We start from the raw sequence: 57671 nt of genomic DNA, 5'->3' as shown, positions 1-57671 counted from the left end.
CCTGGGCGATGATCGTCGAGTAACTGCCAATGGCTCAATGTTGAGGGACTCGGGAGAAACTCATGCCTTGGGCGTATGGGAGTCCTGGTCACCCAAGTTGTCCAAGAACCCGACCGACGGTGACATCAACTATGAGGGAGAAAAGAATAGCCGCTTTCTTCGCTGGCTGGTGTCCGGCAGGGACGAGGACTTGGAAAAGGCGGACTGGGCTCAAACCGGTGACACCTCGGGTCAAGCCATGGTGCTTTTCAGTCAAGAGAACGATGGATTCGCTTTGAAGGGCTCGCTTGTCGAATTGGGCGACGGAAAGGGGAGTTTGGCTTGGGCAGTTTCGCAGGAAAACACTAAGGCCAAGATCAATGTCGCCGGCCCGGAGGAGGCCGACCGCATCGGAAACGACGATCTACAAGCGCAGCCCAGACCCCACGTCGAAGGCGACATTTTCAAGCAACCCGATGACGAGTGGAACAAGCGCGCCGGACGGGTCACCAGCCTTGGCCAAAGCTCCCTGGACCAGGATCTCTTTAGTGGCGGCAACTCGAATCAAGCGGCGGCGGATTTCACTACAACCAGCGCGGGCCTTCTAACCAACGTCGTTGAGGGCGGCCTGAAGGTGGACATGAGCTTGGGCTTCGAGATGTCGGAATCGGACTTCAATGCCGCCACCTGGTCTAGCGAAGGTGCCACCTTGCCCAACCCCTTTCATGCCGGAGCGGAAGGCGAGTTCAACACCCCGGGCAGCTATCAGAATCAACGCCCGCTTTACGCCCCGTTGGCGGATAGCGGCAACCTCGACTTTCCCAAGCAATTCTGGCCCGCGAATGTGCAACACAACTTTCCAGTCACTGCCGTGCCAACCTTCCACTCGCTGCGTTCCTATTATCGCATCCCCTACCATCTCTATCAGTCCGAGGAAGGTCTGACGGTCTTTGAGCGGGAGAGCGATCACATCGCCGCCACTCCCCAGAGCGTCCCCCGCGGGTACTATCCTCCCCCCGCCGAGACCGTGGAGGCAAGTCAGACCCAGATGGGCATCCGCCCCGTTATGGACCGCATCATGTTTCTCGTCAGCGGAGGGATGAATGAAGCGGATGAACTTCGCCTCATCATCACCCCCGTCATCACCTTGTGGAATCCCTACAATGTCGCGCTGGAGGTCGAAGGTTGCGTGGCCCACGCATGGCTCGACCTGCCATATGACTTCCAGTGGCGCACCTTCAATCCCGCAGGCCGACAGGTATCCAACGAGTCAATGTATACCTCCGGCCTCATGAGCCTGCAGTTCATCAATCAAGGCCACGGGCGAAGCGTGAACCCCTATTTCTACGCGGCCATCACTGCGGATGGAAAACCCCTGAGCGAAAGCGGAGGCGGCAAGACGATCAGCTTCGAGCCCGGTGAAGTCCGCGTCTTTGCCCCGGCGGAACAAACCCACAAAAACTTCGATGTGGAGGGCTCCATCCGCGACCGGACTGTCTTTCTCCGTCCCGTTGACAGTCTGGATCAGTTTTCAACCAAAGGCGGACTTTCCATCCCCACCAAGAATTTCCGGCGCAACGAAGGCTTCGTGAGAAAGCTCAAGAACGATCACAGCGCCCAGCTCACCTTTCAGGCCATCCCCGGCGAGGACTACCCTTTCTACATCTCCCTGGAAGACGCCACCCGGGCCCGCGGTTCCGATCCCACCGAGGAAGATCGCGGCAAGGCTATCGCCGACATCCTGATGAGCAACTTCTCCAAAACCGGAGAAACAGTCCGCTTCGAGTCCCCCCGCGTCACCTACTCGCAACTCTCGGCCGAACCCGTGCCCATTGGCGTGATCGAGTCCTATCACCGCGTGGCGAGCGAGGGCGTCAATGTTCAGGTCGCGGATTTGCTCTACACCGGCAACCCGCGCCAACCCTGGATGAATCCCTTCATCACCAATGCCGACTTCAAGGCTGGCCCTCAGTATCAAACACGCATGAGGTCGGTCTCCTCCTTCAGCGGAGTCTTGCAATCAGCCAACGGCGGGCGCTCCGCCTATTACGGCTCTTCGCAAACACCCATCGGAGGACGCACCCACTTGTCGTTTTTCGAGATTCCTTCCGCTCCTCTCCTTTCCCTCGCCGCCTTCCAACACTGCGACCTCAGTTCCAGCCCTTACTCCCCCGCCAACCAGTTGGCCAACAGTTGGGCAAGCGCCTACGTTCGACGCGACCGGGTGAGCGAAGGAGCGCTTCAGATCGACCATTGCTATTTGGTCAACGAGGCCCTCTGGGACGGATTTTTCTTCAGCGGAGCGGCACCGACCCTCAGCCGCTCATCGGCCTCCGGTGAAGAAGGAGTCTGGGATCGTGAAGTGGCCCAAGTGCAAAAACCAGTCTCCGCGATTCTGGAGGACTTCTTTGAAAGCCCGACTAATGCTTCCTTGCGCAATCCCCGGATGAAACTCGCCAACCCAGCGAGTGCGAGTGAAGACGGCCTCGTCGAGAGCCTGAGTGAGCCCATCGGTTGCTTGAAAATCGCCGGCGAGCTGATGGTCGACGGAGCCTTCAATGTCAACTCGACCAGCGTCGCCTCCTGGAAGGCAATTCTCAGCGGGCTGCGCGGCGCAAGCTTCGAGGTGGAGGGGAATACCACGGAGATAGCGAGTGGCACCACGCCCTTTCCCCGCTTCCGCGATCCCGTTGGCGAGGCCAACGACATCTGGCAGGGATTCCGCACCCTGAGTGACAATCAGATCGAAACTCTGGCTGAAAAGCTGGTGGAGAGAATTCGTGCCCGTGGTCCCTTCCTGTCTCTCGGCGAATTCGTCAACCGCCGGGTCAGCTCCGATGAACTCGGCTTGGCTGGAGTGCTGCAAGAGGCTATCGACCAAAGCAGCCTCAACGAGGACGCCCTCGTGGAAGAGTTCAGCACCCGCAGCTATTCGCGCTCCGCCCGCTCCAATATCAGCCCCGCCAATACCGGAGTCGGCATCCCCGGCTACTTGACGCAAGCCGACGTACTCAAACCTCTGGCCTCAATCATTACCGTCCGTTCGGACACCTTCACCGTTCGAGGCTACGGCACCTCACGCGACCGTTCTGGTCGGATCCTTGCCCAAGTTTGGGCCGAGGCCACCGTGCAGCGATATCCTGATTTTGTGGACTCTTCCGACGACAAGGCCACTCCCACTAGCGAGTTGAATGAGACCAATCAAAAATTTGGACGGCGCCTCCGGGTCACATCCTTTCGCTATCTTTCCGAAACCGAAATCCAAGGCACTTCCCCCAATCTTTCCGCATAATGAAAACCCTAACCCTCCTCACCACCCTCTTTCTAACAGCCCACCCGCTCTTGGCCGGTTCTCTGCAAATCCTCGCTTGGGACAATGAAGTCGCGGCCCGCAAACTGACCATTGGAAAAGGTGAGAAAACCCTCGAAGTGCCCTACATGCATCCATCCGCCCGCACCACTCCGATCACAATCCCCGAGGATACCAACGGTCTCCGGCTTGTGGCCCCCGACCGCCCCGGTGAGGATGGAAAACCCCTTTCCATCCCTCTCGCCATCCCAGCGGGAACTCAGAATCCGCTCGTCATTCTCATGCCCGATCGCGGCACGCCCTTCGGACTGAAGCCCGTAATCGTGGAGGATGCCCAATCGGACTTCAAGTGGGGCACCATGCGCATCTTCAACATTACCAACAAAAAACTCGCCTTTGGCTTTGAGAAAAAAGGAGTGAAACTTTCGCCCGGGTGGAAGCCCGTAGACATCGAGCCGGGTGGAAAATCCCGCAATCTGGAAGCCTTTCTCTTCCTCGCCGACAATTTGCAAAAACCTTTCTATACCGCCGTCTGGGAGCATCGCAGCGACATGCGCCAACTCGTTTTCCTGGTCCCCAGCAGCAATGCCGCGCTTGGTCCAGTGGAATGCAAGTTCGTCACTGAAGTCCGCCTTGCGGAAAAGCCCAAGCCCTAGCGCGCCTTCCTCCGGATCTGGAGTTCTCCGACTCGCGCCCCTTTCCCGGAAATCCAAAAGTTCGGCGTCTCTGCCTTCTCATCTCGAGAAGAACAGATGCGCCGTTCTTCTTTCCTTTTTTTATTCGTAACCGTACACTTGACCCGTTCTGCAATTTCATGCAACCATGTTGCAGTTCACCTTCCTTAGCCGATCCTGGCTCTCACTTTCCACTCTCCTAAAAACTTTGAATTCTCCGTCCATAATGACTCAGCCTCGAAAACCAGAGACACTCTTTGAAGTCCCATCGACCCCCAGCACCCGCTTCCAATCTGCGAATCGCTGGACGGTTGATTCCGGAGAGGAGTATGTCGTCATCGAGGAAATGGAGTCCTTCGAACCCTTCTTTCTCAACATTGTTGGCTCCGGCGACCAATGGCTGTTCTGCAGCAGTGATGGCGCTCTAACAGCCGGGCGCGAATCGGCCGAGACCGCCCTCTTTCCCTACGAAACCGTGGACAAGATCATGGGCAACTGGAACATCACCGGTCCATGGACGGCAATCGTTTCAGATGGGGTTCTGTGGAATCCCTTCCGCCCTTCCATCGCCCTTCTCACCCCCACTCGTCGCCGCCTGATGAAGAGCCTTCTCGGCGACGAGGTCGTCTTCGACGAGCGCCACGAGGAGCTGGCACTGCGCTTTACCTATCGTTGGCAGTTCTCAAAGAAATACGGCTTTGTGCGCCGGGCAAAGCTTAGCAATGACGGCAGTGAAAGCCGCTCACTGCGCCTCGTGGATGGTTTGCAAAATCTCTTGCCCGCGGGCGTGGGCACCCGAATGCAGCAGGAATACAGCTGCCTGGCCGATGCATACAAAGTCAGCGAACTGGAGTGCGGCAACACCCTGATGGTGCATCGCCTGGCTGCGGGAATCACCGACGAGCCAATCCCTTTGGAAAACATGCGTGCAACGACCGTCTGGCACCACGGTCTGGATGATGGAACCGTCTATACGGCCCGACGCGATGCGGAAGACTTCCTCAGGGGAAACAATCCGGTTGCACCCAAAAACATCCGGGCCAAACGGGGCGCATTCTTCCCAGCCCGCGAGCTCACCCTCGCGCCCGGAGAATCGATCGAATGGCTGATGGTTGCGGAGATCGAACAAAGCCAGAGCGAAGTTGCGGAGCTGAAGCTTCAACTTGCCAACCCGGCCCAGTTGGTCGATGAAGTGATGGCCGATGTGGCCAAAGGACGGGAGCAACTCCGCCAATTGGTGGCATCCGCAGACGGCTTCCAGCACACCGCGGATCGTGATACCGCCCTTTATCACTATCACAATGCCCTCAGTAATATCATGCGGGGCGGTGTTCCTGAAAACGGCTACCACTTCCGCCGTGACCAATTCATTACCCACCTGACGATTCACAATCGCCCGCTTTGCAATCAGTTCGAACGTTTCCTCCAGAGCCTGCCCGAAGACCTCAGTCGGCGGGAACTGTTAGAGAAAGTCAAAACACAGGACAACAGCGACCTCCTTCGTCTAACAGAAGAGTATCTCCCCCTCATCGTCAGCCGTCGCCATGGAGACCCCAGCCGTCCTTGGAACCGCTTTTTCATCCGGGTCGAAGACGAGGCGGGTCATCCCGTCCACCACTACGAAGGCAACTGGCGCGATATTTTTCAGAACTGGGAAGCCCTCGCGCTCAGCTACCCCGACTTCGTCGGCAGCTTTATCTCCAAGTTTCTCAACGCCTCAACCATTGATGGCAACAATCCCTATCGGGTCACCTCCGAAGGGATCGACTGGGAGGCCCCCGACAAAGACGACCCCTGGGCCTCCATCGGCTACTGGGGCGACCACCAGATCGTCTACCTCCTGAAACTCCTCGAGCTGGACGTCAAGATTCACCCCAATGCCATCGCCAGTCGCCTGAACCACAGCGGCTACGTCTATACCGATGTCCCCTATCGACTCAAAGGCTGGGAAGACACTCTCGCTGATCCCCGCGATACCGTGGAATTCGATCGGGAACGCCACGACACCCTCATGAGCCGCAAGGCAGAGGTCGGGGCGGACGGACTTCTTCTGCGCGATCAATCGGGGAACATTATCAAAGTCACTCTTGCTGAGAAACTTCTTCTCCCTGCTGCCGTCAAGCTCGCCAACCTCATTCCGGGAGGTGGGATCTGGATGAATACCCAGCGTCCCGAGTGGAACGATGCCAACAATGCACTCGCTGGCTGCGGACTTTCCATGGTCACCGCCAGCTACCTCTACCGCTACCTGTCCTTTCTCCGTCGCAAGGTCCAGAAGCACGACAGCAACTCACTTTCCCTGACACCAGCACTTACCGAATTCATCGCAGAATTGTCGGACCACTTTTCTAACGAACGTTGGAAACAAGCCGAAGCACTCAATCCAGAGGAGCGCTTCGCACTCGCCAAGACCTCAGGACTTTCGGTAGAGAAGTACCGGACCACGGTCTATCAGGACGGCCCCGGGAAGCCCGCCACGGTCCCCTGTCAGGACGTCCTCGACTTCCTCGCCAACGCTCTCTCAGCACTCCGTAGCACGCTGATGCAGAACCGCCGGGCGGATGGACTCTGGCACTCCTACAACATCCTGGCCATTGCACGCGATCAAGACGCCTTCACCATCGAGCGGCTCTCGGTCATGTTGGAAGGACAAGTCGCGATCCTTAGCTCGGGGCTCTTGAGCCCGTCAGAATCCCTGACTCTCCTCGAACTTCTGCCCGAGAGCGCTCTCCGCTCGCAGCGCCACCCGACTTATCTACTCTATCCCGATGCCGAGATTCCCAGCTTTTTGGAATGCAACCAAGTCTCCCCACAAAAGGCGCTGGCGATTCCTTTGCTTGCCCGAATGCTCCATGCCCAGGACTTCCGACTGCTCGTCCCCGACCCCGTGTGCGGCTTTCGATTCCACGACTCCCTCACCAATGGCTATGCCTTGGCCAAGGTGTTCAAGAATTTGGAAAAGGACGACGAGTTCGCCCCTCTCGTCTCCGCCGATCGCTCCAAGGTGGAGGAACTCTATGAAGAGACTTTCAACCATCGCTCCTTTACCGGTCGAAGCGGCAGAATGTTTGGCTACGAGGGATTGGGATGCGTCTATTGGCACATGGTCTCCAAGTTAATGGTCGCAGCGCAGGAAACCGCGCTAAAGGCTGCCCAAGAGGAAGTCGAAGACGACCTCCGCGCCCGCCTGACCCAGAGCTACTACCAAATCCAAAGCGGTCTGGGCTTCCGCCAATCCGCCGAAGGATATGGAGCCTTCCCCTCGGAACCCTACTCGCACAGCCCGGGTCACGCCGGAGCACAACAGCCTGGCCTAACAGGTCAGGTGAAGGAGGGTATCCTCGCGCGCTTTGGCGAACTAGGGGTCAACTTCAAGGAAGGATGCTTGCACTTCCGGCCCCACCTGTTGCGGGCTGCCGAGTTCGCCGGGTTACCATCCGGCCCCAGCCACGACGAGCTTCCCGCGGACACCCTCTCCTTCACCCTGGCCCAAACCACGATCGTCTATCACCGCCGTGAGGACCTCAATCGGTCCCATGCCGTAGTTCACCTCAAAGACGGTTGCGAACTCCAGCTGCCAGATGCCATTCTTGATCAGGAGCTCACTCGTGAACTCACGCGGCAAACCGGCCGAATCGACAGGGTCGAAGTCCATCTCCCCGCGGAGTGGCTCGTCTCCTGAGTCTCCCTCTTCCCTTAGAAAAACCCCATGTCCACCAAACCCCACCGACTGCCAGTTCAGGAAAAGATCGGCTACGGCCTCGGCGATACCGCCTCGAATATCTTCTTCTTTGGCGTCAACGCGTGGATTTTTTTCTACTATACCGAGATTTGCAAAATCCACCCCACCACCGTGGGCACACTTCTCCTGCTTCCCCGCTTCTGGGATGCCATCAGCGATCCCCTGATGGGTGCCCTGGCCGACCGCACGCGCACCCGGCATGGCACCTACCGGCCCTACCTTTTGTGGCTCGCCATCCCCTTCGGCATCTGTGGCTACCTGACCTTTGCCAACCCGCAGTTCAGTGAGGGCGGCAAGCTCATCTACGCCTACATCACCTACATCGCGCTGATGTCGGCTTACACCGCCATCAACGTCCCCTATTCCGCGTTGATGGGCGTCATGACCTCGTCCTCCAGCGAGAGGACCTCTCTTTCCACCTACCGCTTCGTAGGTGCATTCTCCGGCCAGCTCATCATCTCCATGACCTTCCTCCCCATGGTGATGGCTTTGGGTGGAGGTGATAAAGGTGTCGGCTTCCCCCGTGCGATGGGATTGCTGGCCGTGGTGGCAACCCTGATGTTTCTCGCCACCTTTGCAACCACCCGCGAGCGGATCAAACCCCAGGTCCGCAAGAACAACGACCTGCGAGGGGATCTCGGCTCCCTCTTTCGGAACACCCCATGGATCATCATGGTGGTGGCGGCAATCCTCACCCTTTCCAGCGCTGCAGTGCGTTGGACCATCACCCCCCAATACCTCAAATATTACTTCGGGGTGGGGGACGAAAAGTTCTTCCTTTTCCTCGATAAAATCAGCTTTGTCCAGACCACCGGTTCCATCGCCTTCATTGCAGGCGTGTTCTTTACCGGAATGCTCACCAGGCGATTCGGCAAGCGCAATAGCCTGATGGCCCTCACCCTAATCAACGGAGTTCTCGTTGTTGGCCTTTTCCTCATTCCCAGGGATGGATACATGACCCTGGTTGTCTTGAATATTATCGGGAACTTCCTCGCTGGCCCGACCCCCGCCCTCGTCTGGTCCATCTACACCGATGTCGCTGACTACGGAGAATGGAAGTCCGGGCGGCGCGTGACCGGGCTCGCCTTTTCAGCCGCCATGTTCTCCCAGAAACTGGGCATCACCATCGGCGGTAGCCTATGCGGCTGGATTCTGGGCGGCGTGGGATTCGTGCCTGATCAACCGCCCAGTGAGGAGGTGCTCTCCAGCTTCCGCGTCATTGCAACCGTCCTTCCCGGATCATTGGCCATCGCCAACGGGATCGTGCTGATTTGGTATAAACTGACTGAAGAACAGATGGTCGTGGTCGAGCGGGAACTCGCCGAACAGCGAAAATCATCCAGCGCGGAGTAATCCGCACCGGCGACTATGACCGCGTCGAACTCTACCCCTCGCGAGGTGGAGCGACTGTCTTGCCGGACTTCAGCTGGCCGGAAATGTAGACGTGCTGTTTGCCATGGAAACGACGGCGCAGCCGGGCGGCCAAACGCTCGGCCCCCGTATTGCCGATCTCGCGGAACGGAATCTGAATCGTCGTCAGTGCCAGATTCTGGCCCGGGCCTTCAATTCCATCGAACCCCGTAACCGACACATCCTCTGGCACCGAGAAGCCACGGGCCTGCAAGCCCGCTACCACATCGTAGGCCTGGTGGTCCGCCACGCAAATCCAGGCGGTCACTCCATCGCGTGTGCGCTTGGCCACTTCCTCCAAACTCTCTTCCAGCTCCATCGTCGCGCGAGGGAACATCCCAATAACATCCTGGGGAGGCACCTCAATCTTCAACCGGGCCATTTTCTCGACAAAAGCACTATAGCGGCGGAAGGACCAACTCGCTGCCACTGGATACTCTTTGGTATAGAATCCTATACGACGATGGCCCGCTTCGAGAAGATGATCCACTGCCGTCGAGATTCCATTGTAATGATCCACATCCACACAATCGATAGAACTGTGCTCCAACTGATCAACCAAAGAGACGAGTGGAAACCGCAGGGCCAATTCATCAATTACGGTGGCGGGAAATGGGTAAATTAGTAATACCCCGCTGGCCTGACGCTTCATCAGACCTTCAATTTTTTGAAAAGCCGGATCGTCCAAGCTCGTCACCTCGGGCGGAATCAAATTCACATCGACCCGAATGTCGTGAGTCTGCGCAAACTCCGAAACTCCGGCCAAAATCTGCTCCCCGGGGCTCTGGTATCCACCACGGAAATACTCTTCCGTATCACTGCAGATGAGCACGCTAAAGTTGGTCTTGCGCTTGGCTTTCTTCTTCGACGAAGGCACGCGCGTTTCCATATGGGTATATCCAATCTCGGCCGCGACCTGAAAGACTTTGGCCCGAGTCACCGGACTAATACCCGCGTGATTTGTAAAACATCTGGAGACAGTAGCTCGCGATATTCCCAATCGATCAGCAATGGCTTGTTGATTAACTTCTATCATTATTCTCGATCCACTTGACTTGATTTCACGCTTACAACGGACACAAACGATAACCCATATGGGAAAAAGACGTTTAAGAGTCGATTTCTTTTTCGAAGTTCCAAAAGTGCGTCCAATGTTCCCCGTTGAAAATAGGTAATTTGAAATTTGAAATTTTGCCTCTTTTCACTCATGAGTAGCGGATGAATTCGACGAACATCCTACTTGGCTCGACCGGCTTCCTGCTGGTGGTGGCTCTGCTTTTCTCGATAACCAAGATGAATCAAGGGAAAAATGAGGATCCCGGACAAATTGCGGCCCTCATGCGTGAGGTCGAGCGCCTGGAAGCCGAGCAGGCCCAGCTGAAGCAGAAGGCGCCTTCCAGCCTCATTTTCACCACTTCACCCTACCAACCTGCCCCCGTGGAGGTGAAAAGCGACGACACTGCCAAGACTCTGGCCTCCATCCAGGAGGAAATGAGCAGAATGCGCGTCGATATGGAAAACGCCCGTCCCGCCGCAGAAGAGATGGTGTTGACTGAACTTGACGAGGTGGAAGACGAACTTCTCGAGGAAGAACTCGAGGAAGAACTCGCGGAAGAAGCCGACCCCTATGCCGAACGACGGGCCCGCATGATCCGCAACGCCCTCCTGCAAGCCACCGTGCAAGGTTGGGATCCGGAATACTGGACTATCTCCCTCGATCCGGCCGCCCGCGCCAACTTCAATGTCGGCGACGAGCTCGCCGTGCGCCGCAACGATGGCATCCTGTGCACCTTCGTCGTAAGCAGCCAGGTTGGCTCGCAATACATCGCCGACCTGAAATCCAATCTTGCCACTGGCGCACCGGAGATCGTGCCAGGGGACGAGCTCATTATCCCGCCAGCCTACGACGGCCAGCTGGACTAACCCCTCGGGCCGGAACATCCGCAGCGCTGCGGAACCGAGCCCCCAACCGACGACGGAGCCTTTCCCCGGAAAGGTTCTCCGCTCTCTACAACCTTGATTCCTATCTCCACCATGTCCACTCCCAGCCTGATCGTGACCCATCCGGGTGCGGCCCACAAAGACGAGTTTCTCGCCTGTGCCTTCCTCATCACCCAATACGCGGTCCCCATTGCCCGTCGCGAACCCACCCAATCCGATTTGGCCCACACGGACACGATTGTCGTGGATGTGGGGGGCTCCCACGACCCGGCCCTCCTCAACTTCGATCACCATCAGTTCCCCGCCGACCACCCTCCCATCTGCGCGCTCTCGCTAGTCCTGCAGTATCTCGACCTTTACGATGATGCCCGGAAGTTTTGCGATTGGTTGGAACCGGCCGAACACTTCGACACCCGCGGCCCTGTCGAGACTGCCAAGTGGCTGGGAGTCTCGCGCGAGAGCTTGGCCAAGCTGAACTCACCCATCGACGGCACCGTGCTGCGTGCCTTTGCCCGCGAGCAATTGCTCCATCCCGGCGATCTCCTGTGGGAACTGATGCACAATATCGGTCAGGACACTCTCACCTATCTCAGCAAACTGCGCGGACGTCTGGAGGACATCGCCCACCATAGCCAATGGCTGGATTTGCCGGACGGGCACAAGGCTTTGTTCATCCCCCGTACCGACCCCGCCCCCACCGACCCGTCCCTCGGCGTGGGACGGTTTATCGAGGATCATGAGTTCGCCGACCGCACGGTGGCAACCCTCTACCCGGATCGCCGTGGAACTGGCTATGCCCTCTCCCGCTTCAACGATTCCGCCCGACTCGACTTTACCCGCATTGGAGAAGAGGAAGACGTGCACTTCGCGCACAACCGTGGCTTCGTCGCCAAGACTTCCGCGACCGATCCCGAGCGATTGTCCCAATTGTTGACACAATCATTTGTGCAAGAATAAGAGGGGGCCGGACGTGTTCTCTTGCAAACCGCATGAGCCTGAAATCCTACCCACCTCTTTTCGCCCTCGCCCTATTCTGCCAGCCCTTGACCGGGGAGGATCTTCTTTCCACAGGCCAGGAACAGTTCCAAACCCATTGCTCGGCCTGCCACCAGCCGGATCAAATGCTGGTCGGCCCCTCCATGATTGAGATTGCCGGCCTCTATCGCGAGGACCTGCCAGGCTTTCTCAAGTGGTGCAACGAACCGGGAAAGAAGCGCCCGAACGCTGTCGAGATGCCCGCCATGTCGCACGTCGGTGACGAAAACCTCAAGGCCGTGCACGCCTATCTCCTGAAGGCGACTGAAGGGAAGAAGGAAAAAGCCGTGCCGAAAGGGAAGAAGTACGACTTCTACCCATCAATCGCGACGCGCCCTATCGTGCAACGCTTTTTCATGCCGGATTCCTCCCCCGCTTCCATCGCGGTGGCCTTGCCTGGCGGGAATGACGACCTCAACTTTTGCTACGACACCGCTCAATGCCGTCTCCGCTATGTTTGGAAGAATCCGGACTTTCTCGTCGGTTGGTATTATTGGCAAAGCAATGGGAACGCCAAGGTGAACCTGAAAGGGGAAGTCATCTACCGCGAAGAGGAGCCTCCTTTCACCGTCTCCGGAACCGAACAAGAATCCGAACCCAAATTCCTGGGCTACACCCTCGACTCCTCCGGCATCCCCACTTTCCGCTATCAATGGAACGGGGCCACCATTGCTGAACGCATCGTGGTCAGTCCCGATGGCGACAGCTTGGAGCGTCACTTCAAGACCGAGTCCGCCAACAAACTTGAGCCCGCGCCGAACGATCAGAACACTGTCCAAAGCACGCAAGCAGACGAGCTCGTCATCGACCTCAAATGGTAATTCACCTCCCCTATTCTATCCGCATGAAAACTTTACTCCCTTTCCTCGCCCTTCTGCCACTTCAAGCAGAGCCTCTTTTTGAAATCACCAAGCACCCCAATCCTGTCGCCATCGACCCTCAGATTGGAGGCCTCACCATCCTGCCGGACGGACGCGTTGCCGCCGCCTTTCACCGGGGAGAAATTCTCTTCTACGATCCTTCTAGTAGTTCCTGGACCGAATTTGCGCGCGGACTGCACGAACCCCTGGGCCTCATCCTGGACGGTGACGACTTTCTCGTGATGCAACGTCCCGAGTTGACCCGCATCAGCGACACTGATGGAGACGGCCTCGCGGATAGCTACCTCACTGTCAGCGCTGACTTTGGCATGACGGGGAACTACCATGAATTCTCCTTTGGCCCTGCCAAAGGCCCCGATGGAAGTTACTACGTCGGCCTCAACGTGGCCTCCAACGGAGCCGGCATCCGAGAGGAGATCCGCGGCCAGTGGTCCGAGATCGGCGACCTCAATCAGGAGCAAATGACCAATCCGTCCAAGGAGCAGTGGACCAAGATCAAGGGCAGCGCCGGTCGCATGTATTCCCGCGTGCCCTATCGGGGCTGGATCCTCAAGATTTCTCCCGACGGCACAACCACCCCCTTCGCCAGCGGTTTTCGCTCTCCGGACGGGCTCGGCTTTGATGCCGGAGGCAAACTCCTCGTGACCGACAACCAGGGCGACTGGCGCGGGACCTCACCTCTTTACACGGTCGAGGAAGGCAAGCACTACGGTCACCCCGCCGCACTGGTGTGGAGACAGGACTGGGATGGACGCGACCCCCTCAAGGTCCCGGTCGAAGAACTAGACGCCCTGCGCACCCCCGCGAGCGGGCTCATGCCGCAGGGCGAGCTCGCCAACTCCCCCAGCCAACCCCTCCTCATCCCCGACAGCTGGGGACCGTATGCCGGACAAATCCTGATTGGAGACATGAACCAGAAGCAACTCGTACGCTATCTGGCGGACGAGGTGAACGGCTTCCACCAAGGCGCCACTTTACCCTTCATTGCCAATCATCCCAAACTTGGAAACGGCAACCACCGCTTTGCCTTTGATCAAGATGGCACCCTCTGGGTCGGCAAAACCCACCTCAGTTGGGCTGGTGCGGAAGGACTCCTCAGCATCAAGGCTCCACCCGCGGACATCTTCACCGTCACCTCCTGCAAACTTGGTAAAGAAGGCGATCACCAGACCTTTACCCTCACCTTCAGCCAAGCTCTCGCCGATGACCCCGAGTCCCCCGCCATCAAGCGCTGGCGCTATCATTACCACGCCAAGTATGGGTCCGACAAAGTGGATACTACCAATGTCCCGGTCCGTGGACACCACCTGAGCCCCGATGGCAAAACCCTGACTCTCACCCTCGATGTGGCCAAAGGGTATTTGCACGAGTTGGACCTAACAGGCCTCCGCAGCAAAACCGATCAAGAGATCGAAGGAAGCCGCCTCTACTATCAGGCGGTGGAAGTTCCCGAGTAAGGAGACAAACCAATCTGGCCTGCTATTCTCAAAGGAAAGAAAGGCCGGAACCTTCCCGCCTTTCTCCCACCAAGTCCACGGCTCTATCCTTGGACTTGGTTTCGCGCTTTCTGAGGCGCTTCTACTCCAGCAACAACTTCGCGATCTGCACCGCGTTGAGAGCCGCTCCCTTCTTGACCTGATCGCCGACGACCCAGAGGGCAAGGGCGTTGGGAAGAACTTGATCCATCCGCATCCGGCCCACCAGGCAGTCGTCTTTGCCCGAGGTATCGAGCGGAGTGGGATAGAGCCCTGTTGAGGGATCGTCACACAACTGCACCCCGGGAGTCGCCTCCCCATAGACAGCCTGAGCCGCTTCCACCGTAACAGGCTTCTCGAATTGAGCCGAGATGGAAACGGAGTGCGAGCGATGAACCGGCACGCGCACGCAAGTGCAAGTGACGTTCAGCTCGGGTAGCCCCAGAATCTTGCGCGACTCATTGAGCATCTTTTGCTCCTCTTTCGTATATCCTCCTTCGAGGAACACATCGACCTGCGGAATCACATTGGAAGCAATTTGGTGGGGGTAGACCTCTTTCTTGATCTCGCCACCATTGGCCAAAGCCTGAATCTGGGAATCCAACTCAACGATGCCCGCCGCCCCGGAGCCTGAAACAGCCTGATAGGATGAGGCGATGATCGACTTGAGCCCAAAGGCCCGGTGCAAAGGCGCCAAGGCCATGAGGGAGATGATGGTCGTGCAATTCGGATTCGCAATGATTCCCTTTGGAGTCGTCTTGGCAGCCTCGGGATTGATCTCCGGCACTACCAATGGGACCTCGGGATCCATCCGGAATGCGGAAGAATTATCGATGACGATCGCTCCAGCAGCCGCAGCGTGAGGGGCAAATTCCAGTGAAATCGATCCTCCCGCGGAAAAGAGGGCAATGTCCACCCCCTCGAAGGCATCAGCAGTCAGCTCCTTGACTACCAACTCCTTACCCTGAAATTCGACCACCTTACCGGCGGAACGCGCGGAGGCGAGGAGTGTCAGCTGGGAATAGGGCACCTTCTGCTCGGCAAGGCAGTTGAGCATTTCGATGCCGACCGCGCCAGTTGCACCGGCGATAGCGATGTGGGGTGGTTGCTTCATTGGGAAAAGAGGGCGAACCATACTGAAAGTTGACGCCGATGCAACCATAGGGAATCAACTACCGCTGAATCACCGGGCCCTGTCCGGAGGGGGTACGGCAACTGCTTGTTCACAAGCTAGCAATGGCGATTTCGAGGCATCAGAATTACAGTCAGAGAAAATCGACAAACCGCTTGCGTTGGGACGCTAAAAAAGTAATGTCTGCCTCGCCTAACCACCTCAGAACTTTCCGAAGTGGTTTATTGTCAAGATTTACATACAAATCATGAAGAAAACACTGATCCTTCTCTCTGTCCTCGCTGGTCTCGCCTCCGTCAGCTGCTGCTGCGGTAGCAAGCCAGCTCCCGTTGGCGGCCCGACTTACGTCGCACCCGTCAAATAACTCCAAGTCTCTGGCGAGGCAGGACTGTCCGGTCGCGCCAAGGTGAAACCAATAAACATCAAATAACGAATATGAAAGTTGCAAAGATTGTTGCTGTTCTCGCTGCTCTTGCCGGCCTTACCCTCACTTCTTGCGGAAGCAAGCCTGAGCCAATGGCTCCTGCTCCCGTCCCAAGTGTGACCATCGGCAAGTAAACTGTCGAAAATTAAGTGAATTGTTTCGAGCTGGAGCCTTGCAAAAGGCTCCAGCTTGTTTTTTGATATTGCTAGTCTACGCCGGAGGGCGCAAAACTGAACACACCACAATGAAATTACTTCTTCAAATGACAATGGCGGTTGCAGTAGCAGCTGGTGCGATGAGCCTCACTTCTTGCAGCAATGGATGCTGCACTGGAGAAGATCCTGTCCCGGGCTTGCGTCCTCTTCCGACCTTCGACACTCCGGCTCCCGTAGTCGACTATTCGAAGTAGGTTTCTGACAATCTCTTTACCGAAGAAGGCCGCGACGAGTTCGTGGCCTTTTTTGTGCCCGCATGTCTGACTTGATGCAGAACCTATCTTCCATGCGTTTTCTTCATTTCCTTTCCGACCAAGTGGAGTTAGTCTGTCTGTTAGCTTATGGATAAAAAACTGATCCTCTATCTCATCATTCTCGCCGGGTTGGTCACCGCCACTGTGAAGTCCGTGCAATCTTCCAAGGAAGTCGACACCGCTTTGACCACCAACGAAATCGAGTTGTTGGAAGACACCGGCCATTTCGACCTGGACCCCAACGAAAACGTTCTCATCCCCCTTTACGAAGAGGGAACCCAACTCAGCCCCGAAGAGCTGGCCAATGGCGAGGAGCCTTCCGCCGAACTCGCTGCGGCCTACGAGAAATTCCTGGGAACAGGCAAAAAAGGCAGCCCTATCCTGACTTTTGCCCTCTTCATCGTAACGGGCGTTTTCACCGGCTTTCTGATCGTGAGCTATATTCTACCCAACGTGGTCCAGCGCGCTTCGGAGGAAGTCTACGGTTCGACCCAAAAGGTTGGAGGCCCCAGCGCGCTCACCCGGGCGCAAGCCGCAGTTGCCCAAGGCGAATGGGAACAGGCGATCGAACTCTATCAGGAAGCCGCGACCGAGGAGCCCGACAACCGGCTGCCCTGGGTGGAAATCGCCATGCTGCAACGCGAACGACTCGAGAATCCCCATGCAGCTCTCCTGACCTTGGAACAGGCTCTCGCGCGGGGTGGCTGGCGCGAAAACGACGAGGCCTTTTTCCTTTTCCGCAAAATCGAAATCTTCGAGAACGACCTCAATGAGCACGATCAAGCGATTACCCTGCTACGCGATGTCATCGATCGATTCCCTCAAACCCGCCACTCTGCCAATGCCATGCACAAACTGCATGAGCTAGGCGAGTCGTGAAGTTCGGTTCGTGAAGTCCGGTCCCCTCCCCGCCCTCGGCCGCTGCCCCCTCCTTCTGCCCTTCGCCGGAGCAGTCTTGGGCATTCTAGTGTCCGAATGGGGAGCATGGGCTCTCCTGGTGGCAATCGTTACCAGCGCCCTCTTCGGAGGGCTTTGGCGATTCAAGCCAACAGTCGTGGCGGCAGCTCTCATCACCCTTGCCTTCGCGATCCTACATGATGAAAGGCGGAAGCAACGAGACATCCTCGCCGAAGAGTTCCAAAGAAAAGCCGATATCTCTCTGACCGGCACACTTTTGGAAAGTAACCGCGCCGGCTTGGTGCGACGCCTTTTCGAGACCGACGAGGGAGCACGTCTGACCCTCGATGGCCTACCCAGAGAATTTCGGACCGGCCAGCGAATCACCCTCATGGGAACTCCCCATAAAGACATCCCCTCCCGCAATCCCGCCGGATGGGATCCCCGCGACACACTTTGGAAACGAGGCATCGCGGGCTCTGTCGAGGTCACTTCCGCAGAGATGGTTGGCTGGTCACATGGCTTCCCCGTCCTTCGCGGGTGGTCGGAAGAGATCCGTCTGAACCTCATCGAACGTCTAACCAACGGCATTGAGAACCGGGAATCAGCCGAAGTCGTCCAAGCTGTGATCCTTGGCGAAAAGTCTACGGGCAGCCGGGCCTTTGATGATTTTCGAAAGACGGGAACGATGCACGTTTTTGCGGTGAGCGGTTTGCACGTAGGGCTTGTCGCCCTCATCGTCTTCGGGGTCGGAAAGCTTCTCCGCCTCCCTCCCCGAGTGCTAATCTGGGCAGTGCTCTTCGCCATGTTTGGCTATGCATTCATCACGGGGCTCCGTCCACCCGCTCTGCGCGCCTCTCTCATGGGAGCACTCCTATTGGGACGCTTCCTTTTGCTACGCCGCCCCTCGGTGGTGAATAATCTCTTTGCCGCTGCGATCGTGGTCCTCTTCCTCGATAGCTTCCAGCTTTGGCAAGCAGGCTTCCAACTCAGCTTCCTCGTTGTGGGGGTCATTCTCCTCTTGGAGCCGCTCATCTGGTGCCGCGTCGAACCGCATTTGGCGCACGATCCGTATCTCCCGAAACCCGTCTGGTCCCGATGGCAACGTTTCACCCATTGGAGCCGCAACAAGGTCGGAAAGATGTTTACGGTCTCATTGGCGGCCTGGTCGGGATCCGCACCACTCAGTGTTTTCTACTTCGGATGGTTCACCCCCATCGCGAGCTTCGCCAGCGTCCTGATGGTAATGGTGGCGTTCCTAATTCTCTGCTGCGCTTTCCTGAGTCTGACTCTCGGAAGCATCGCACAACCCGTTGCACTCAAACTCAATGCGATCAACGGAGAGCTCGCTCACTTTGCCCGCCACTCCGCAGCAACCATGAGCAACTGGCCGGGGGCCTGGATGCGATACCAGAACCGCGCCGAGTGGGAAGAAGGAATGTGCGTGCTGGACATCCCATACGGCGGAGCGGCAATCCACCTCGATGCCGGAGGAGGAGTTCTCATCGATGCCGGAAGCGAATCCAGCTTCTGGTGGATTGTCGATCCCGCCCTTGAGGCCTATGGCCTCTCCTGCGATTCGCTCATTGCCACCCACAACGACGCCGCTCATATCGGTGGATTGGAAGAAGCCGCCCGCAGCTTCCCGGTAGGCCAAGTTCTTGTTCCACGAGAGTCCGAACGCTACAGCCTTGCGGAACTCGTCACTACCTGCCGCGAAGAAAACATAACCCTCCATTACCCCGACTCCACCCCCAGGCTCCCTGTCGATGAAGAGACTTGGATCGAGGTCCTCCACCCCGGCAACCCACACTCACCACGGTCCGATGACCGGGGAATCGTCGTCCGCATTTTTCAAAACGGTTGGTCGATTCTCGTGACTGCGGATACGGGCTATGAAACCGAAAAGGCGTTGCTAGAAAGTGGGAAGCATCTCCAATCCGACCTTTGGATCTGTGGACGAAATCAAAGGGACAGCATGGGGCACGACGCCTTTGTGAAAGCAGTCGCTCCCAAGGCCATCATCGCCACAGAGCAATCCTACCCCGAGGCCGAACAGATTCCGCCGGTCTGGAAAGCATGGTTGGAGAACAAGGGCGTCGCCTTTTTCAGTCAAAAGGAACATGGCGCAGTCTTCGTCCTTCCAAAAGGAAACGAACTCACGCTCAAAGGATATCTAACAGGTCGCAAGGTCCGACTCACGCGCTGAGAACAAAAAAAAAATTCCCGGAGCTTCGGTCTACACGACAAACCGAAACTCCGGGACCACGAACCAGTCAATCCGCTTTACCAGAGCGAATTATTCTTGGTGAATCTGAAAGAACATTTTGGGATTGGTTTCCAAATCGACCGTCACCAGGAACTGCCCCAAACCACTGCCATCAGTAGTGGCAGACATACCATCAATTGTGGTGAAACCGCCTTCAAGCGTCACCGTGCTACCAATTCCATATTCGGTGGAAGGAACTCCCTTGAAGTCGATCTGGAACGTCGCCTGACCCACCAAGTTGCAGGACACAACCTCGATGTCTCCGACTTCAGGAAAAATCTGCAAACCTTGCAAGGTCCCGAAGGCCGCGTTGGTCGGATTGACACTGACGACGAGATACTCATTGTCCGCAATCGTTTGCACATCCGTGAAGTAATTCTGGGACTCCGTCCAAATTGCGGGTGCACCTGCGATTCCAACGTAAGGCGTCCCAAGCACTGGGTCTTGCGATTCATCCGCGACCTGTTTTCCGAAGGAAACATCGTAGGTGCGACCAACCTCGCTTCCCTCACGAACCAGCGCAATGACCCGGTAAGTTCCAGCTGCCAATCCATTGACCCTCGCCACCAACGCCTTGCCATCACGAGTGAAAAGCCAATCCCACATCAAGGGAGTCCGGTAGATATCGGAATTGGCCGGCGTCCCTCCACCCGACTGACTTGGCTCATCATCGAAGTCAAAGACTCCTCCCGACAAAGTACCAAAGTCGACGTTGATACCCGGCACCGGCTCTCCAGTGGCGGAGACCAAACTCCCTCCTCCATCGCCGCTCAGACTATTGAAGAAATTTTCATCCTCGCCCAAATAGCCAAAGAACTGGGCTGGGGCCACGACTCCGCCTTCCGCAGGAGCGTAACTTCCCGCATACTTTCCAGTATTTGAGGATAGTGGCTCAAAGTCGAACTGGATAGATGCCACGGTTGGCTCGATCGTCGGAACGCTATTTTCATCGTCGGGATCGGATCCATACTCCACCTCAATCCCGTCGCCAAAACCATCTTCGTCACTATCGAAAACATTAGGATCCGAGCGGTGCGGTAGGCCTCCAAGGACCCCGCTATCGGGGTTCTCCTCTCCATCCTTGAGCCCATCACCGTCACTATCAGGATTGAGAGGGTCAGTTCCCGTCTCTCCCACACTGGCCCAAGAGCCATATAAGTCCTCCGCCCCATCGTTGTATCCATCCCCATCGGTATCCGGATTGCGTGGCTGGGTGCCAATAGTGTATTCGTCCAGGTTATCGATGTTGTCGCTGTCCGGATCGTCGTTTGCCCCATTGGGCGAAGAGCTGTCGACAGGGTTCAACTGTTCGTCGATCTCCCATTTGTCCGGCATTCCATCTTCGTCAGTATCCTCATAATTCGGATTGGTGACAAAGCCATCCTCGCCAGCCTTCACCTCTTCTTCATCCAAGACCCCATCGCCATCACTATCATTCGATAGCGGGTTCATCAGATCGCCCGGCGCACTCCCGAGAACATCATCCTGATAGGGGTTGATGTTCATCGTCGGGGAAGCCTCTTCCCCATCAGTGAGACCGTCGTCATCCGAGTCTTCATCCTGAGGATCGGTCCCCGCCAGGAATTCTTCCAAGTTCGTGAGGTCATCGCTATCCGCGTCACCCGAAGCATCATTGGTTCCCACCAACAATCCATTCTCGCTCTCCCAGACATCGTTCATCCCATCGTTGTCCTCGTCCACAAAAACCTTCACCACATCGGAGTAAGTGGTCCCGATTCGAATCTCATCCACCTCATGAGAACTGACCTGAAAGCTACCAAAGCCAAGGCGGGTGAACGAAAGATTCGTGTAAATCGCCGTGCCATCGCTGCTCGCAGGCTCGGTCTCACCCGGATCCAAATAAATCGACAAAGTGTCCTCATCCGCAGCGCCGAAATCGATGCGAATGACTACCAGGTGCTCCTCAGCATCAGCAGTGCCGACATCCAGGGCCACCGCACCAGCAGCATTCTTATCGATCAACAACCCATAGTCAGGAGCCGCACTGTTGGTATCCACTCCAAAGGAAAACACCGTATTATTATCCAATTGCGCACCCCGCCAAAACTCAATGATCTGGGAACGAGGCACATCGACGAAGTTGAGCTTATGAACGAAGCTCAGGTAAATGGTGGTCCCTTCGGTACCGGGAACAATTTCGCTCCCCAAGTTCAGAGAAACCCGGGAACTCGCAGTGGTTTGCACTGCCCGCCCTCCAGCTGTTAGAAATCCAGTCGGGGCCGTCACTTCCAAGCTATTGGCCGCCACGGTATTGATTGTATCGTCTCCGACATTATTCACCCAAGCCTGTCCGTTGTTGGTATTGCCGGCCAACGGGCCTTCGGGATAATTGAAGGATTCTTCGAAGAGAAGCTCCGCTCCAACTGATGTCGAAAAGACAACAAGGAGAGATGATTGCAGCAGTGGTTTTTTCATGGTTTTTGCAGTGTGAAGATATTTCTAAAATGAGAAAGCTAGCCAAAAGTCTATGAGGCAGAGAGGCGGCTTCGATAAACACTCGACGGTCCGCCGAAGCCTCTCTTTAAGTGCAAAGAAGATAAGCCTTAGACGCGCTTGCGCCGGGCCAAACCAACTCCCGCAAGTCCGACCAGAAGGACTGTTGACGGCTCGGGAATCGGGGAAACATCAGCCCAGCTTTCCCCAATTCGCAGCTCATCCAACACCATGGTCTGGTCGCTGGAAAACATCCCGATCCGAATGCTATCGAAGCTAAAGTTCTGGGTTCCGCTGGTTACGGAACTGAAGGTTCCTCCCACTGGCGCCGCACCCGTGCCCAAACTGGCAACATCAGGATCGACCCAGAGATTGAAGGTGGGAGTTCCCCCGCTCATATCAAATTGGGCCACCATCAAATGCGCTCCCGGTGCGATAGCGGCAGCAGGAGAATTGGAAATGGCGCTGCTCATCGGGTCACCACCCCCGCTATAGAGTCGGTGGCTGTAGCCGCTATTGATTCCTCCCGAGAACGTCGCCTCAGAACCCCCGTTGTAGAGAGAGAACCCAGCGGTGTTGCCCTCCACATCGATTAGAAAACTCATCCACACGTTGGAACCACTTCCTCCAATGGTCGATCCAAAGTCACGAAACATCGCCACGCTGGATCCTGACCGGACACCCATTGCCGCGCCCCCAGTGGTTTGCAATGCACCGTAGGACAACGAATCCGAAGCAACCGTCAGACTCCCTACCGAAGCCCCGGTCGCAGTTCCGACGTTCCAGGCTTCCCCTCCGGCAAACCCCACCCCTCCATTTTGAGTCGATAGACCTTCCCCGGATGTGTACTCGAATCCTTCGTATACGGTCAGAGCGCCAAAGAGTGGTTGCGAAACAAATGTGCAGGCGACCAATGCCAAACTGTTAGATGTTAGTTTTTTCATAATGAGTTTTGTATTTATCAAGACCACGACAATCGAGATGTCCCAGTTCACTCGCCATTTGAGGGCTCTGAATTTTTTTAACAAGCTAGCCAAAAGTTTAGGGTCCCCTCCCAGCCTAGACCATTGACCAGTTCCCAAGCACGGGCTCGGGGTTCAGCGTGGGCGATATGATAAAAGCTCACGCTCCCTCCTGGAGGAGTTTCCGCCCTTGGACGATCGCCCTCGTCCTTGCCACCGCCGCCACTGGATCCCGCTCTTTCGCGCAGACCTACGAGCAAGGTTTCACCTTTCGCCTTTTCGATATTCAGGAAGAGATGGACCGTCTCTACCCTCTCATCGAAGGGCAGAACCCGAATGTTGATGAAAAGCACGCCCTCGTCGACTATGAGTCCACCGCCTCCTTTGCCGGCTACTCCAACGAATTCATTGTCGAGATTTCCGGACGTTTGGAAATCACCTCCCCAGGCGACTACGATTTCCGCATCACTTCCGACGATGGCTCCACTCTCAATATTGAAGACGAGCTCGTAGTTGCCAATGACGGCATCCACGCCGCCATCTCTCAAACCGGCTCTATCAACCTCGCCTCCGGTCCCCATGAATTCGAGCTCCGCTATTTTGAAAACTCGGGGGGCCAAAGACTACTTCTGGAATGGAAGCCCCCTGGCAGCCAGGCCTTCGTCACTATCCCCGCGAACGCCTTCAGCACCCTCGCCAATGTCACCCGCGTTACCGCTCCCGGGAAAAAAGAAATCCTGCGCCCCGGCTCCTCCATCCGGCCGGGTAATGGTTCTCCCCTGAATTCCGCCCACCCTTCCTGGACTGTTCGCCAGTCCCGCCCCAACAGCTTTCAACCTAAGGTCGGAGCATTGGCCGTGCGTGACGACGGCCAACTTTTCGTCTCCACCTTCGAGCCCAACCAATTCGGATTCCCCGAGCCTTCTGCCGGTGGAGACGGCAAGGTCTACATGGTCACCAACACCTTGCTGGGAGATCCCAACCAAATGACGGTCACCGAAGTCGCCTCCAACCTTTCCGAACCCTTGGGGATGAAGTTCGTCGACGGCGACCTCGTGGTCACCCAGCGTCTAGCCCTCACCCGGCTGAAAGACAACGACGCGGATGGTTACTATGAAACCCACGAAACCATCACCGATGGTTGGGTTTCGGACAACTACCACCACTTTCACTTCGGAATCGTCGAGCGGGACGGTTTTGCATACAGTGCCTTGTCAACCTCCATCAACCGCTCCAGCGACTTTCCGGGACAGGAAGCGCGCGGTCTCAATGGAGCCAACCCACCCCATCGGGGTTCCCTGATGAAGACCAACCTCACCACGGGCGAGAAAAGCTTCATCGCCGGCGGTCTGCGCACCCCCAACGGTCTCCTCGCCGGACCAGAGGGCACCCTTATCAACTGCGACAATCAGGGCGGCTGGGTGCCCACCAGCAAGATCCAAATCATTGAAGAAGGCCACTTCTACGGCTTCTACAATGACACCGACCTGACCAACGACAATTACCCTACCGGAGGCGCGCCCAGCGACTACTCCGACCAGCCGGTCACTCCCCCTGCCATCTGGCTCCCACATAGCGAGGTGGCAAAGTCTCCTTCCGAGCTGGTGCCACTCGACAACGGAATCTATGCCGGCCAATACCTGTTCGGGGAAGTGACCCTGGGGGGCATTCGCCGGGCATCTTTGGAAAAAGTCAATGGTGTGTGGCAGGGCTGCGCCTATCGCTTCAGTCAAGGCTTTGAAGGAGGAGTCAATCGACTCGCCTGGGCCTCCGACGGCTCCCTCTATGTGGGCTGCATCGGCGCAACCTCCAACTGGTCCTGGCAGGGGACGACCTATGGCTTACAACGTCTCGAACCTAAAACAGACGGCACCGTGGCCTTCGACATCAAGAATGTCAGGGCGCTCCCAGACGGCTTCGAAATCGAGTATACCAAACCCATCGACCCCTCCTTTGCCGAGCATCCCTCCAACTTCTCGGTCGTGCAGTGGACCTACACTCCGACACCCGACTACGGAGGCCCCAAGCAGCAGCAGTCCACGCTCTTCGTCAACGACTCCACCCTCTCCGCCGATGGACGCAAGGTCCGCTTGCAAGTCAATGGATTAAAAGAGGGCTTCGTCCACCACATCACCGCCGATCCGCCTTCCACCACCGACGAAGTTCTCTGGTCCACGGAGGCGTGGTATACCTTGAACGCGATTCCTGAAAACGTGACCGACGCCATCACCGGGGTCACCCTTTCCGCACAATCGGTACAGGAAAACAAGCCGATAGGCACCCTGATCGGGGCCTTCGACGCCACCCATCAGGATGCCGGAGAGTCGGTCACCTTCACCCTTCCCGAGGGGCAATTTGACAACGATCTTTTTCAAATCGAGGGAACCAATCTGCTCACCAACTTCCCCTTCGACTTCGAACGCAATGCTCTCTACTCCATTCTCGTGAGAGCTGCGGATAGCGCGAGGAACTTTACCACCGTGGCTTTCGATATCACCATTACTGACGAGAGTAGTGAGCACCCCGCCAGCGCCATCGAGCTCACCTCTCATGTTCTGCCAATACCCCACTCATCTAACAGTCAGGTTGGCCGATTGCTGATTACAGATCCCGATCTCGGCGATCTCAATACCGGCGCCACCCTGACCCAAGAGGGGACCGGGGCGCTGCTTGCGAGCGAGGCCTTTGCCTACAATGACGGTTCGCTCATCGCCCGCAATGGCGGCGTGGGATTCGACGGTGCCTGGACAACCGTCACCGGATCCACCAGCGTCACGGGCGGCTTCGCAGTCCAATCGACCGCCAGTTCTCGCATCGTTCGCCTCCTCGACACCTCAACAGGCGGCCCCCTCGCGGCATATCGCGATAGCTCGAGCAACATTGGCCAAGACGGCACGACCCTTTACGTTTCCTACCTCCAACAGATTCCACAAGGAGGACTCAATGCCACCGGGATTGTCGAGTTCCGCCGCGACGGCAATGCCGATTCCAGCACGATATTCAACACCGGTGTCGATACCAATCCCGCTCCCGCGACCTATGGCATGCGGCTTAAGCGCACCGCAGCACTCACTCTCGCCGCGCCCTCGGGTCCGACCAGCGAGATGCATCGATTGGTTCTCAAAATTGAGTTCGGTGCCAACAACAACGACACCATCACCTTCTACCAAGATCCCGCCAGCAATGGAGAAAGCTCGCCCGTGGGTAGCCTTTCCTCCAACGACCTCTCCTTTGACCGACTTGGCTTTGGCTCCTTCCAAGGCGGTGAACTCATCGTTGGTGACATCCGGTTTGCAGACAACTTTGCAGCAGTCGTTCCGGCCTCCACCACTGCCAGTCACCTCCTCGAGCTCGTTGCAGGGCCGGGCGACGACCACAACAACAGCTTCCGTATCGTGGGTGATAATCTGCTGGCCAACGAAACTCTCACTGCAGGTTCCTATTCCCTCCGTATCCGGGCAACCGACAGTGCCGGCGAGGCCTACGAAGAAATGCTCGTGGTCTACGTAGGTGATGGTTTGGCAGATGACGACGAAGACGGTTTGTCCAACCGGGAAGAAGTAGAAGCGGGTCTGAATCCCAACGACGCATCTGATGCAGCCCTCGACTCCGACGGGGACGGGCAAAGCAACTTCATCGAAGTGATGGGAGGCTCCTCGCCCTTCGATCCTTCCTCGCTCTTTCAATCATCGCTCCAGGTCAGCCCCGAGGAAACCTCCCTCGACTTCACCAGCCAGGCCGGTCGCCTTTACTTCCTGGAGAAAAGCTCCGACCTCTTCGACTGGCAATCCTATGGTTCCTCTCTCACCGCGGATTCCTCTCTCACCCGCCTGCTCTTGCCTGACCTACTGGCCGATGATGAGAAAGGTTTTCTGCGGGTCGCCGCAGGCTTCCAATCCATCACTCCCATCAACCTGTTAGAGAACGGTCTCAGCAACTGGTCCTTTGTCACCAGCGATCCGGCAGAGTGGGATTACAATTCCACCACCGGTGTCCTCAAGCATGTGCGTTCAATTTCCAGTGGCTTCATCTACTATCCCGGGACGTTTACAGACTTCGTTTTAAGGCTCCAATTCAAGACCACCCCCGGTACCAACGCGGGCATCTTCACCCGCGCCACTCCCGGAACCAGCCAGCCTTGGATCGATGGCAATGAAATCCAGATCGACAACATCGATGTCGAGGGACCCGATCGCGAGACAGGATCCGTCTATCGCCGCATCGCCGCCAACCCTGGCTACGACCCCGCCGACAATGTCTGGCACAGCATGGAGATCCGGCAAGTCGGGCGCAGCATCCGGGTGGAGATCGACGGCCTCGTTCTGGTGGACGTATTGGATACCGCAGCAGAATACCCGGAGATCACCTGGCCCGAGAGCGGCTTCATCGGCCTGCAGGACTCGCACCACAATCCGCTCGGAACGACGATCGAATATCGCAACCTTTTGCTCTATCCTTTGCCGTAAAAGTTTCCGCAGCGAAGAGCACCTCAATCATCGAGGTGGACCAAGCCCCGACGCACCGCAGTCACTGCAGCCTGCGTCCGGTCGAGGACATCCAACTTCACTAACAGGTTGGAGACATGAAGCTTCACGGTAGCGAGGGAAAGCTCTAGCGCGGAAGCAATCTCCTTGTTGCTGAGGCCCTCGATCAACAGGTTGAGGACTTCCAGCTCCCGGGCCGTCAAGGGGCGTCTCAGCTTTTGGCGCTCCAACTTGGCAGTCAGTTCGGCTGGAAAGTAGGTCCCACCCGACGCGATGGTCTGGATGGCGTCTAACAGCTCGGAGGTTTCAGCCCCTTTCGAAAGATAACCACGGGCCCCCGCCTCCACCGCCCGCCCGACATCATCCTCGCCATCGTAGACGCTGAGAAAAAGAACCCGGGCCTCGGGATGCTCCTCAAGCAGACGCTTGGTTGCTTCAGCCCCATCGATTCCCGTCAGCCGGTAATCCATCAGCACCACGTCCGGCTGCAGGCTGGCATAGGCGGAGCAGACCTCCTCGCCCGCCGCCAACTCCCCAACCACCGTCATCCCGGGGTCGGACGCGATGGCCTCGATGGTGCCAATTCGGACGATGATGTGATCGTCGACGATGAGTGTTCGTATCATTTCTAACAAGGGTGCTTCTGGGATTGATTCAAGAGCTTGAGGGAAACCACGGTTCCTTTCCCAGGCTCGCTTTCAATGGAAAGATCTCCGCCAATGGTTCTCGCACGTTCCATCATACCCTGCAATCCAAAGCGTCCCAAACCCATCGCTTTCTCCGGTTCAAAACCACAGCCGTTGTCCCGAATGCTCAGCTCCAAACCCTCCTCTGTTTCCGCCCGCACCACGTCCACCTGATCCGCGCCCCCGTGCCGCAATGCGTTGTAAGTCGCCTCTCGAATGATTTTGGAAAGATTCCGCTCCACCCGGGCATCACGCTCCACGGTCGGTCCCGACAACTCGAAGGTCAGCTTGGCTCCCATCTCTTCCGCCTCCGCCTCCAGAAATTCATCCTGCCCCAGATGGGAGCCGGTCATGCGGTGATTCTGCCTGAGGTCATGAATGGATTCGCGCGACTCCTTCTGGCAATGTTCCGCCATGCGCCGGGCAAGAAAAAGCCCTTCCTTAATCTTATCGACCTCTCCCGCCTGCATGCGTCGATCCACGGTGCTCAATTGCCGGGCAAGACCGGCGATGTTTTGCTCCAAAGAGTCGTGAAGATCCCGCGCCAAGCGCTCGCGCTCGCGCATCGTGACTTCCCGCTCCACCTGCTGGTGAATCAACTCCGTCTGCTCGTTCACCTTGCGCCGCAGGAGAAAAGCCCAACCCATCGACAAGGCCACCAAACCTAACAAACCCATAGACAAAAGAATAATGCGATCAGTCGTCCACCAGGAAGGCCGATCCAGCACCCGGATGTCCTGCGGCGTTCGCAGGAGGATGCGGAAGCGATCCGCATCATAAGCGTGGGCCTCCGCATTGCTCGAGCTCAGCACGCAAATGCCCCGCAGATTCACTAAGGAACCGCCAACCACATCGACATTCTCCGGTGAGTGTCCTTTCAAAGAGGCCACGAAGTTTCGCCCATCCGCCCGACAAAGAAGATCGAGCCCCGACTCGGTCGCCACGACGGAATCCACGGTGGCCTGCAAACCAACCAGGGTCTGGTGCAGCTCCACAGAAAAGGCTCCCTCAGGCAGACGCAGATCCCTTGCCGCCACCTCCGTCCGGCCTCCAATCCCCTTGACCTCCCAAGAACTCAGCACGGGGGCGAATGGCTCGGGCACCACTGTTCCCTGCGCTTCCACTCGCTCCCCCACTTCCCAGTTGGTTTCCTTGGTGGTCCGCACCAGCAGCGCTCCTCGGCTGCCTTGGAGGTAAAGATTCTTTCCATCACAATGGGTAACAACCCCACGCACCGAAACCGTATGCAGGGTGCTGGTCTCCATCCGCAGCATCTGGTCCACCTCCAAGAGAGGCGGAGCGCCTTCCTCGCTCTCAATCAGCTCAATATCTTTTAAGGAATGAAGCTGAAAAATTCGTCCTGTCATCTGGCGGCGGGAATTCCACTGGGTCGCAGCCACCCCTCTTGCCCGAACCGGTTTGTTCAAGAAAGTGGGAGCCTGCTCCTCGACCTCTTCCGTGCGAGGGAGAACCAAATTGTAAAGCTGCCCATTCCAGTTCAGACGTAGCGAAAGAGCCCTCCCCGTGGGGACAATCTCCTCGATCACCCCATCCAGCTGAACCCACTGACAGTCAGTTCGAGGGTCGTCCAAGACTTTGCGATCGGCGACCAGCGGCTCCGGCAAGGGTTCGCGACCCAGCTTGCGAATCTCGGTGGCATCGATGTGCGGCAAAAAGTTTCCTTTGTTTGTCACTCCATGGACCAACAAGCGGTCACCCTGATCGAGTTCGACCCGCGTCCTCAGACGACTGGAAAGGGAAATATAGATCCCCGCCTTTCCATCGAAAGCAAAGAAGCCCTCCCGCTCGATCCCGAACTTCATCACCTGCACCTCGATCCGAACTGGCCTCCGCTGATTCGCCTCTTCGACAGTCAAGGAGCGCACCGCGGAGATCGACCGGATCTGGTCCGCCCCATCCAGAGAGCCCATTAGGACCAGCCAGATGAAAGACAGCTTCAGACTTCTCAACTGCCATCGATTTCTCAAAATTCCCTCCGTTCCACAGCGGCACAGACTGCCATATTTCAAGAGGCGACTCCAGAGACCATTCCATCTTCGCGGCATCAATCTGTCTTTACTCTTTTGCAAGTTCGGCAATATCATGGGCGGTTGGAGAGAACCCCTATGTTATTCATCCTTCTTGGAGCGTTTTTGTTATATGTCGGTGCCGAAGCCCTCGTCCGAGCCAGTGTCAGTCTTGCCACGCGAGCAGGAGTTTCCGCTCTGGTGGCAGGTCTCACCGTGGTCGCCTTTGGGACGAGCGCCCCGGAGCTCAGCGTGAGCATTTCCTCCGCCTTGGAGGGCAAGTCCGGTATCGCTCTGGGTAATGTGGTGGGCTCTAACATTTTCAACATTGCGGTGATTCTCGGCATCGCGGCTCTCATCCATCCCCTGCAGATTCACCTCAACGTGATCCGGCGCGACATCCCAATCATGATCGTCAGCTCGGGGATCCTGCTCGCCCTCATTGCCACCGGCACGGTCTCAGCTCTCGCAGGAGTGGGCTTGCTCGCGTCCCTCGCGGCCTATCTGTTCTTCACCGTCCGTTTGGCGAAAAAAGAAAGTCGCCCCGCAGACGAAATTCCCTCCCTCCTCACCAAACACTGGCTACTCGATGGAGGGGTCCTGATCGTGGGACTTGCCGTTCTGATTTTCGGCTCCCGCCTCTTCGTCGATGGAGCAACTTCCTTGGCCAAGTCCCTGGGCGTCTCCGATGCCATCATCGGATTGACCATCGTCGCCGCTGGCACCAGCCTTCCGGAGTTGGCGACCAGTGTCGTCGCAGCCCTGAAAAAACAATCCGACATCGCGGTCGGCAATGTGGTGGGCTCTAACATCTTCAACGTGTTCTGTATCATCGGAGCGACTTCGGTGGTCACTCCCATCGACGCCACTGGCATCGAGTTGCGCGACAGCCTGACTATGTTGGGCCTCAGCCTCGTCCTCTTGCCATTCGCCCTCACCGGCCGTCGGATCTCGCGGATGGAAGGATTGGTCTTCTGCGGTGTCTATGCAGGCTATGTCTTCTTTCTTTGGCCCCGTTAAGCCCCGTTTGATTGGCCGAAGCCTTCTGATCAGGTCTGGAGACCGGTGCGAAAAATCATCGTTCGCGTAAAAAAATCCGAGCAAGAGTCCAAAGCGGGTCTAGGTTCTGCAGGAAAGTTCTCACTTTCACGAACGATACTTCCTTCAACTCGTCTACCTCCAACACCTTCCAATTCATGAAACTTTTCAAAGGCTGCACCCGCAGGCTCGCGCAATCACTCATCGGACTTTCCATCATCCTGTTCGTTTCCAGTTGCGCCAAACTCCCCCCCGAACCCGTCGAGCCCACCGCCGAAACCTGGACCAACCCCTACCCCGAGGGAACCTACGAGCACTTCAAGGCCGAGAACTACCCCGAGCGCTCTTCCGCATACTTCAATCATGAAGTCCTCGCCCGCACCGACCCTTCCAATTCGCACATCGTCATTTCTCTCTCCCTTCAGCGCGCCTTTCTCATGAACGGTGATGAAGTCGCCATCGACTATCCGGTATCGACCGGCACCTCCAGCCACCCCACCCCGGCCGGAACCTATACCATCTTGGAAAAGATCAAGGCCAAGCGCTCCAACCTCTATGGCAAGGTGCTCGACGCCTCTGGCAAAGTGGTCAACTCCGATGCCGATTCGCGCACCGCGAAGATTCCCCCCGGCGGCAAGTTCCTCGGCGCGTCCATGCCCTACTGGATGCGCTTCACTTGGACCGGAATCGGACACCACGTGGGCAACGTGCCTCGCTATCCCGCGTCCCATGCCTGCATCCGCGGACAAGCTAATATCCTCCCCATTGTCTTCAGCAAAGTGAAGGTCGGGACCAAGGCGGAAATCGTGGAGTAGATCGCAAGCCTAACTAATCCCGGGTGAGGATCTTCCACCCTTTCGGCCATTTGTTAGAAACCCGTTGCAGGGTATAATGATAGAGCCCTCCTTCCGGCCAGTCCTCACTCCCCAGCCGGAGTTCATAGTGATCGGGCTCAGCGAGTCTACGCAACCGGAGCATCACTTGGGCTCCGTCGCCGTGGACGACCAAGGTGTCACCCGTGACCGAACCATTTTCGTCCATCCACGCGACGATGCGCTCCGGCGGGATATCCCACACCGGGAGGGTGAGTAAAAGTTCCCGCAGATCTTCCTCATCATGGGGAGGACGTTCATCGGCAATGAAGTCGCCGTCGAACGGATCTTGCGAGGGCGAAGTGTTGCTTTGGGGAGCGCAGGCGCAAAGAGCCAACATCGCTCCGAGAAGAATCAAAAACTTCATAATCTAACCAGATAAGTGATTATTCCGCCGCCTCGACGATTTTACCCACATCATCACAGCGGAAGATCTGGAGGGCCTCACCATTCCAAACAAAAGTGGTTTCAGCAGCATGGAACCCCAACCCCCAGCAGTCTTCAGGATCCAGCTTCCATCTCTCCGCCCAAGCTACTCCCCGATCGCCAAAGACTTCCGTGAGTTTCCCCCAGGTGCCTTTCTCCGCGAGCACCACGACGCCCGCACTCGAAATCTCGTTCTTTTCCAAAATGCCCTTCACTCCTTCGGTTTTCTCCTCGTGAGTCATACCCGGAGGAGTGCTCATCAACTCAGCGGCAGCCGAGTAATCACCGCCTTCCAAGCGACTGGCAAACTCCGTTAAAATCGCAACAGCGGCCTCGCGGGTTGGCTCTTGCGGTGGCACGACGACCTCTTCTTCTTTGACCTCCTTTTGACAGGACACCAACAAAACAGAGAGAAGGAAGGGCAGAGCGGCGAAGAAGGATAATTTTTTCATAGAGCTTCAGAAGTTGAGGTTTCATTCAAGACACGAAAAAAAAGGAAATCGATTACAAACCCATTTCCTTATATCCCGCCAGACCAAATCAACTGCGTCCGTTGGGGATTGGCCATTACCGCGCGGTCAAAAGGTCCCTCCTCGTAGGAGGCGATTTGGGGTTCATCGATTTCTATCGAAAGAACCGCCCACTCCCTTTGCTGGGCCGCCACGAGAATCTCGGAATCCGTAAAGCGAAGCCCGGAAGTGAGCATCTTCCCATCTTCCTCCGAGACTGTGAACGAAATCACCGCAGAGCCATCACCCAAGGTTGGTCGATAGGCCAGGTGCACCTCGAGCTCTCGCAAAGAAGCAGGAAGCTCCTTGGCTCCTGTTAGCAGCAAAAACGTTTCCTCGGGGGTGGGCTGGGGAACCCGATAAATGAAGTTCCACCAGACAATCGCAAGCAAAGGCAGCCCCAGGACGGCAACAATCAGGAAGCACCCGATCTTTTTAGGCGCTCCTTTCATGGACATTTACACGCTCACACAATGCAGCACCTGCAGACTCTTACCCTCGGCTTCCCACTGCAGCTGAAAGTCGGATTTGGGGTCGAAGTTATCCGCGGGGAAAGGAGTGACCTCCAACTTGGGGTATTGCGCCAACTCTTCCTCGGCCCACTCAAAGTATTCTTCATGGTCAGTCTTGAAGATAAAGATTCCCCCGGGAACGAGAAGATTGTGCACGGTCTCGAGAAACTCCTGCTGAATCATGCGCCGGCGATGATGCTTGGCCTTGGGCCAAGGGTCGGGACAAACGAGGTGCAATCGCGAGACACTGTTCCGTGGCAGCAGCCACTCGGCGGTGTAAGCGGACTCGAGCCGAAGAACCTTCAGATTGTCGAGACCACGCTCCTTGGCCCCGCGGCAAGTCTTTTGCACCCGCCCTAGTAAACGTTCCACTGCCAGAAAGTTACGGTCCCGGTGATGCTCCGCCAGTGCCAAAGTATAAGAACCGTCTCCTGACCCGAGGTCGACTTCTAATGGAGCCCCATTGCTAAAGATATCTTCCGGCTCGAGGCGGGCATAGTAATCCTCGGGCACGAATTCATGCGGGTAGGGCGGGCGGTAGCGAGGTTCGTTCACGGTGAGGACGAAACCGAAAACCCTTGAGGCTGTGATGGAAAGGAGAAACTTTAGAAAGAGTCTTTTTCGAAAGGAGGAACAAAGAATGCTCGCTAGGTCGTTTCCTCTTTACTTGCTACCCACTAAGCCTGTCTGTTTGTGTCATGAAGTTTATCTTACTAGCTGGTCTGCTGATGACCACCTGCCCACTTCTTCCCGGTCAGGAGCCCCCTAAACCGAATGAAAAGGCCGGGCGATATCATCTCTTATTATTAAAGCGTCCAGATAGCGGAACACTTTTCGATCGGTTTGTAGATTCCTGGCTGGATACCGGTAGTAAGGAAGACTTGGAAACCTTTCTGCAAGCGAGCGCGGAAGAAGGCGGAGCTGCAGAGTGGCGTCTCTTGGCGACCTATCAAGATTGGATGGGGCGCGAGGAACAAGCACTCCGAGCGATGAGCTTAGCTCTCGAAAAGTCGCCCGATTCCGGCGACCTTTTTTTTGCCCGCGCCAAGATGAAGGCTCGCCTGTTAGATTTCGAGGGAGCGCTGGCTGATTTGGAAAAAGGAAAGGCAGAAGCCGGGGAGGAAGCAGCCATCTTGAAAGGAACTTGGCTGGCCCGTGCGGGTCGCCCCCAGGATGCCCTCACGGCTTGGAAGGAAATTCTCGCCGCCCGCCCCGATGACGAAGAGCTGCGGGAAGACCTCATCGAACTGCAAGTCGGAGAGGGACTTTACGAAGAAGCCATCGCCACCGCACGCAGCCTGGCCGAGGGCACCAAGGATCCCTATCAGCGTGCCTTGCGCTGGATGCGCTTGGCCGCCATCGAGATCATGGCGGGCAAGCGCGAGGAAGGAATCGCCACCTATCGCAAGGTGCTGGAGATGACGGGTGAGGACTCTTGGCTGGAGAAAGAGGTGCTCGCACAAGTAGACAAAGTCTTCCGCCGCGATGAAGACATCATGGGCCTACGCGAATTCTACGCCGGCCTGCGCGAGAAGTTCCCCCAGCGGGTCAGCTTGCGCAAAGGCCTGGCCGCCCAGATGGCAGCCAATGGCGAAGTGGAGGAAGCGGTCGCGCTCTTCCGCGAAGTGTTGAAGATCACTCCCGGCGATGTCGCCAACCGCGAAGAATTTATCGCGCTGTTAGAGAACGCCAATCGCTACGACCTGGCCGTCGAAGAGCTGAACGTCATTCTGCGTGACAATGAGAACCAGCCCGCGAACTGGGAACGCATGGCCCGTCTGCGCGATCTGATGGGCGACGCGAAAGGCCTGGAGGAAGCGCTGGAAAAGGTCCGTTCTCTGCGCGCCGTTGATGGACCCGGCGTGGTCGCCACCGCGGCCCTCTTCGAGCGTTATCAAATGCGCGAGAAGGCTGAAGAGATATTACGCAAGGGACACGAGGACTTGCCCGACTCCAATGAAGTTACCGAAGCCTTGGCCTCCTTCCTCGCTTCCATCGATGCCACCGAGGAAGAACAATCCGAAGCCACCCAAATGTGGCTCACCATGGCCAAGGGTGCTGATGCCGAGGGTCTCCTGCGAGTTTCCCGCGCGCTCCTCGCCCATCGCCGCGCAGAAGCCTGCTTCACCCTTCTTTCAGAGCGCATTGCGGAATTTCCCGAGAACTTGCTTTTGCTGAAGCAACTCTGCGACGCCGGCCTCGCCAGCGATCAAGCGAAGGAAGCATTCCCCTATGCTCTCAAGTTGGCCGAGCTCGCCCAGTCCCCTACCGACTTGGCCTCCGCTCTGACCGAGGTCACCCGTCTTTCCCGCCGCCTCGACCTCGAACCCGTGATTCAGAACTTAGAAAAAGCCGAGAGCAAAACCGCCGTGCAGTGGTGCGTGATTGCGGAACTGCGAGAGCTGCAGGGCGATCTGTTAGCCAGCGACCAAGCACTCGCCGAAGCCGCCAAGGTGGGCGATGCCCCCTTGATTCTCAGTCAGAAGGTTCGCCTGTTAGAAGCACGTGATGAGCTGGAGAAAGCCGCTGAAGTGATGCGCGAAATCGTGGCCCTGCCCGGTGGCGAACGCCCGGTCTATTTGCGCAAGCTCGTTTCCCTCCTGGCCGACGCGGGCAAGTGGCAGGAAGCTCTTGCTGAGCTCGAGAACTGGAAGCGGGTCGCCCCCGGCGACAAGGCCGCCTGGTTGCGCCGTGCGGAATTGCTCAACGAAAGTGGCGAACTGGAAGAAGCGGTCAACGAGCTGCGCCGCGCCGTGGCCAAATTCGGCGACGAAGAAGAACTGCGCAGCCGCCTCGCCACCGCGCTGGTCGAAGCAGGAGAATACACCGAGGGCGAGCGCCTCTATCGCAAGCTCTATGAGGAAGCCGAAGACGCCACCGCGAAGGCACGCTGGATTGAGCGCCTCGCTTCTTTGGCCAAACAAGAAAACCGTGTGGACGAACTCCTCAACGAGTTCGAGCGCCGCAAGCGCCGCAACTCGCAGGAGGCCGGTCCGCTACAAGCCCTTGCCGCCATTCACGAGACCCTTGGGGACTACGAGATGCAACGCGAAGCCCTCGCCGAGGCCGTACGACGCAAGCCGAACAACGTGAAGCTGCGTCACCAACTCGCCAGCGTGGAGGAACGCGCCGGCGACCTCGATCGCGCGACCGCCACCTTGCGCGAAGCCGCTCGCCTCGATAGTGGCCCCCAGTCGAGCCAAAAGCTTGCCGAACTCTACTTCCGCAATGGCGAGATTGAGCTGGGACTCGATATCCTTCGAAGCCAACAGAATGGAAATCCCCGCGAAATCGAAGCCACCGCCTTAGCCCTGATGGAACAGGCCGAATGGGAAACCGCTGGCAACTATCTATCAGAATCTAACAGCGAAGACTGGCGGCTGCAGTTTCTCCAAGCCTTTACCAATTACAAATTGGGAGAAAAAGAGGAGGCCCGCGCCCAGCTCATCGCCCTCTGCTCCGTCACCGAAGAGATCGAGGGCCTGTCACCTTTGATTAAGGAGGAACTCTACAAAGGCTGGCGCCAATGGCTGGAGCGCGCAGGAATGCAGCAAGACATCCGGGAGACGACCTTGATGAACGCGATGCAACAGTTCTCCTCCATTTTCTTTCGGATGGGCAACCGGCAGTCCAGCTATCGCATGCGGCGTGGTCGCTCCAGCCAGGCTCGGCAAACACTGCCGGGCACAGCAGAGGAGATGCGCTTTCTGGCATTGGCCACTCTTTACCTCGATGCCACCCGCTTTTCCGTAAAGAACCGGGACGAACTCCTGGACGCCATTCCCTTCCCTAACAGTACATTCGGCAATCGTCTGAAGAACTCCCACCGGCTCAGCAGCTGGACCAAGGAGGAGTTTGAAGCCGGGAGAATCGGCCTCGGAGAAATGGTCCGGATAGCGGGAGCCGACGAGAAATTCGAAGTCAAATTTCTCGAACAGGCAGCCAAAGAGCTAAAGGCGACTGACCCCAATACCGCGGACCTCGCCCTCACTTTTCTCCTGCAACGTCGTCCCGAAAACGGCGGCGAGCTGCTCCTGAAAAAATTGGATCTGTTAGAAGAACTGGAGGACGAACAACGAAGCAATCGCCTCAATCAAATCGCCTCTCTCGTTCTAGGTAACGAGCAGAGTCAGTATGACTACTACGGAGACACACCCGAAATTGGCACAGCACTCAAGGAGCGGAACGCGGTTCGCGAATTTCTCCGGAAGGAACTCGCATCCTGGCCCATTGGTCAGAGACAAAAGGACGAGAGCGAGAACCTCGCCAATGCCGTCTGGTTCAACTCCCTGATCGCTGATGCTTGGAACAGCGGGCGCGCGGCGGAATTCGTCGATCTGGCCAACCGAATGTTCAAGGAACAGGCAGCCACCATCAATCCTGCGAAGTCCGGAATGGTCTACTATCAGGGGCGCTACTACCCCACCTCCGTGCTCAACGGCCAGCAAGACAAGCTCTTCCAGCCACCCGCATTTCCAAGGATTGGGCCCGAGATGCCCCAGACGGTTTATCAACTCCTGCAAGCCCCCCGGCAAACAACGGGACTGCAAGTCGCGGCTGATAATAGTAACACCTTCTTCAAGAAGTGGAGCGCTGCTCATCAGCAAAAGTCCGGGGACGTGGCCGAAGATAACAATACGGAGAAGGAAATGACTCCGGAACTCCTGATGTCTGAAGTCCCTCGTTTGGAATCGCCCCAGATGCGAGTTCTCGCCTGGCGGTGGATGGGAGAGGACGACAAGCTTGCCGAAGAGCTGAAAGCCTTTGAAGAAAGCACCAACGCCACCGACATCCTGACGACTGCCGGCTATTGGTTTCAAAAGGAAGACCTCCAGAAGTCCTATCAACTCTTGGCCAAGGCTCGGCATCTTCCTATGGATAAAATCGAGCGGAATCAAGTCGACGGCCAACTGGCCATGGTCGGCTCCATCCTGGCCCAACAAGGGACCGCTCTCGATGAGCTGGAGGTTGCCCGCCGAGCCATCCTCCGCCTTCGCCGTTCTGCCCGCAGCACGGAAGAAGAGAACGAGCTTGTGGGACCAATGAACGCACTGGGACTTTCCGAGGTGGTCGCCCAAATGCAGGCCGCCCGATTGCGGAAAGGCAGCAGCTCTACCAATAGCACGCGGCGCCAGCTCGGCCGGGGGGTGAGCCCCCGCCTCTCTCGAGCCCTCACAGAAGGCAACATCGATGCCGCCGCCCGGGAGGGTCTCCGCCTCCTTCGCCCCCTCCTCCGAGGTTCGAACAATAGCTGGGAAATCCGCGAAATGGTCGAACGCTATCGCGCAGCCAACCTGATTGACCCCATCCTCAAGCTGGCTCATCCCGGCGAGACTCGCAGCTATAGCCGACGGATGGAATACGTGTCGCTCTGTGAACAGTTGGGGGAAAAGGAACTGGCCAAACCCATTCTCATCGCCCTTGCCGACGAGCGACCCGACGACACGGTCGTGACCGCCAAGTTGTTGCAACACCTCCCGGCCGATCAGATTCTCACCAAAGCCAAGGCTCTCATGAAGCTGGAGACTCTTGATGACTTCGGGCTCTTGGTCGGGGAAATCTCCAAGAACGAAGGGGACGATCCTTTCGAAAGCGAGGTCGAAGACATGGAGTCCGCTCAACGGGCCTTGCAAGGCATCGACCTAACCACGGAATTTCTGAACACGGTATCACCCGACGGGGAAGCCGCCCACAACCTGACCTGGGTGGTTCAGGTCTTGATCAAGTCCGTGCAAGAGTGGGGGCTCGATGACGAAGCGCTGTCCCCCTCCTTCGAAGAAGCCTTCGAACGCAAAGGCGACTTTGAAAAGAAACGACTGCAAAGCACCCGCAACATCCTCCTCGCAGCACTATCCCATCCCCAGACTGCAGCCCAGGCCTTCTACCTGATGGAAGGACACCGAAAGGGCCTTTCCTGGACTGAAGAAGAACTGCTCGAGAGCGCCTTCACTGCCTTGCAGGCCGTCAAGATGTGGAAAGAGGACTCCACCGATCCCCGCACACAATATGTGCGCAACAACCTCTGGACCTTTGTCAGCCAAAATTCCTATCAGGACAGCGACCCGGAGTTGAGCGGTCAAATGCCCGGCGAGTATCTGGCCTCCCACATTCTACTTCGCGAACCGGACGCGGCGGCGGAAGACTTTGCCGCTTTGGAAAAACTGGATCCCACCCAAGCGCGGGTCATCGGGTGGATTCGCCAGATGACAGACCCGGATCCAGCGGTGGCAGAAAAGGCCGTTACCGAATGGAAGAGCCAATTGGACTCGGCAGGCACAGAACGGACCCGGCAGTATGGAAAGTTTCTTCAACTCGCCACCATTGCGAAGGTTCCGCAGGAGCGCATGATGCCCTTGGAGAAAGAATTCTTTCAGGCCATTCGAGAGACCGCTCTCCGCAGCTACGAAGAATTTCCCAGCCTCGCCAAACTCATCCGCACCCGCTCGGAGCAGGAAGGCACTGAAGGAGGGGTCGCTCTCTTGGAAAGCTTCCTTGCCGAGACGGTCGGTCCCCGTGAGCTGTGGGACGAATGGGCCAGGCTTTCCAATCAGGATGTTCTGGACGGCCAACTCGAGATTCTAGCCTACACCATCCAGTCGGTGGGCGAGGACATTTTCGAAGACCCGGGCAGCTTCGCGACCCTCCGGGCCACCCTCAAATTTTCACCTCTGATCGTGAACAACAGCTATGAGATCGGGGAAGGATTCACCCGCGTTCTCCGTTGTCCTACCGTCGCTAGCGCAGAGAAGAAATTGGAGGAGATCGATTTCTGGAACCTCTCTTGGGCGGAACTCGGTGCTCCCGTCGACTTGGACGAAGAAGGTCCTCTCTGGGCGCACGTTTTGGAGGCGGTTCTCGACTACGAACTTCGATCCGACCTGGGCAAGAAGCTCTGCCAAGCCACGGGAGACCGCCGCTTCCGCCAACGCATGGTTGGCGCCCTCATCACCGAGAAGACCGGCTTGCTCGCCAACGAACTGGAGGGAGTGGCCGAGAAACTGATGCAACTCCCCCCCGAGGAACGAGAGGGCTTGGCCACTATTCTACGGATGCCTTACCCCGACCTCTCCATCCCAGGGGCAAAGCCAAAGTCAAAGAAACTACTCGCTCTGCTGGGCCAAGAAAAGAAGGAGGACGTCCTGGCCAATGCCCGCAAACGCATGGAGACCGGCTTCCAAGGGGCGATGCACGATTACACTTTGCGGCAGGAAATTTTCAGCCAAGTCAACAAGCTCATCCCCATCGATTCACAATTCGCTGCGGAGTATTTTGCCGCCGCCCTGACGGAAGAGAAGCCGCAAACCAACAACCGCTTTCAGAGAAGATCGGTCTTCTACTCCGGGGGAAGTTCCCGCGCCACTCGTGAAGACGACCTGTTCCACGAGCTACAGGAGGAGGCCAGTGATCAGGGATTGAGCCTCCAGCACTGGAGCCGCTTTCTGGATGCATTCGACCGCTTGCCCGACGGCCCCCCGCTCAGTGTCGGACACGGCGTTCACTACGACCTTTCGGAGTTCGCCAGCAAGTTCTGGAGCTCCCATCCCAAGCCAAAAAACCTCCAGGGAATCGAAAAGAAGATCTTCAAAGGCTTCCATTGGGACAACGCCATTCGCGCACTGGAAGGCGAGTCCGAGTCCGTCCGCAATACGGCCTATTGGCTCGTCTGGCTGAACGCCTCCAACAACTGGAAGATTGGCAATCTCGGTCAAGACCACCTAACGTGGATGGAATCCAGTAAACTCGCCGAGCGAGATCAAGTTGCCTACAATTGCTTCTCCACCCTCATCGCCATTCGCGATTGGAACGGAATCAAACCCGAGTCTCGGGAGAAAGTCCGCGCGGCCTGGAGCCAAGCTCTTTCCAACCCGGCCCACACCGTTCGCCTGCGGATGGAGCTCGCATGCACCGCTCTCACAGTCGAGCCTCGCATCGCGGAGAGCCCGGAGTGTATCACGGCCATCACCCAACTCTTGGAAGACTATCTCGCGGAGGAACGCTCCCTCCACGCCACCCCAATTCGAAAGCTCTTCATCGGGATCTCCAAACTATCCACTCCCCTTCCGCGCGAGCGCTGGAACAGCTTGGTCGAAGAAAGCAGTAAGGCCTTCCTCCAGCTCGCCTCCCGACCCAACCGCAACTTTTCCAACGACGACAAGGGCGAATTCGCGAGAGCCATCATGCTCCTTTGTCTAAAGGTTGAAAGCTTCAGCTCGGCCAAGAATCTCCTTTCGCTCGCCCGCGAATCACTGCGTGGTGACCTCGAGCTCATCGTCCAATTGGTTGCGGCGGATCAACCTGCTCTCGCCAAGCAACTCTTCACCACTGCGGGCAACCTCTATGAAAAACCAGCGGACAGGCAGTGGAATGCCGAATTGGCCGCCACAGTCGACAAGCTCCTCCCTCTCGTTGCCAATGAGCAAGAACGCTACCGGATCCATTGTGTTCTGGCGTCTCTCCCCAACGGGAAGGGCGATGTCGAGACCACTGTAACCACTCGCCTTGTCGGACTGGCCAAGGAGTTCGAGACCAAAGCGCCCAAGACCCCGCAGTCCCGATTGCAATGTTTGGCTGCCCTCGCCAAGACAAGTAAAACCACGCCTATCCTGAAACAGGAGTTTCAAGAGCTGAGCCAAAGATATCTTCACACGCAGACCGTGCTGCAGAGCCGCATGCCCGGCGACATCTCGGCCGAAAACTTGCAATACATCTTCCGCCGCTACTTTTGGGACACCGCGCGCGCCGGCGATCTCACTCCCCTCGACCGACACATCAAGGCCTTCGCCGTCTCGATCAGCACGGAGGAATACGCCTACCAAACTGAGCGCGAAGCCGCGACTGTTCTCCGCGATATCATCTCAAGCTTCTGCCAGGGATTGGAGGAAAATCCCGACACCCCTCTCTCCCCAGAAGTCTTCGAAATCGCCAAAGGCTGGTATCGTGCCTTTGCGAAAGTCAAAGCCGAGAATAGCCTGGTCACCATCAGGGCTGTTGCGGTGCCCTTCAACCTCCATGCTCTGGGAGGCAAAAGTGAAGAATTCGACAAATGGGTTAGAACCCTACCAAAGGACGAACAGCAACCCTATCTCCAGCAACTGAAACAGCCCCACAAAATGGCCACCAACTGGTCGACCAGCAGCTGGTGGACAAAGAGTGCAAGTTCGGACGTGCGCAAATTCTACTTCAGAAAAATCCTGGACGATCACTTTGCCAGTCGAACTCTCTTCAAAGGCCATCTCTCCACCCGGGAAGTGGCTCGCGAGAAAACCATGACGGAAAAAGAGGAGATCGAAATCTTCGGAAACCCACCCGCAGACCACCCTCAGCGCAATCAATTCCGCTTCGAGATGGGGATCGCCTTGGCCCGCTACCGAAAAGGGCAACAGCAAAATGGAATCACGATGCTGAACGAAACTTTGCAGGAGATGACCGAGGCGGGTGACCCGCAGGAACATTTCTGCCGCGCCGAACTCGCGAGCATCTACGGACAGCGGGCCAAAAATCTACCGCAGGCCATCAAACTCGCGGACCAAGTTGATTGGGATAAAGTTCCGAAGAATCGGCGCGATGCCATCCGTAAACAGATCGACGAGTTTCGAAAGAAAAGGCAGAATGCGCCCAAGCCTAAAGAGGAACAACCCGCTTCAAACAAAAAATGAGTGACTCCAACGCCCACCAATTCCTAAAGGACTTTCGCCGCCGCTGGACCCTTGCCACCGGCCTGCGTGCCGCCCTGTGGTGTCTGGGTGGTGCCATTGCCGCGATGCTGGCCTACGCCCTCTATTGGCGGGTGCAAGGTCATCAGGTCCCGTGGAGCTTCTATCCCGTGCTCGCCTTTTGGGCCCTGGTCATTGCGGGAATGTGGACCCTCGCGCGCAGTCTTTCCCGCCGCGAAGCCGCAGAGAAAGCCGATGCCCATTTCGGTCTGAAGGACGGCTTGGCCTCCACCATGCAATTCGAGGAAGAGGGCCGCGATGGCGAGATCTATCAGCTGCAACGACGGGCGGTGGAAGATCGCTTGCAAGATGAAAAAGTATCGACCGTTCCCCTCGCCGCCCCTTGGAAGGTTGCCTGCTTCTCGGTCGGGGGACTGGCCCTCGCGATCTGGATGGCGACCTTACCGAACAGCGACGCGGTCCAGAACCGGCTCAATGCCGAGCAAGCGATGTTAGAACGCACCGCTACCGTCAAAGAGCAATTGGAAGAGGCGGTGGAAGAACTACTGGAAGACCTCGACGAAGACGAAAAGGCCGCCCTCGACGTGGAGCAGCTCAAGAGCTGGGTCAAGGAACTGGAGGAAACCAAAGACCAGAAAGAAGCCCTACGCCAGCTCGCCCGCTTCGAACAAAAAATCGCCAAAGCCATGCAAGGCCTCGAGGCTCGCAAAGACGAGGAAACCCTCAAGCTGGCGGCCGCCGAACTGGACAAGTCCGACCTCGCTGCCGCCCGCCAACTCGGCAAAAAGTTGGACCTCAAGGAATTCAAGGCCGCCGCCATGGACTTGAAAAACATGAAGCCCTCCGACAAGGATCCCCAGGGCCGCAAGCTCACCAACGAAGAGCGCAAGAAGATGTTGGAGAAACTCCGCGAAGCCACCAAGCGCATGGCAAATGGAGCCAAGGGTCGCAAGAACAACAAGATGCCTCAAGCAGGCAAAGAAGGCGGCAAGGAAATGCAGGACCTCGCCGACCTGTTAGACGAACTCGATGAGGCCGCCGAAGAGTGGGACGAGGAAATGGGCGAGCTAGAAGAAATCGAGGGCGAGTTCGAGGAAGGTGAATTCGATGAAGCGATGGGCAAGTTCATGGGCCGCATGAAAAACCTCGACGCCCGCAAAAAACTGCGCGGCAAGCTCGGCAAAATGCGCCAGAACCTCGGCAAGAGTCAGGGCTTCGTCGCCGGCGGCTCCAGCTCCCTGCAACTTGGCACCGGCGGCTTGAGGCCTGGCAAAGGCACCGACCAACGCCGCCGCGAAGGCGAAACCGAAATGCCCGAGCAAATGGCCGCCGAACGCTTGAAAGGTCAAAAAGGCAGCGGCCCCTCCCAAAGCACCGTCGAAGACGCCGAAAGCGGAACCGGTATCTCCGGCCGCCGCTCAGCCGTGCAAGAACGCACCTTCGCCCGCCAGATGGAAAGCTTCGTCGCCCGCGACGACGTGCCGGAAGAAATGAAGCAAGGGGTTCGGGAGTACTTCGAACGCATTCACGAAGTAGAGACAGGCGCAGGGGAGGAGTGATGCGGAGGTTGACTGGTGACAAGTGGCTTTCCTGACCTTGAAAAACCCAATGTCCAAAAACTCAAAAACCAAACCGAATTACTGAGCTCACACCCAAATCAAAACACCTAAAAAACACGCAACCATTTCCCCAAAAAAAATCCCTCTCAAAAAATTCCTGTCCAATCCTGTTCATCCTGTCCGGAAAAAACACAAAGCATTCGTCCAAAGTAAATTCTGTCCATTCTGTCTAAAAATCACTCAACTCAAATGTCCACTACAACCTCACCCATGGAATCCCGCGCGCGCGAGTTTTCCCAAAAGTTCGCTCTTATCCGACAAGAGGTCGGCAAATTCATTGTCGGCCAGGATGAGGTCGTCGAGAACGTGCTCATCGCCATTCTCTGTGGCGGTCACGTGTTGCTAGAAGGCGTTCCCGGTTTGGGAAAAACGGCCTTGGTCAACACCTTGTCCAAAGCGCTCGACCTCCAGTTCGGCCGCATTCAGTTCACCCCCGACCTTCTTCCCAGCGATGTGGTCGGCACCCAGATTCTCGCTGAAAAAGATGGTCGCCGCGACCTCGTCTTTCAACCCGGGCCAGTCTTCTGCAACATCCTTCTCGCCGACGAGATCAACCGCGCCACCCCCAAGACCCAGAGTGCGTTGTTAGAAACCATGCAGGAGAAGCGCGTCACCGTGGCCAACCAGACCCACACTCTCGACTCTCCCTTCTTTGTGCTCGCCACCCAGAACCCCATTGAGAACGACGGAACCTATCCTTTGCCCGAGGCGCAGCTGGACCGCTTCTTCTTCAAGCTTCAGGTCCCCCTTCCCAGCCACGACGAATTCTCCGAAATCCTCAACCGCACCGGCGGCTCGGTTCAACCCGAGATCACTGCCGTGGCAAACGGTCCCGAGCTCATCGAAATGGGCAAGACCCTGCGCGAGATCCCGATCGAGGCCGGAGTGCAGGACTATTTGGTCAAGGTCGTGCGCCACACCCACCCCGATAACGACAAGGCACCCAAGAAGGTGAAGAACTATCTCCGCCACGGGGCCTCCCCCCGCGCCGCGCAAGCCATCCTCGCCGCTTCCCGGGCCCGCGCTCTGTTAGATGGCCGCTACCACGTGGCTCGCGAGGACATCGATGCGGCCGCCCTGCCCGCCATGCGCCACCGCTTGATTCTTTCCTTCGAAGGAGAAGCCGAGGGCATCCAGCCAGATGAACTGATTCTTTCCGCCATCAAGTCCGCGGGCTAAGTCCTGCGCCCCCTCTGGAACTAAAGACATCGACCTGACCTTGAAAAACCAAGTGCTCAGAAACTCAAGAACCAGAGGACTCCCAACGGACGCCGCTTGTTGAACTCACCGTTCAATCAACATCTCTTTCAATCAGCCTACGGCCTTTCCTAACACATGAGCGAATCTCAATCTACCGGCACTCTCACCAGTCCGGCCTTTATCCAACGACTGGAGTCTCTCTTCCTGCTCGCCCGTCGCGTGTTGGGCGGGACTTTGCAAGCGGATCGAAAGAGTCGAAAGAAAGGCACCGGCATCACCTTTGCCGACTATGCGGAATATCGACTGGGCGATGACTTTCGAGCCATCGACTGGCGCGTTTATGCCCGCTTCGATCAGCTGGTGATCAAACTTTTCGAATTGGAAGAAGACGCGACCATCTACCTCTTGTTCGACAGCAGCCAATCGATGGAGAGCAAGATCCAGACTGCCAAAGAGCTCACCGCGGCGATGGCCTACATCGGGCTCTACTGCCTCGACCGCGTGGCGATTTACGGGATGGCGGATTCCTTGAAGCCGCTGTTAGAACCCGGCCGCGGCAAGGGCAAGGTCTTCCCCATGCTGCGCGCGCTCGAAGAGGCGAAGACCTTTGGCAGCGATACCGACTTCACGGCCTGCGTGCGCGAATTCCAAGCCCGCCATCGCAAGAAGGGCATGGTCATCGTGGTGTCGGACTTTCTCTATCCCAAAGGTTTCGAAGGTGGGTTAAAGAGACTCGCCGGCTTGGGACACGATGTCTTTGCGATTCAAGTTCATGACTCCGCCGACTTGACCTGCGATTGGAAGGGCGACGTCGAAGTGGAATGCATCGAGACCCAAAAGCGGGAGCGCCTGACCGTCACCCGCAAGGAAGCGCAAGCCTACGAGGCGGCCATCACGAAGTGGAACGAGGACCTGCGCAAAGAATGTGCCCGCCGGGGAATCGGACTGGCCGCGACCACCAACGAAGTGCCCTTCGATGAAGTGGTGCAAGGCATTCTCCGGAAAGGAGGCCTTGTCGCATGAACTTTCTCGCGCCCAATTTGCTCTGGGGATTGCTCGCCCTCATCCCGCTCTCCCTCATCTATTTTCTCAAAGTCCGTCCGCGCCGCAAGCAAACCAACGCCTACTTTCTCTGGGAAAAAATCCTGCAGGAAAAGGCGGCCAGCGCGCTCTTTCGCCGCCTGCGGGATGTCCTTTCCCTCCTGCTGATAGCCCTCGTGGTGGCCATGATCGTGATGGCGATGGCCCGACCCAAGGTGCAAACCGATGACGGCCGCGACCTGCTGCTTGTCATCGACCAAAGCCCTTCCATGGCCGCGGGCGACGACCGCGAAACCGTTTTTGAAGAAGCCAAAAAGGAAGCCACCAACATCGTGCGCGCCCTCGACGGCAGCCGCCGTCTGGCAGTGGTGGGACTCGCCGATCGACTGGACTTTGCCAGTCACCTCAGCGACAGCCCCAAGGACCTGTTAGACGCAATCGAGGGCATGAAGCCCTCTCCCGTCCCGATCTCCGAGACCGCCATCCGCGAGGTCAACCGCCTGGCTGACGGTCGCGACTCGCGGGTGATTTTTCTAACAGACGGTCACGGCGGACTGGGTAGCCTGAGCGAAAAGGTCGAGACCATTCGCCTGAAGGGTCCGACTGCCAATGCCGGCATCGTGGCCGCGGACTTGGCCTGGGTGCCCGGGAAAAACGGGGTGGTCTCTTTCTTTTACAAAGTGGCCTCGTCCTTCCCTACGGACAAAAGCGCCGAACTCATCCTCAAGGATGCCACGGGCTCACGCATCCTCCGGGTGATTCCCATCCTCTTGCAATCTGGCATCAGCGAGGGCGAAACGATTGAGGTGGGCGAAATGGTCGCGGGCAGCTGGGTCGCCGAGCTGGAAGTCGCCGACTCCCTCCCCGCCGATAACACCGTGGTGATGGGTCTCAATGAACAGCGGCGCATTCGCGTGGCGGTCTCCTCCGACCAACCCTATTTCTTCGAACGCAGTCTGGAAGCCTTTGCCCAAGCGGGCGGACTCCAGATGGCAGAGGTCGAATCCGCTGAGGTTCTTCTCACCGACCAAGGAGCGGCCACCAGCCTGCAGCAAATTGTCTTTCGTCCCGAGGGCGAGTCGGTCTGGTGGCAGGATTTAGGAGAAGCGTTGGAGCAACCGGTGCCGCTCATCAAAGCCGAGGGCCACCCCCTCTTGCGTCACCTCGAAGCCGAGAGCATCAACTTTTCTGGAGCACGCCAACTGACCGCCCCGGAAGGCTCCGTTGTGCTCGTCGAGTCGGAATCCGGAATTCCCCTGCTCTACAAAGCCCGCGCCGACGGCATGGAAGCCATTGTGGTGAACCTCGATCCCTCGGTGGCGGAGTTCTTTCTGTCTCCCTGGTTCCCCGTGCTGATCTACGACGGCGCGCTGAACCTCACCGGAGAAGAAGCTTCCTTGCGCACGGTTTACCCCGTCGGTTCGCGCATCGACTTCCCCGGCGAAAGTGAGAGCCCTGCTCTCTGGACCAATCCCAAGGGCCAAGTCGCCCGAACCACCAGCGGCGAACTGCGCCAGACCGGACTACACCGTCTCCAATTGGGGGCGGACCAACGGGTCTTTGGAGTCGGTCTACTGCGAAGCGAAGAGACTCTGTTAGATGGGAGCGGACCTGCTGCCTCGGACGCTCAACTGGAGCGCGGTCGCATGCTGGGTTGGTGGCTGCTGGCCATTGCCCTCGTATTCGTGTGCGTGGAATCCATTCTTTACCATCGGAGAAAACTAGGATGATCGAATTCTTAACCCTGACCCCACTGTGGGCCCTACTACTGATTCCGGTTCTCGGAGCCGCCTTTTTCGTCTCTCTGGTGGATCGACCACCGCTGATGAAGTGGGCCAGTTTCCTTTGCCGCATCTTCGCGGTGCTCTTGCTCATCTTTGCCCTTTGCCGTCCCTTCTGGGTTCGCAAGAGCGACGACCTGCACCTCGTCTATCTGTTAGACGCCTCGGAGTCCGTCGAGGCCACCGCCCTGCGCGAGGCTTTGCAAGAAATTGAGAAAGCGAACTCACGACTCACCGCCGATGATAGCTGGAGCCTCTTCCTCTTTGGGGCAACGGCCAAGGCCATGACTCCCGAGGAGGTCGAGACCTTCGTGGTAGAATGCGAGAAGGGTCAGGCGGATGCCGCTTTCCGTTCCGCCAGCGACCTGGAGGGAGCACTCTCCGAGATTCGATTGGCCTTTCCCGCCAACAAAGCGCGCCGGGTGGTGGTCTTTTCCGATGGAGCGGTCGAGGGCAACCTGGACCGCGTGATGGCACAACTGAAGGATGAGCAAACCGACCTGCGTTTCCGCAAAATGCCGGGGCGCACCGAGCCCGAGGCAGCGATCGAGGAATTCGAAGCTCTCACTTCCGTAGCCTTCGAGGGCGAGCTCACCCGTTTGCGTGTGCGCCTGATGGCGAACAAGACCATGAAGGCAAACCTGCGAATTCTCCATCGCGGGGTGGCAGTGGCCGAAAAAGGAGTCGAGCTAGTAGCAGGAAAAACCACGGTCGAAAATGTCGACGTCGAGATGGTCACTGCCGGGGAAAGCGTCTGGGAAGCCGAGCTGGTCCCCGAGGAAGACCACTTTGCCATCAACAACAAAGCCGCCCTCACAATCTCGGTGCGCGGCCGTCCCCGCGTGCTCGTGATTCATGACGAAAGCGAGAAGATGCGCGCGGCAGCACGCTCCTTGCGGGAGCAGGGTATCGAGCTGGACCTGCGCGGCGCTCGCGGATTGCCGGACTCCCTGCGCGGGATGCTGGCCTTTGATGGAATCGTGTTAGCCGATGTCCCGGCGACCTCTTTGCGGCCCGAGCAGATGCGCTGGCTCAATGACTACGTCACGAAGTTCGGAGGCGGACTGGTGATGCTGGGTTCTGAGAATTCTTTCGGCATCGGCGGCTATTACCGCACTCCGGTGGAAGACGTCCTGCCCCTCGTTTCGCGCTTTGAAAAGGAGAAGGAAAAGCCGTCCCTCGCGATGGTGCTGGTGATCGACAAGTCGGGCTCCATGAGCGGCGAACCCATCGTGATGGCGCGACAAGCAGCGCGGGCAACGGCAGAACTGCTGAGCGGACGCGACCAGATTGCGGTGCTTGGATTCGATAGCCAGCCGCAGTTGATTTGTGATCTCACTATGGCCAGCGCGCAGGCGCAAATTGCGAGCGCCATTGATTCCCTGGAAGCGGGTGGAGGCACCGACTTGCAACCAGCGATGGTGCAAGCGCGGGAAATTTTGGAAGGAGCTTCCGCAAAAATCAAACACGTCATCGCGATGACTGATGGCCAAACCGAGCCCGCCAACCTGGTGGAGCTTTCCCAAGAAATGGCTGATGCCGGCATGACGGTCTCGACCGTGGCCTTGGGCGGAGGAGCGGCGGGAGGTCTACTATCCGAGATGGCCGATGCTGGTCGGGGACGCTACTACGAAGCGGCCGAGGCGCAGGAGGTCCCTCAGATTTTCACCCGCGAGACGATGCAGGCTTCGCGCTCGGCGATCAAAGAGGACCTCTACGCCAGCGCGCCGGTGACGGACCATCCCATGATGGCGGGCTACGAATCGGTGGAATTTCCTTTCGTGCTCGGCTACGTGATGACCCGCGCCAAGCCAACCGCGCAAGTTCTCCTCGCGGCGGAATCGGGAGATCCTCTCCTGGCGGTGGGGCGTTTCGGACTGGGGACTGGGGTCGCTTTTACTGCCGATTTGACTGAACGCTGGGGCGGCGAGTGGCTGGCTTGGGAAGGCTTCGGAAGCTTCTGGGCGCAGATTTTGCGGGGGTCATTGAAGAAGGACAACTCAGTCGGACTCGGTGCCAAAGGCGAGGTCGCCAACGGTCGCTGGCAGGTCGAGGTCCTGCGCAACGATGAAGCCGGTCGCCCCTTGGGAGCGGTAGAATGGGACGCTGAAGTCTTTGACGAAAACGGCAAAAGCCGCCCGGTCGAGCTGCAGGAAGTGGGCTTGGGGCGTTACTTTGCCTCAGTGGAAATCGGAAATGCCCAGCGCCTGGCGATGCGGCTCACCGACTCCGTGCACGGCAAGAGCAAGACTCTACAATGGGCCGCCTCCTACCCGGCGGAGTATCGCTTGAAGCAAGAGCTCCCCGCTCAGATTGCGACGACAATTCCCTTCGAAAGTGCGAAGATTCGCGAAGGCTATCAGGAGGTTCGCGTGCGACGCTCCGCGCTCCCTTGGTTCGGATTCGGTGCCTTGCTTTTCCTGATGGCCGGCTTGGTTCTGAGACGGATTTAAAAGGGTGCCCAGCGGACCGCGAGTGCCCCCACTCGCCCCCGTGGCTCGGTGGTGCACTGGAGTTTCTTTCGTGGGATTTTTTGGGGCAACGCAGGGAGAGCTTTTTGGAGGTCCTCACTCCCTGCTTCGGAGCGACCCATTGGTCGAGCAAGCAAGCTTTGCTCAACCCGGGGCGGTCGATGAACGAACCCATCCTCCTCAGAGCGGCAGCAAGCGGCGCGCACTCCAGAAGATCAACCCCGTTTCAGCTTTTCCCGCAAAGTTAGCCGGGTGATGCCCAGCCAGCGGGCCGCTTTGGACTGATTGCCTCCGCTGCGTTCGAGTGCTTCGCGAATGGTGATCTGCTCCGCTTCTTCCACCACTTTGCGAAGCGCATTTCCCTCACCGGATTGTTCGGCCTCTGCGATCGCTTCTTCGGCCAACTCTTGCAGGGAGCAAACCGAGACGGACTGCGTCTGCGTCAAATATTCCACGAGGTCTTCTCGACCAATCACAAGGTCCCGGCGCTTGAGGAGGGCGCGACGAAGAACATTCTGCAACTGCCTCACATTCCCAGGCCAAGGCTGACGCGCAAGGTAGGAAAGCGCTTCTTTGGAAATCTTCCCCGTCACCCCCAGTTCGTCTCCCATCTGGGCCAAAAAATAGCGCGCTAACAACTCAACATCCCCCAATCGATCCCGCAAAGGAGGCAAAGCCAAACTGGCGGCCTGCAGACGATAGAGCAGGTCTTCGCGAAAGGTCCCCTCCTCCACCATCTTTTCGAGCGGCTGATGAGTGGCGGCAATCACCCGAACGTCGATGGGCACCTCCCCCCGACCACCCACGCGTTCGATGCACTTCTCTTGCAAGACACGCAGCATCTTGGCCTGCAACGGAAGGCTCATGTCGCCAATCTCGTCGAGGAAAAGGGTGCCGCCATTCGCTTGCTCGAACTTTCCTTTCCGCGCCACGGTGGCTCCGGTAAAGGCGCCTTTCTCATAACCAAACAACTCGCTCTCCAACAGATTCTCGGGAATTGCGGCACAATTCACCACGATGAGCGGTCGGTGGGCTCGGTGACCGTGGGTCCACAGCGCACGCGCCACCAGCTCCTTGCCAGTGCCCGTCTCCCCCCGAACCAGAACAGTCACGGGGGTGGCCGCCAACTTGGCGATATCGCGATAGACCTTGCCCATCGCGCGACTGGTCCCCATCAAATCGCCATTTCCGCTTTCCTTGAGGCCCACCTCAAAGGAGTCCTCATCCCCCGCGCTCGCCACCGCCTCCCCGACCAAGGCCAGGAGCTCGGCCTCATCATAAGTGCTGGGCAAAAAATCAAAAGCCCCCGCCTGCACCACCTCGATGGCCTCCGCGCTGCCTTCCGCCCGTCCCACCACGAGAATAGGAACCAGAGGCGCATCCCCTTTCAAGCGATTCAGCCCTTCCAAATCCAATCCCATGATCACCAAGCCCACGGAGTCCCTCTCCACCGCTTGCAACGCCTCCTCCTGACTGCCGACTTGAGCCACGGAATAGCCGCCGGAATCCAGCGTGGTAGCGAGCGAAGTTCGGGTGGTGGATTCGTCCATCCATATCAAGACCAAGGTCATCTCCAAAAATCCTATTCAATTGCGGCATCTTGGTCCAAAACAGAATGCGCCTCCGGGCAACTCCTTCGACTCCATGACATCTTCCGGCATCCTCTATCTCGTCTCCGGCCCCTCAGGTTCGGGCAAAACTACCTTGTGCCGCCGTTTGGCGCTGGAAGGGCTCGCCCACTACTCCACCTCCTGCACCACCCGCACTCCGCGCGAGGGCGAGGTCAACGGGCGGGACTATTACTTTCTGACCGTTCCCGAGTTCCAAGAGGAGATCGCGAACGAGGCTTTTCTGGAACACGCCGAGGTTCATGGCAATTTCTATGGCACCCTCCTTTCCGAAGTGCTGACTTTCCTCGATCAGGGCAAAGATGTCGTGATGGACATCGACGTGCAAGGCGCGGAACAAGTCCGGCTGCACCCCAATGAAAAGATTCAACAAGCACTTCTCGACCTCTTCGTGATGCCCGCGACCGATGAGGAACTGGAACTGCGTTTGCGCGGTCGCGGCACCGATCCCGAGGACGTCATCGCCCTGAGACTCAAGAACGCTCGTGAGGAAGTGGAGCATTGGCCCAAGTATTCCTACCGGCTACTTTCCACCGACAAGGAAAGCGACTACACTCTCTTCAAGAATCTTCTGCTGACCCAACGGCTGCACACCTCGCGGCAAAAGGATTAACTACTATGAATATCGTACTTGGCATCACGGGTTCCATTGCCGCCTACAAGGCCGCTGACCTGACTTCCCAATTGGTGAAAGCCGGACACGAAGTCCATTGCGTGATGACCAAGGCCGCCACCGAGTTCATCACCCCCCTCACCCTGCAAGTTCTTTCCCGCGAACCCGTCCTCGTCTCTTTGGAGGATGAGAAGAATTCCTGGAAGCCCGGGCACATCGAATTGGCCGACAACGCCGATCTCTTTCTAGTCGCACCACTGTCCGCCGATACCTTGGGGAACTTTGCCAACGGACTCGCGCCGGATCCGCTCTCTTCCATCTATCTCGCTTTGCCACCTGAGACCCCGGTCCTTCTTGCTCCGGCGATGAATGGCAAGATGTGGCAACACCCCGCCACCCTTCGCAATATCGAACAGTTGAAAGAAGACGGCTGCCAGTTCATTGACCCCGCCAAGGGAGACCTAGCCTGTGGGTATCAGGGAGTCGGACGACTAGCCCCCGTGGAAGAAATTCTCGCGGTGGTGGAGGGTTGTTAGAAAAATCGTCATGACCATTCTCATCACAGCGGGTCCGACCCGCGAAGCGATCGACCCCGTGCGCTACCTGACCAATCGCTCATCGGGCAAGATGGGCTACGCATTGGCTGACGCCGCTGCGCAGAAGGGTCACCGCGTGATTCTGGTATCCGGCCCCACCGAAATCGACGTGCCCGATGGCATTGACTTTATCCCCACTGAGTCCGCCGCTGACATGTATCAGGCTGTCGAATATTGGATTGGAAAGGCAGATATCGCCATCTTTGCAGCAGCTGTTGCCGATTATCGGCCGGCGCAGATTGCGGAACAGAAGATTAAAAAGTCAGGAGACACCCTCACTCTGGAATTGGTTCGCAATCCGGACATCCTCGGATCCGCTCGCTCTACTTTTGGATTCAACGGCGTGTTAGTTGGCTTCGCCGCCGAAACCGAAGACGTGGAAGAGAATGCCCTCGGCAAGCTCGAGCGCAAAGGTTGCGACCTCGTGGTAGCTAACGATGTCAGCCGAAAAGACATTGGCTTTGACTCCAACGAAAACGAAATCCTCCTCGTCTATCCCGATCGCATTGTTCCCTTGGAAAAGGCCTCCAAGCACCACCTGGGGCACCAGTTGATTGAAGTTGTGGAAGGAATGATAACTCCTTCGAATCATCAGTAAGCAGCTCCCAGCAGCGGGTGGTTCCGGATCGAGAGTTCTTTTCCTCCCCTTCTGCCGTTCGGAGATATAAGCCGTTTCGTTTTTAGCTTTTTCTTTTTTCGTTTTTCCCAAAGTCCGCTTAGGGTGGCGTCCCCCAAAAACGTTATGCTTCCTTGGTTTTCAGATGGTCAGTTTCCGCTCTTTCTCGCTCCCATGGCGGGAGTGACCGACGTGACGTTTCGCACCATCTGCAAAGAGATGGGAGCAGACGTCATGGTCACCGAGTTCGTCTCTGCGGAAGGCATCATGCAAGCGGACCATCGCACGCGCAAATATACCGAGTTCACTGACGGGCAACGGCCAGTCGGCGTGCAGCTATTCGGCGCGGATGGGGTTCGAATGGGCGAAGCGGCCAAGAAAATCATCGACTGGAAGCGGCCAGACTTCATCGACATCAACTTTGGCTGCCCAGTCAACAAGGTGGTCTCCAAGAACGGAGGTTCGTCTCTTTTAAAAGACTGTCCCCTCCTTGCGGCGACGGCGCGCGGAATCGTAGCTGCAGTGGGCGATCAAGTTCCGGTCACTGCGAAGATTCGTGCGGGGTGGGACTTGACCACGATCAATGCGGAGGAAGTCTGCGGGATTCTGGAATCAGAAGGCATCGCCAGCATCGCCGTCCATGGCCGTACCCGGTCGCAAGGCTATTCGGGTGAGGCCGATTGGAACGTCATCGATTTAGCTGCTCGTTCAGTTGGCATTCCAGTGGTTGGTAACGGCGACATCACAAGTGGCGAAATCTTGGCCAAGCGGAAAGAGGAGACCGCAGTATCGGGAGTGATGATAGGGCGAGCAGCAATGCAAAACCCCTGGATTTTCAAAGAAGCCAAGCACTTCCTCCAGACCGGAGAAACCTTACCTCCCCTCCCTGTCGAAGAACGGTGGCCGCTGATTTTCCGCCACTGCCGACTAGCCACAGAGTCCGATCGATACGGTGACGAGCGCCACACCATGATGGCGATGCGGTCGCGACTGATGGCCTATTGCAAAGGTTTCCCAGGGTCGAAGGCTCTGCGGCGTCAGTTGTCGCAAGTGGAATCGGTGGCCCAGTTAGAGGACTTGGCAGCAGAGCATCTTGTGATGGAGCATCACGACGAAGACTTGACCACATCAACTGGAACGGCTTCCACCTGAATTTTGACCAAGATTAGTTCGCACACGAAATTCTCAGGAATTGTCCAAGGCACTGACTGAGGTTGCTTTACTAGCAATAGTGTGTTCATTTGGCACTTCTCCCTGAGAACATTTAAATGAAATCCCTAACCAAGATCCTTGCCGGAGCCGCTGCAGCGGCTGGAGTAGTTTTCCTAAGCTCATGTGGTTCAACGCCATCCACGACCTCAAACTCACCTGGAACCGCATTTTCCTTCGATCCGCCTGTAACGCAGCCGACAAATCGCTCTGCCGTTAAGATCGCGATCAGCACTTCCGCCCAAAAAATGTATATCGTCGAAGGTGATAAGGTTCTTTTGGCAAGTCCGGTGGCAGTAGGCAAGGCCTCGAGCCCGACTCCCAAAGGGACCCACCGTATCACTTCAAAGACCAAGCACCGTCGCCGTCAAAGCCAGCCCGGAGCCGGCTATCCAATGACCTATTGGATGTCATTCTATAGCCCAGCCTACGGGATGCACTGGGGTTTCGTGAAGCCATACCCTTGCACCGCAGGTTGTGTGCGCATGCCTCTGAACACTGCGCGCAAGGCATTTGATATTGTGAGCGTGGGAACCCCCGTCAATGTATCCAGCACCCAGCCTTGGGATGCGACCGTTGGAGCGAAGCTCCCACGACTTGATGACTCTCCGCTTCCCAACCCTCCTATGTCCTATATGAAGAGCAGCAAGGTTTTCACCGATGCTGATCAAGGTAAAATGTGGACGTTCTAATTGCTCCTAAGTATTAATTTGAAAAAGGCGGGCCAAAGGTCCGCCTTTTTTGCGTTCGAGTATGCCGTTCATCCTTTCTGGACGATTCGTCAGATTAGAGTTCTGACGAATTCAGAACAGTTCATAGGGTAGAAATAGCTCTCGGCAACTCGTGCGGATACGCAATGCAGCATTTTGCTCCTGCTTCATTCAGTTCGGCTTCGGAGCCAAAGCCCCAAAGAACCCCAACTCCCAGCAGGTCATTTGCTCGAGCGCCGGCCATATCGTATTTTCGATCGCCGACCATAATGGTCTCGGTACTATTCAGTGTTTCTCGTTCAATGATCCGATTGAGCAGTGCGGCCTTGTCGGATGGTGAGTTCTCAGACTTGCTCCCATCAATGTGGTGAAAGTAGGACTGTAAGCCAAGATGGTGAATCAATCGTTTGGCGAGGGGTTCGGATTTCGCGGTCGCTACTCCCAAAGTGTGGCCATTGTTTCTCAGAGTTCCTAAAATCTCAGGAAACCCTGGATAGACCTCACATTCGTAGAGACCGGTTTCCTGATATCGTTCGAGGAAAAAAGCAATCGCTTGTTCGATGACTTCCGGCTCGTTGGGCGGAAGGTAAGGCTGAAAGCTGATCCCCAGCGGCGGCCCGATGAAGGACCTTAGCTCCTGAATCGGCGGAACCTCTTTACCCATCTTACGAAAAGCAGATTCAAGGCTACGGAAGATTCCTGTCGAAGAGTCGACAAGGGTACCATCAAGATCGAATAAGATGTGCATTTCGTTGTTTAGGAAGCGTTTGGTCTATCTTCTCGATTGAGACTTGGGGAGAGCAGTGAGAAAGCGCCTGAAACGCGGGCAAAAAAAGAGCCCGACTTCGTCGTTAGACGAAATCGGGCTTATAACTGGCGACGACCTACTCTCACAGGACCTATCG

38 protein-coding genes (1 of these 38 running past the window's edge) are annotated in these 57671 nt (G+C 57.2%); 26 read left to right on the top strand and 12 right to left on the bottom strand.

The annotated features are described in order from the left end of the window. The 4 genes from IE099_RS14825 to IE099_RS14810 form a co-directional block, all read left to right on the top strand. Positions 1–3271: the 3' portion of a pilus assembly PilX family protein gene (locus IE099_RS14825; RefSeq protein ID WP_189571370.1), read on the top strand. Its footprint begins 239 nt before the window's first position; only the last 3271 of its 3510 coding nucleotides appear in the window; its start codon lies beyond the left edge, outside the window; the stop codon is at positions 3269–3271. Then, positions 3271–3945 (top strand): hypothetical protein, encoded by a 675-nt coding sequence (locus IE099_RS14820; protein ID WP_189571367.1) that lies wholly within the window; start codon positions 3271–3273, stop codon positions 3943–3945. Before IE099_RS14825 ends, IE099_RS14820 begins: the two co-directional genes overlap by 1 nt. 244 nt (positions 3946–4189) lie before the next feature. Then, positions 4190–7645, top strand: a complete 3456-nt coding sequence (locus IE099_RS14815) for a hypothetical protein (protein ID WP_189571363.1) — start codon at positions 4190–4192, stop codon at positions 7643–7645. Between the two features lie 27 nt (positions 7646–7672). After that, positions 7673–9058: an MFS transporter gene (locus IE099_RS14810; protein ID WP_189571360.1), complete on the top strand. Its 1386-nt coding sequence runs from the start codon at positions 7673–7675 to the stop codon at positions 9056–9058. A gap of 31 nt (positions 9059–9089) precedes the next feature. Here the strand turns inward: IE099_RS14810 and IE099_RS14805 are convergent, their stop codons facing one another. Continuing rightward, complete coding sequence (locus IE099_RS14805; protein WP_189571357.1) at positions 9090–10151, bottom strand: LacI family DNA-binding transcriptional regulator; 1062 nt, start codon at positions 10149–10151, stop codon at positions 9090–9092. Positions 10152–10333: 182 nt separating this feature from the next. On the opposite strand from IE099_RS14805, the gene IE099_RS14800 reads away from it, so the two are divergent. From IE099_RS14800 to IE099_RS14785, 4 genes are all read left to right on the top strand, one after another. Beyond that, complete coding sequence (locus tag IE099_RS14800) at positions 10334–11038, top strand: hypothetical protein (protein ID WP_189571354.1); 705 nt, start codon at positions 10334–10336, stop codon at positions 11036–11038. A gap of 93 nt (positions 11039–11131) precedes the next feature. After that, positions 11132–12013, top strand: a complete 882-nt coding sequence (locus IE099_RS14795) for an MYG1 family protein (RefSeq protein WP_229809536.1) — start codon at positions 11132–11134, stop codon at positions 12011–12013. Between the two features lie 32 nt (positions 12014–12045). Further along, positions 12046–12912, top strand: a complete 867-nt coding sequence (locus tag IE099_RS14790) for a c-type cytochrome (protein ID WP_189571351.1) — start codon at positions 12046–12048, stop codon at positions 12910–12912. A gap of 23 nt (positions 12913–12935) precedes the next feature. After that, positions 12936–14429: a DUF7133 domain-containing protein gene (locus IE099_RS14785; RefSeq protein WP_189571348.1), complete on the top strand. Its 1494-nt coding sequence runs from the start codon at positions 12936–12938 to the stop codon at positions 14427–14429. Between the two features lie 121 nt (positions 14430–14550). Here the strand turns inward: IE099_RS14785 and IE099_RS14780 are convergent, their stop codons facing one another. Beyond that, positions 14551–15561, bottom strand: a complete 1011-nt coding sequence (locus IE099_RS14780) for an aspartate-semialdehyde dehydrogenase (RefSeq protein ID WP_189571345.1) — start codon at positions 15559–15561, stop codon at positions 14551–14553. Between the two features lie 453 nt (positions 15562–16014). On the opposite strand from IE099_RS14780, the gene IE099_RS21025 reads away from it, so the two are divergent. The 4 genes from IE099_RS21025 (at position 16015) to IE099_RS14765 (ending at position 19578) form a co-directional block, all read left to right on the top strand. Then, positions 16015–16137 carry a hypothetical protein gene (locus IE099_RS21025; RefSeq protein ID WP_268244926.1) on the top strand — a complete coding sequence of 41 codons (123 nt, stop codon included), beginning with the start codon at positions 16015–16017 and terminating at the stop codon, positions 16135–16137. 110 nt (positions 16138–16247) lie between these two features. Then, a complete protein-coding gene (locus tag IE099_RS14775; protein ID WP_189571343.1) occupies positions 16248–16412 on the top strand; it encodes a hypothetical protein in 165 nt (54 codons plus the stop codon). Positions 16413–16559: 147 nt separating this feature from the next. After that, positions 16560–17351 (top strand): tetratricopeptide repeat protein, encoded by a 792-nt coding sequence (locus IE099_RS14770; protein ID WP_189571340.1) that lies wholly within the window; start codon positions 16560–16562, stop codon positions 17349–17351. A gap of 10 nt (positions 17352–17361) precedes the next feature. After that, the gene (locus IE099_RS14765) at positions 17362–19578 is read left to right on the top strand and encodes a ComEC/Rec2 family competence protein (RefSeq protein ID WP_189571337.1); all 2217 of its coding nucleotides are present in this window, start codon (positions 17362–17364) and stop codon (positions 19576–19578) included. Positions 19579–19668: 90 nt separating this feature from the next. Here IE099_RS14765 and IE099_RS14760 read toward each other — a convergent pair whose 3' ends face one another. Together IE099_RS14760 and IE099_RS14755 are read right to left on the bottom strand one after the other, a co-directional pair. Beyond that, positions 19669–22074 (bottom strand): hypothetical protein, encoded by a 2406-nt coding sequence (locus IE099_RS14760; protein ID WP_189571334.1) that lies wholly within the window; start codon positions 22072–22074, stop codon positions 19669–19671. A gap of 128 nt (positions 22075–22202) precedes the next feature. After that, positions 22203–23036, bottom strand: a complete 834-nt coding sequence (locus IE099_RS14755) for a PEP-CTERM sorting domain-containing protein (protein WP_189571331.1) — start codon at positions 23034–23036, stop codon at positions 22203–22205. A 167-nt stretch (positions 23037–23203) separates the two neighbouring features. On the opposite strand from IE099_RS14755, the gene IE099_RS14750 reads away from it, so the two are divergent. Continuing rightward, on the top strand, positions 23204–27520 hold the full coding sequence (locus IE099_RS14750; RefSeq protein ID WP_189571328.1) for a 3-keto-alpha-glucoside-1,2-lyase-like domain-containing protein: 4317 nt from the start codon (positions 23204–23206) through the stop codon (positions 27518–27520). A gap of 23 nt (positions 27521–27543) precedes the next feature. Here the strand turns inward: IE099_RS14750 and IE099_RS14745 are convergent, their stop codons facing one another. Beyond that, complete coding sequence (locus IE099_RS14745; protein WP_229809535.1) at positions 27544–28164, bottom strand: response regulator; 621 nt, start codon at positions 28162–28164, stop codon at positions 27544–27546. Positions 28165–28166: 2 nt separating this feature from the next. Next, on the bottom strand, positions 28167–30194 hold the full coding sequence (locus IE099_RS14740; RefSeq protein WP_189571323.1) for a sensor histidine kinase: 2028 nt from the start codon (positions 30192–30194) through the stop codon (positions 28167–28169). A gap of 156 nt (positions 30195–30350) precedes the next feature. Here IE099_RS14740 and IE099_RS14735 point away from each other — a divergent pair, with 156 nt between their 5' ends. Both IE099_RS14735 and IE099_RS14730 read left to right on the top strand, forming a co-directional pair. Beyond that, positions 30351–31271, top strand: a complete 921-nt coding sequence (locus IE099_RS14735) for a calcium/sodium antiporter (RefSeq protein ID WP_189571320.1) — start codon at positions 30351–30353, stop codon at positions 31269–31271. A gap of 176 nt (positions 31272–31447) precedes the next feature. Next, positions 31448–32104, top strand: a complete 657-nt coding sequence (locus tag IE099_RS14730; RefSeq protein ID WP_189571318.1) for a L,D-transpeptidase family protein — start codon at positions 31448–31450, stop codon at positions 32102–32104. 13 nt (positions 32105–32117) lie between these two features. On the opposite strand, the gene IE099_RS14725 is transcribed toward IE099_RS14730, so the two are convergent. The 4 genes from IE099_RS14725 to trmB form a co-directional block, all read right to left on the bottom strand. Continuing rightward, on the bottom strand, positions 32118–32528 hold the full coding sequence (locus IE099_RS14725; protein ID WP_189571316.1) for a hypothetical protein: 411 nt from the start codon (positions 32526–32528) through the stop codon (positions 32118–32120). Between the two features lie 19 nt (positions 32529–32547). Then, positions 32548–33039, bottom strand: a complete 492-nt coding sequence (locus IE099_RS14720) for a hypothetical protein (RefSeq protein ID WP_189571314.1) — start codon at positions 33037–33039, stop codon at positions 32548–32550. Between the two features lie 68 nt (positions 33040–33107). Then, positions 33108–33548: a hypothetical protein gene (locus IE099_RS14715; RefSeq protein ID WP_189571312.1), complete on the bottom strand. Its 441-nt coding sequence runs from the start codon at positions 33546–33548 to the stop codon at positions 33108–33110. Between the two features lie 6 nt (positions 33549–33554). Continuing rightward, a complete protein-coding gene (gene trmB, locus IE099_RS14710) occupies positions 33555–34163 on the bottom strand; it encodes a tRNA (guanosine(46)-N7)-methyltransferase TrmB (RefSeq protein WP_189571309.1) in 609 nt (202 codons plus the stop codon). 143 nt (positions 34164–34306) lie between these two features. On the opposite strand from trmB, the gene IE099_RS14705 reads away from it, so the two are divergent. From IE099_RS14705 to IE099_RS14680, 6 genes are all read left to right on the top strand, one after another. Further along, positions 34307–43264 carry a tetratricopeptide repeat protein gene (locus IE099_RS14705; protein WP_189571306.1) on the top strand — a complete coding sequence of 2986 codons (8958 nt, stop codon included), beginning with the start codon at positions 34307–34309 and terminating at the stop codon, positions 43262–43264. Further along, the gene (locus tag IE099_RS14700; protein WP_189571301.1) at positions 43261–44841 is read left to right on the top strand and encodes a hypothetical protein; all 1581 of its coding nucleotides are present in this window, start codon (positions 43261–43263) and stop codon (positions 44839–44841) included. Before IE099_RS14705 ends, IE099_RS14700 begins: the two co-directional genes overlap by 4 nt. Positions 44842–45090: 249 nt before the next feature. Continuing rightward, positions 45091–46080 carry an AAA family ATPase gene (locus tag IE099_RS14695; RefSeq protein ID WP_189571298.1) on the top strand — a complete coding sequence of 330 codons (990 nt, stop codon included), beginning with the start codon at positions 45091–45093 and terminating at the stop codon, positions 46078–46080. A 156-nt stretch (positions 46081–46236) separates the two neighbouring features. Then, positions 46237–47124, top strand: a complete 888-nt coding sequence (locus IE099_RS14690; protein ID WP_189571295.1) for a DUF58 domain-containing protein — start codon at positions 46237–46239, stop codon at positions 47122–47124. Further along, positions 47121–48872: a vWA domain-containing protein gene (locus IE099_RS14685; RefSeq protein ID WP_189571292.1), complete on the top strand. Its 1752-nt coding sequence runs from the start codon at positions 47121–47123 to the stop codon at positions 48870–48872. Before IE099_RS14690 ends, IE099_RS14685 begins: the two co-directional genes overlap by 4 nt. Beyond that, positions 48869–51376 carry a VWA domain-containing protein gene (locus IE099_RS14680; RefSeq protein WP_189571289.1) on the top strand — a complete coding sequence of 836 codons (2508 nt, stop codon included), beginning with the start codon at positions 48869–48871 and terminating at the stop codon, positions 51374–51376. Before IE099_RS14685 ends, IE099_RS14680 begins: the two co-directional genes overlap by 4 nt. 233 nt (positions 51377–51609) lie before the next feature. On the opposite strand, the gene IE099_RS14675 is transcribed toward IE099_RS14680, so the two are convergent. Next, the gene (locus IE099_RS14675) at positions 51610–52944 is read right to left on the bottom strand and encodes a sigma-54-dependent transcriptional regulator (RefSeq protein WP_189571286.1); all 1335 of its coding nucleotides are present in this window, start codon (positions 52942–52944) and stop codon (positions 51610–51612) included. Between IE099_RS14675 and gmk the strand changes: the two genes are divergently transcribed. The 5 genes from gmk (at position 52907) to IE099_RS14650 (ending at position 56748) form a co-directional block, all read left to right on the top strand. Further along, positions 52907–53635 carry a guanylate kinase gene (gene gmk / locus IE099_RS14670; protein WP_229809534.1) on the top strand — a complete coding sequence of 243 codons (729 nt, stop codon included), beginning with the start codon at positions 52907–52909 and terminating at the stop codon, positions 53633–53635. The genes IE099_RS14675 and gmk overlap by 38 nt on opposite strands. A 5-nt stretch (positions 53636–53640) precedes the next feature. After that, on the top strand, positions 53641–54171 hold the full coding sequence (locus IE099_RS14665; RefSeq protein WP_189571283.1) for a flavoprotein: 531 nt from the start codon (positions 53641–53643) through the stop codon (positions 54169–54171). A 10-nt stretch (positions 54172–54181) separates the two neighbouring features. Then, positions 54182–54829, top strand: a complete 648-nt coding sequence (locus IE099_RS14660) for a phosphopantothenoylcysteine decarboxylase domain-containing protein (protein ID WP_189571281.1) — start codon at positions 54182–54184, stop codon at positions 54827–54829. Between the two features lie 144 nt (positions 54830–54973). Next, positions 54974–55999 (top strand): tRNA dihydrouridine synthase DusB, encoded by a 1026-nt coding sequence (dusB, locus tag IE099_RS14655; RefSeq protein ID WP_189571278.1) that lies wholly within the window; start codon positions 54974–54976, stop codon positions 55997–55999. A 116-nt stretch (positions 56000–56115) separates the two neighbouring features. Then, positions 56116–56748, top strand: coding sequence for a L,D-transpeptidase (locus IE099_RS14650; RefSeq protein ID WP_268244925.1), 633 nt, complete (start codon positions 56116–56118; stop codon positions 56746–56748). A gap of 121 nt (positions 56749–56869) precedes the next feature. Here the strand turns inward: IE099_RS14650 and IE099_RS14645 are convergent, their stop codons facing one another. After that, complete coding sequence (locus tag IE099_RS14645) at positions 56870–57514, bottom strand: HAD hydrolase-like protein (protein WP_189571271.1); 645 nt, start codon at positions 57512–57514, stop codon at positions 56870–56872. Positions 57515–57671 lie beyond the last annotated feature (157 nt).

It is taken from the genome of Roseibacillus persicicus (assembly GCF_014651675.1).
Taxonomy (GTDB): Bacteria; Verrucomicrobiota; Verrucomicrobiia; order Verrucomicrobiales; family Akkermansiaceae; genus Roseibacillus; species Roseibacillus persicicus.
Note: the sequence above shows the minus strand (reverse complement) of the source record. Positions and strands in the feature narration are given on the sequence as shown.

What these genes read in the sequence shown, in the direction of transcription:
- IE099_RS14820 (WP_189571367.1), top strand. Translation starts at nt 3,271, where the DNA reads ATGAAAACCCTAACCCTCCTCACCACCCTCTTTCTAACAGCCCACCCG.
- IE099_RS14815 (WP_189571363.1), top strand. Translation starts at nt 4,190, where the DNA reads ATGACTCAGCCTCGAAAACCAGAGACACTCTTTGAAGTCCCATCGACC.
- IE099_RS14810 (WP_189571360.1), top strand. Translation starts at nt 7,673, where the DNA reads ATGTCCACCAAACCCCACCGACTGCCAGTTCAGGAAAAGATCGGCTAC.
- IE099_RS14805 (WP_189571357.1), bottom strand. Translation starts at nt 10,151, where the DNA reads ATGATAGAAGTTAATCAACAAGCCATTGCTGATCGATTGGGAATATCG.
- IE099_RS14800 (WP_189571354.1), top strand. Translation starts at nt 10,334, where the DNA reads ATGAATTCGACGAACATCCTACTTGGCTCGACCGGCTTCCTGCTGGTG.
- IE099_RS14790 (WP_189571351.1), top strand. Translation starts at nt 12,046, where the DNA reads ATGAGCCTGAAATCCTACCCACCTCTTTTCGCCCTCGCCCTATTCTGC.
- IE099_RS14785 (WP_189571348.1), top strand. Translation starts at nt 12,936, where the DNA reads ATGAAAACTTTACTCCCTTTCCTCGCCCTTCTGCCACTTCAAGCAGAG.
- IE099_RS14780 (WP_189571345.1), bottom strand. Translation starts at nt 15,561, where the DNA reads ATGAAGCAACCACCCCACATCGCTATCGCCGGTGCAACTGGCGCGGTC.
- IE099_RS21025 (WP_268244926.1), top strand. Translation starts at nt 16,015, where the DNA reads ATGAAAGTTGCAAAGATTGTTGCTGTTCTCGCTGCTCTTGCCGGCCTT.
- IE099_RS14775 (WP_189571343.1), top strand. Translation starts at nt 16,248, where the DNA reads ATGAAATTACTTCTTCAAATGACAATGGCGGTTGCAGTAGCAGCTGGT.
- IE099_RS14770 (WP_189571340.1), top strand. Translation starts at nt 16,560, where the DNA reads ATGGATAAAAAACTGATCCTCTATCTCATCATTCTCGCCGGGTTGGTC.
- IE099_RS14760 (WP_189571334.1), bottom strand. Translation starts at nt 22,074, where the DNA reads ATGAAAAAACCACTGCTGCAATCATCTCTCCTTGTTGTCTTTTCGACA.
- IE099_RS14755 (WP_189571331.1), bottom strand. Translation starts at nt 23,036, where the DNA reads ATGAAAAAACTAACATCTAACAGTTTGGCATTGGTCGCCTGCACATTT.
- IE099_RS14750 (WP_189571328.1), top strand. Translation starts at nt 23,204, where the DNA reads ATGATAAAAGCTCACGCTCCCTCCTGGAGGAGTTTCCGCCCTTGGACG.
- IE099_RS14745 (WP_229809535.1), bottom strand. Translation starts at nt 28,164, where the DNA reads ATGATACGAACACTCATCGTCGACGATCACATCATCGTCCGAATTGGC.
- IE099_RS14735 (WP_189571320.1), top strand. Translation starts at nt 30,351, where the DNA reads ATGTTATTCATCCTTCTTGGAGCGTTTTTGTTATATGTCGGTGCCGAA.
- IE099_RS14730 (WP_189571318.1), top strand. Translation starts at nt 31,448, where the DNA reads ATGAAACTTTTCAAAGGCTGCACCCGCAGGCTCGCGCAATCACTCATC.
- IE099_RS14725 (WP_189571316.1), bottom strand. Translation starts at nt 32,528, where the DNA reads ATGAAGTTTTTGATTCTTCTCGGAGCGATGTTGGCTCTTTGCGCCTGC.
- IE099_RS14720 (WP_189571314.1), bottom strand. Translation starts at nt 33,039, where the DNA reads ATGAAAAAATTATCCTTCTTCGCCGCTCTGCCCTTCCTTCTCTCTGTT.
- IE099_RS14715 (WP_189571312.1), bottom strand. Translation starts at nt 33,548, where the DNA reads ATGAAAGGAGCGCCTAAAAAGATCGGGTGCTTCCTGATTGTTGCCGTC.
- IE099_RS14705 (WP_189571306.1), top strand. Translation starts at nt 34,307, where the DNA reads ATGAAGTTTATCTTACTAGCTGGTCTGCTGATGACCACCTGCCCACTT.
- IE099_RS14700 (WP_189571301.1), top strand. Translation starts at nt 43,261, where the DNA reads ATGAGTGACTCCAACGCCCACCAATTCCTAAAGGACTTTCGCCGCCGC.
- IE099_RS14695 (WP_189571298.1), top strand. Translation starts at nt 45,091, where the DNA reads ATGTCCACTACAACCTCACCCATGGAATCCCGCGCGCGCGAGTTTTCC.
- IE099_RS14690 (WP_189571295.1), top strand. Translation starts at nt 46,237, where the DNA reads ATGAGCGAATCTCAATCTACCGGCACTCTCACCAGTCCGGCCTTTATC.
- IE099_RS14685 (WP_189571292.1), top strand. Translation starts at nt 47,121, where the DNA reads ATGAACTTTCTCGCGCCCAATTTGCTCTGGGGATTGCTCGCCCTCATC.
- IE099_RS14680 (WP_189571289.1), top strand. Translation starts at nt 48,869, where the DNA reads ATGATCGAATTCTTAACCCTGACCCCACTGTGGGCCCTACTACTGATT.
- IE099_RS14675 (WP_189571286.1), bottom strand. Translation starts at nt 52,944, where the DNA reads ATGGACGAATCCACCACCCGAACTTCGCTCGCTACCACGCTGGATTCC.
- IE099_RS14665 (WP_189571283.1), top strand. Translation starts at nt 53,641, where the DNA reads ATGAATATCGTACTTGGCATCACGGGTTCCATTGCCGCCTACAAGGCC.
- IE099_RS14660 (WP_189571281.1), top strand. Translation starts at nt 54,182, where the DNA reads ATGACCATTCTCATCACAGCGGGTCCGACCCGCGAAGCGATCGACCCC.
- dusB (WP_189571278.1), top strand. Translation starts at nt 54,974, where the DNA reads ATGCTTCCTTGGTTTTCAGATGGTCAGTTTCCGCTCTTTCTCGCTCCC.
- IE099_RS14650 (WP_268244925.1), top strand. Translation starts at nt 56,116, where the DNA reads ATGAAATCCCTAACCAAGATCCTTGCCGGAGCCGCTGCAGCGGCTGGA.
- IE099_RS14645 (WP_189571271.1), bottom strand. Translation starts at nt 57,514, where the DNA reads ATGCACATCTTATTCGATCTTGATGGTACCCTTGTCGACTCTTCGACA.